This is a genomic window from Curtobacterium sp. AG1037, assembly GCF_003349855.1.
GTDB classification, from domain to species: Bacteria; Actinomycetota; Actinomycetes; order Actinomycetales; family Microbacteriaceae; genus Curtobacterium; species Curtobacterium citreum.
In genome coordinates, this window is the sequence record NZ_QQAO01000007.1 from 55,955 (window position 1) to 111,916 (window position 55,962).

The following is a 55,962-nucleotide window of genomic DNA, read 5'->3' on the forward strand; positions in this document are numbered from 1 at the left end:
CCGTTCGGCGCCCCGACCCGCAGCTCCGAGATGCCCTGCGGCAGCCAGAGCCGGACGGTGGTGCGCCAGGAGCCCGCACCGCTGACCGAGCCGAGGGACACGTTGCGGCCGCCGACCGACAGGGTCAGCGCCGAAGCGCCGGTGGTCACGGAGTCGACGCTGACGTCCTGGTAGCCGGACTCGAGCGTGGAGACGAAGAACGTCGCCGAGCCGGAGCCGGACAGGGTGGCGCCGCCGTTGGCCGCCGACGTGCTCGACCCGTAGGTCATCGTCGCCGAGCCGGCGAGCCGGGCATCGACCGCGGGGTAGGTGTCGGTGTCGCCGATCGTGACGTTCTGCACCGTGAAGCGGTCGAGCGTGATGTCGGCACCGGGCAGGACGTTCGTGCCGTCCTTGCTCGCCCGGAGCGAGAACGTGTGCGACCCGGCTGCGAGCTGCACGAGCACCGAGGTGGTGCCCCGGTACGTCCAGCTCTGGTCGGCCGAGTACTTCACGAGCTGGTTGAACGTGTCGTCGACGAACAGCGCGTGCTGACCGGGCTGTCCGTTCGCGCCGCCGAGCACGGTCAGTCGGTAGGTCCCGGCGGTCGGAGCGTTCACCGTCCAGGTCGCGGCGCTGTCGGCCTTGTCGAACGCCCCGACGTCCTTCCCGCCGGAGGCCATGCCGTTCACTGACGACGGGTCCTGCGTGTACACCGTCGCGTCGGTCAGGGTGGTGTTCTCGGCCTCGACGGTGCTGACCGCTGAGGTGTCGACCGCGGGACGGTTGGCCCGCGCCGGGGTGACCTCGACCTGGTAGGCGGCGTAACGGTCACTGTTCGGGACCGTGACGCTGAGCGTGCCGTTCGACACGGTCGCGCGCTGCGAGACGATGACGGGCGGCTGCTGGGAGAGCCCCTCCTTGCCGTTGAGCCGGTCCGCGCGCACCGTGACGTCGACGGAGCTGCCGAAGACGCTGCTCGACAGGCCGGTCAGGTCGACCGAGACGTCGTTCGTTCCGCCTCCGAGCAGGACCGTGGCCTTCTTCGCGGTCGTGTCGATCGACGCCACGCCCTGCAGCGTGTCGGTCGTGTTCGGCTGCGGCGGGGTGACGGTCGCGGTCGTGCCGGTCAGGTCGCCGTACCACTTGTACAGCCACCACCCGCCGTTCGCGCTGTTCGTGCGAGAGGAGTTGTCGTTGAGGTTGCCGGCGTAGTTCCAGTACGCGGTCTGGGCGTCGACCTTCTGGTCTTCGAACATCGAGATCCACTGGACGAGCTGTCCGGGCACGCCCATGTCGCGCGGGTTGCCGTACTCCGTGATGTTCACCGGGATCGCCGACAGGCCGAGGTTCGACAGGATGCCGCGGTACGTCGACATGTTCGTCCGAAAGTTCGCGAGGCTGCCGGGGTTCAGCTCGTGCCAGATCGTGACGTCCGGCAGCTGGTTCTGCGCCTTGGCGTAGGTCAGGAAGTCGGTCGTGCGGTCCGCGTGGAACGACGAGTCACCCATCGCGCCGATCTTCGCGTGGCCGAGTCCGTGCGCCGTCCAGACCTGCTGGATGGTCGTGTACACGGCGGACCAGTCGGACAGGAACTGCGACTTGTCGTTCGTCCAGTTCGTGTACCAGTCCAGGTCGGGCTCGTTGAACGGGATGAAGACGTACTGCTTCGGGTGCGCCGACTGCGTGGCGATCGTCTCGGCTTCCTGCTTGACGATCGGCAGGTAGTCCCACACGCCGTCGTTGTTCGCGTCGCCGGGGCGGTTGCCGCCGTTGTAGGGGAAGTCCGGGTAATGGTCCTGCATGTAGACGTACTCGTCCTTCCCAGCGCCGGCGAAGAACGACGGTTCGACACGGAGCGCGTCGCCGGTCGGGTGCTGTGCGCCTCCCGGCGGCTTCTGCGACGTGTTCGTGACGTGCGCTCCGTCGACGAGCGCCTGGGTCGGGTTGCCCAGGTCGCCGAGACCGTAGAGCGTGCCGCCGGCTCCACCGCGGACGGCTCCGGTGGACGATCCGAACGCGACGCCGAGGTGGTCGACGGTGGCAGCGGACGCCGTGGGTGCGATCCCGACGAGTCCGAGGGCGGTGAGGGCGGCGACCGAGACGGCCGCGGCGAACCCGGGCGCGCGACGGCGACCGGGAGTGACAGGACGTGGCACTTCGTACTCCTTCGTACTGGGCCCCTGAGTCGGGACGATCGGAACCCTAGGTCGTGAAAGCGATTTCAACAAGAGGTGAAGACCGCGATCGTCTGGCCGCTCAAGTCGAGATAGCGATTTCACAATTGCTCTTGCATCACGCATTGAAACCGCTATCATCGCCTCACGGCCCACCGTCGGGCCCCACGACGAGGAGGCAGCGTTGCCGCAGTTCGACTGGACCCCGCAGGGCGTCCACCTGGCGTTCCGACACGACGAGGACCGTCCCCTGAGGGTGACGCGGTTCGTCGGCCGAGGTGCCGACGCGTGCCTCGGCGACGACGTGCCCCTCGTCGAGGTGCTCGCCGTCGGCTCCGGGCACACACTCTCCAACGACCGACTCGTGCAGACGTCGATCGGCGCCGCACTGCGGTACCGCTCGCACGACGAGCCGGCTGCCGACACCCTCGTGGTCCACCTCGGCACGGAGGGCACCACGCCGGCCGTCGCGGTCGACGTGACGCTCCGCGCGGTCGACGGTGCGGTGCGGTGCGTGTCCACGGTCCGGAACGCCGGTGCCGAGGCCGTCCTGCTCACCTCGGTCACGAGCTGGGCGAGCGGTCTCGGGCGGGACGCGGGTGCCGAGCGCCCACTGCTCCCCTCGGACTGGTCCCTCATCGAGGGTGTGAACGACTGGCTCGGCGAGGGGCGCTGGACCACCCGACCGCTCCGCGGTGTCCTCCTGCCGGAACTCCACGAGGAACTCACGGGCCACACGCCCCGGTCCGCCGTCACCCGCACGGCGGCGGGGACCTGGTCGACCGGTGGGCACCTGCCCGTCGCGGGCCTGACGGCGCCGGGCCTGACCTGGTTGTGGGAGGTCGAGCACAACGGTCCCTGGCGGTGGGAGGTCGGCGAGCACGTCTCCGACTGCTACGTCGCGGTGTCCGGGCCGACGGACCGCGACCACCAGTGGTCGGTGTCGCTGGAGCCCGGTGACACGTTCACGACGGTGCCGGCGACCGTGGCGCTGGGCCGGGACCTGCCGACCGCGGCGGCTGCGATGGCCGCAGCCCGGCGGCGGAACCGTCTGCCGCACGCCGAGAACACGGTGCCGACGATCGTCTTCAACGACTACATGAACACCCTCGACGGCGATCCCACCACCGACAAGCTCCTGCCCCTCGTGGCCGCGGCCGGCCGTGTCGGCGTGGACACGTTCTGCATCGATGCCGGCTGGTACTCGGACACCGCGGACTGGTGGGACACCGTCGGAGCGTGGGAGCCGTCGCGCACCCGCTTCCCGAACGGGCTCCGCGAGGTCGTCGAGGCGATCCGGGACGCCGGCATGACGCCGGGCCTGTGGCTCGAGCCCGAGGTGGTCGGGGTCGGCAGCCCGGTCGCCGACCGCCTGCCACCCGAGGCGTTCCTGCAGCGCCGTGGCCATCGTGTCGAGGAGCACGACCGGTACCATCTCGACCTCCGGCACCCCGCGGCCCGCGCGCACCTCGACGCCGTCGTGGACCGCCTGGTCGCGGAGTTCGGCATCGGCTTCTTCAAGCTGGACTACAACATCGACGGCGGTCCGGGCACCGACCGGGCGACGGACAGCGTCGGCGCCGGACTGCTCGAACACAACCGGGCGCACCTCACCTGGCTCGAGGGCGTGCTCGCGCGCCACCCGGACCTGGTGCTCGAGAACTGCGCGTCCGGCGCGATGCGCGCGGACCCCGCCGTGCTCGCGCGGACGCAGCTCCAGTCGACGTCGGACCAGCAGGACCCGCTGCTGTACCCGCCCATCGCAGCATCCGCGAGCCTGTCGGTGCTGCCCGAGCAGGCGGCGAACTGGGCCTACCCGCAGCCGGACCTGTCCGACGAGCAGAACGTCTTCACCCTGGTCACCGGGCTCGCCGGACGGTTCTACCTGTCCGGGCACCTGGACGGCATGACGAACGACCAGACGGCCCGGGTCCGCGAGGCAGTCGACGCCGCGCGGTCCCTCCACCGGGACCTCACCGACGCGGAGCCGTCCTGGCCCCTCGGCCTGCCCGGGTGGACCGACCGCTGGGTCGCGGCCGCCCGGCACACCCCGTCCCGCACGGTCGTCTCCGTCTGGGACCGGGGAGACGGCCCGGACGAGACCGTCCTGCACTTCCCGACGCTCGCCGGCCACGCCTGCTCCGTCTCCACGATCTTCCCGCGCGACCTGCCCGGATGGCAGGCCGCGTGGGACGCCGACACCGGCACCCTGTCGGTCCGCACCACCGTCACCACCCCGACGGCTCGGACCTTCTCCCTCACTCCGACGGCGCCGTCGGCGTGAGACACGAACACCTCGCAGCACCCCCACTCGACGAACACCTCACACCAAGGACGAACATGAAGCACGCATGGAAGGGCGCCGTCGCCGTCGCCGCCGTGGCGGCAGCGCTCCTCACCGGCTGCAGCGACCCCGGATCCGGCACCACGACCGGCTCCGGCTCGGTCACCTGGCCGTCGCAGACCGCCGACCTGAAGGGCACGACGCTCACGATCTGGGCCGCGCAGAACTCGAACAAGACCGCCGACTCGGTGATCAGCGGGTTCGAGAAGGCCACCGGCGCGACCGTCAAGGTCGTCACCATCCCGGACCCCTACGAGCAGGGCGTCCAGACCAAGGTCGCGACGGGCGACAAGCCGGACCTGGCGTTCTGGCAACCCACCGCGTCGGAGCTCACCTCGCTCAACGCGAAGCAGAACCTCCAGTCGCTCGAGGGCGCGCCGTGGACGTCGAAGTACACCGCGAACCTCGCCGACATCACCGGCAAGCTCGACGGCACCCGCTACGCGGCGCTCGTCAGCACGCCGGCCGTCGAGGGCGTCTACTACAACAAGGAGGTCCTCGCGAAGGCCGGGATCACCTCGACGCCGAAGAACTGGGACGAGTTCCTCGCCGATGCGAAGACCCTCAAGAGCAAGGGCGTCACCCCGTTCTACGAGATGGGCGGCGACAAGTGGGCCACCCAGTGGTGGGTGCAGGTCCAGCTCGCCGACGCAGCGAAGGACGGTCTCTGGAAGCAGATCAACACCGGGAAGGAGCAGTTCACCGACGCCACCGTCCAGAAGGCTGTCGACGAGTACGACGACCTGATCAAACAGGGCATGTTCAACAGCGACATCAAGACCGCCACGTTCGAGGACCAGGGCAAGGCGCTCCTCGCCGGTGACGCGGGCATGGTGATCCAGGTCAACTCGTTCTTCAACCAGCTGCAGACCCTGGCGAAGACCGACGAGCTCGACCAGAAGATCGGCTTCTTCCCGATCTCGCCCTCCGGCAACACCGGCACGTTCATCCCCGACCAGAGCAACGCGCTCGTCGCGTTCAAGTCCGGCAACGACAAGCAGGAGGCCGCCGCCCGCCAGTTCCTGTCGTACTGGATGGGGAAGGGCTACGCCGACTTCGTGAAGGACCAGTCGACCGTCTCGATCGAGAAGGGCGTCGACACGCCCTCGACCGTCCCGACCGCCCTCGAGGACGCAGCTGCAGCCGTGCCGTCGTCGGTCGGTTCGATGCAGGCCGAGGCCATCGCGAACCCCGACCTGTACCTCTACCTCGCCGACATGATCCAGGGCACCAAGACCCCGGACCAGGTCACCCAGGCGACGCAGCAGCAGTTCGCGCAGCTCGCCAAGGCGCAGGGCGCCGCGAGCTTCTGAACCCAGTCGGCCGACACCGGACGGGAGGCGCGTGGCGGCCCCGCACCGTGCCTCCCGTCCGTCAGCCGCTCACTCGACCAACGCGCCATCAGCACCACGAGGACCCCATGACCGCACAGCTCACCCCCGGTCGGACCCGGCCGTCCCGGCCGGTCCCGACTCTCTCCGCCGATCCGCCGACCGCCGGTCGGCCGCGCCGCAGCGACCACCCGCTGTGGTTCCTCGTCCCGGCCCTCGCGGTCCTGGTCGTGTTCTTCTTCATCCCGACGCTGTTCAACTTCGTCTACGCGTTCACGAACTGGTCGAGCTTCCACAGCGACATCGCCTTCGTCGGCGGCGACAACTTCGCCGCGCTGTTCCAGAACGGCACCCTGCTCACCGACCTCCGCACGACGCTGGTCTACGCCGTCCTCGTCGCCGTGTTCCAGAACCTCTTCGGCCTCGTCCTGGCCCTGGTGCTCGAGGCGGACACCCGGATCAACCGGATCGCCCGCACTGCGTTCTTCGTGCCGGTCGTGATGTCTGCCCTCGCCGTCGGGTACATCTTCCAGGCCCTGCTCAAGCCGGCCGGCGGGCTCAACGCCATCCTCGGCTTCCTCACCGGCCACGAGGTCACGATCGCCTGGCTCGGCAGCACCACCTGGACGCTGCTCGTCGTCGCGATCATCCACGCCTGGAAGTGGATGGGCCTGTCGATGCTCATCTACCTCGCCGGACTCAAGACCATCCCCGGCGACGTCCTGGAAGCCGCGCGCATCGACGGGTCCGGCTGGTGGAGCACCTTCCGGTCCATCCGCTTCCCGCTGCTCGCCCCCGCGGTGACGTTCAACGTCGCCACCGCCCTGCTCGGGTCGATGAACGGCTTCGACATCGTCCAGGCCACCACCGCCGGCGGACCCGGCGGCACCACCGAGCTGCTCAACATCTTCATCTTCCGGACCTTCGGGCAGGGACTGTTCGCGCAGGCCACCACGATGAGCCTGTCGCTCTTCGTGATGGTCACGCTGCTGGCGTTCCCCGTCATCTTCTTCCTGCGCAAGCGAGAGGACGTGCTCTCATGACCGTCGCGAATCCCGCCTTCCGCCGCCGTCGTCCGGTCAGTCGCTGGCTGCAACCGGTCGTGGTCGTACTGCTCGTCGTCGCGCTGCTCGGGGTGCCGTTCTGGATGGTCGTCGTCACCGCGGGCAAGGACCAGGCCGAGGCACTGAACCCGAACCTCTCCCTGCCGTCACACTGGCAGCTGCTGCAGAACTTCGGCACCGTCCTCACCCAGGGCCGAATGGTCCCCGCGTTCCTCGGCAGCATGCTCGTCATGGTCCCGTCGGTCCTGGGCGTCCTGGTCCTCGGGGCGATGGCGTCGTGGGTGCTCGCCCGCCGGAAGGGCCGACTCGTCTCGATCGTGTACGCGCTCGGCATCAGCGGCATCGTGCTGCCCCCGGCCGTCGTGACGATCGTGCTGCTGCTCCGCCAGCTCGGCCTCGCGGGCACCGCGGTCGGCATGATCGGCGTCTACATGGGCATGTACCTGTCGACGGTGATCTTCTTCGTCACCGGCTTCGTCAGGACGATCCCCGCCGAGCTGGAGGAAGCCGCCCGCGTCGACGGTGCCGGACCGGTCCGGGTCTTCGTGCGGATCATCCTGCCGCTGCTCGGCCCGACCCTGGCGACCGCGACGATCCTGATCTGCCTGTACATCTGGAACGACGTCTTCTACGCGCTGTTCGTCGTCGGCGGCCGGCTCGACACCCTGCCGCTGAACCTGTACCAGGTCGCCTCGAGCGGGCTCTACCTGCAGAACTGGCACCTGATCTTCGCCTACATCATCCTGATGAGCCTGCCGCTGCTCGTCACGTTCGTGGTGATGCAGCGGAAGATCATCGCCGGGATCACCAGCGGAGCGGTGAAGTGAGCGTCATCGTCGGCAGGTCGTATCGTGAGGGGACCATGACCCCGCCGCGCCGCGACAAACCCGTCACCATCAGCGACGTCGCCCAGCTCGCCGGCGTCTCCGTGCCGACGGTGTCCCGCGTCCTCACCGGAGCGGCCAAGGTCAGCGAAGGTCGTCGGTCGCGCGTCCTCGACGCGATCGCCGAGCTCGGGTACCGCCCGAGCGCCGCAGCGCAGACCCTGGCCTCCCGCCGATCGAACGTCATCGGGATCGTCGCCGGGAACACGTCCCGGTACGGCTACGCCGAGGCGATCCGCGGCGTCGAGGAGTCCGCGCGCGCGGCCGGGTTCCTGAGCTTCATCGTCGTGGTCGAGACGGCGGAGCAGGACGACGTGGCCGCGGCGACGGACGCTGTGCTGCGGCAGTCACCCGCCGGCGTCGTCGTCCTGAAGTTCGATCCGCCCGGCGTCGCGGCCCTCGCCGCGCTCCAACCGCACATCCCCGTCGTCGCGCTCTCCGGTGTCCCCGAGAGCGGTGTCCCGCAGGCCGTGCTCGACGAGTCGCACGCGGCCGCGGCGCTGACCCGGCACCTGCTCGGTCTCGGCCACCGCACCGTCCACCACGTGCGGGTCCCGCCGTCGGGCAAGGAGGACGGGCGTACGTCCGGGTGGCGGCACGCCCTGAACGAAGCCGGGATCGCCGTGCCCGAGATCCGCGACGTCTCGTGGGACCCGCGTTCGGCGTACGAGGTCGGTGTCGCCATCGCCGGGGAGTCCGACGTCACCGCGGTGCTCTGCGGCAACGACGAGACCGCCATGGGCCTGATCCGCGGACTCCACGACGCGGGCAAGCGCGTCCCCGACGACGTCAGCGTCGCCGGGTTCGACGACCACCCGCTCGCGGCGATGTTCCTGCCGTCCCTGACGACGGCCCGCCAGGACTTCGCCGAGCTCGGCCGGCACGGCATGGCCCAGCTCGACGCCCTCCTGACCGGGGCCGCGCCGCTCGCGCTCGACACCGTCGACCCGCCCGTCCTGATCCGCGAGAGCACCGCGGCACCGCGCGACGCGGCGCCGCGGGACTGACCGATGCCGTCGTCGGAGCGGCCGACGATCTACGACGTCGTAGCAGCCGCAGGGGTCTCGCACCAGACGGTGTCCCGGGTGCTGAACTGTCCGGAGACCGTCCGGCCCGCGATGCGGACCCGGATCCTGGCCGTGATCAGCTACCTCGGCTACGAACGCAGCCCCGAGGCCGTCCGACTCGGTCGACGGCCGCGGCGCTGAACGGACGTCGGTCTCAGGGGGCGTTCCGACCAGTCCGACTCACTCGCCCGCGTCGGACCGTCCGAGGAACGGCGTCACCCGCCCAGTCCGGTGGTCCTCCCGCAACAGCCCGTACGCCACCGAGTCCCTCGGCGCCGAGCCCTCGACGGGCCACGCCCGCCGGTACTGCGCCTCCTGGACCCACCCGCACCGGACCAGGACCTTCCGCATCGCGACGTTGTCGTCCCGGGTCTGCGCCTCGAGCCGATCGACGTCGGGGTACCCCGTGAACACGGTGTCGGCGAGTGCGCGGACGACCGGCACGCCGAGCCCCCGCCCTCGGGCCCGCTCCGCGAGCCGCACGTCGATCAACGGTGCGCCGTCGTCCAGGTCGTCCAGGGCGACCATCCCCACTGCCGCGCCGTCGGCCTCGACACGGAACAGGGCGTGCGCCGGACCCGAGAAGTCCCCGTCCGCGACGCGCCGCTCGACCTCGTTGCGCGTCGGGGCCGACGTGACGTGGAACGGGAAGCGGTTCGTGGTCAGGAAAGCGACGAGCCATGACCGACCGACCGGGTGCGCCAGGTCCACCGGGAGCAGCGCGACGCTCGGCGCGGTCACGGACCGCACACCGCCCCCGTGACCGGGCACCGGTTCCCGTCGAGCTCGTCCGTGTACTCGTCCCCGTCCCCGAGCAGCACGTGCCGGTACGCCGCGTCACCGATCGGCTCGGCCGACCGGACCGCGGCCCGCAGCACCGTCTCGTCGACCGCGCGCAAGGCACTCACTGCGACGAAGGTGTCCCCGACGACGGCGGCGACCTCGTGTCCGTGCGCACTCGTGCGGACCACGACCCCGTCCGTGGTGGTGCACCCGGTCTCGGGCTCCGACGCACCGTCCGGACCGACGCCCTCGAGCGCCCGTCCGCACGACGGCGCATCCGCGGCAAGGGTGACGACGGTCAGGTCGTCCCCGCTCGTGTTGCCCGGGTAGTGCGCCGGGGAGGCGGGGGACGAGAACACCTGCAGGAAGCCGGGCAGCCGCCGCTCGATGTTCGCCTCGAAGTCGGAGCCGTAGCCCGGCGGCGAGATCGTGACGGGGCGGAAGTCGGCGCCGATCGCGACCTGAGCCCGCGCGATCGCCTGCTGGTCGCGTTCGACCGCGCGGCCGTGCGCCTGCACCCCGAGCACGGTGACGAGCGCGGCGACGGCGAGCACCGCGGTCCCGCCGGCGACCAGCCCTGCGAGCCGCGGCCTTCCGGGGTGCACCAGGAGCGCGGGGACGGCACCGACGACCGCCCCGATCAAGTACGGCAGCGGTGACGGCGCGAGCAGCAGCGGCCCCGGTGCGGGGACGAACCACGGGACGACCTCGGTGACGAGGGCGCCGGGCACCAGCACGAGCGACGTCGTCCCGAGCCACCACGCGCGACGACGACCGGTGCCCACGAACCCGCAGAGGCCGAGTCCGACACCGGCCAGGACGGTCACCACCGGCAGGGCGACGAGGCCCCCCACGCCGGTGAGGAACAGCAGGACCACGCCGACGTGCACGAGGTACGCTGCGCCGATCCCGACGAGCGTCGCCGACACGACGTGCCACCACGGCCTTCCTCCGGAGCGGTCGTTCACGGCGCGCTCGGCTCGAGCGTGACCCACTCCTCGTCGCGGACGTAGCCGAGCGCGGTGTTCGCGGCGATGATCGCCGGGTTGTCGGCGGAGCCTCCGGTGCGGAACCGGGTCACGCCGGCGTCGAGGAGCGCGAGGACCGACGCGGCCTTCACCGCGGTCCCGATCCCGCGCCCGCGGTGGTCCGCGGCGACCACCGTGACGTCCGTCTCCGCCGAAACGGACGCGGCAGCGCAAACGGCAGTGGCATCAGAACCGGCAGCGGCATCGGAACCGGCATCAGAACCGGCAGCAGCACCGCCAGCACCGACCAGCACGTCGACGAACGTCATCGCGACGAGGTCGTCCCCGGACCATGCTCCGAACGCTCGCCGCACCGCCGAGGGCGTCGCGCGCTCGCGGTCGAACGGCTCGTGCCGCGTCGCGACGCTGCCCGGGTAGTGCCCGACGGTCGCCACGTCGAGGGCGAGCACCGCGTCGACGTCGGCGACGTCGAGCGCGCGGACCGGCAGCCCGGCCCGGTCCACCAGGGAGCGGAGCCGCGTCCGGTCGACCGCGTCACCGTCGAGCTGCGCCCCGAACGAGCGCGCGACGACCCGCCACCCCCGCCGTTCCAGCTCGACCCGGCGCGGCGCATCCGCCGGCACCACGACCACGTCCCCCATGCCGCGATCCTGCCACGGCCCGTGGTCACGCCGGGGTCACGATCAGCCGCGGGGCCGGAACCAGCGGATCAGCTCACGGAGCGCCGGCAGCGACGTGACGGAGTCGCCGCCCGCCGCGTCGAGGTCGTCGAAGGTGGTCCGGTACCCGGGCGCCTGCTCGACGTCGGTGTCGGCCGCCGGGTAGCCCATGGTCCACTCCGGGAACTGCCGTTCCTCGATGACCTCCTCGAGCAGCACGGTCACCTTGGTGTGCCGGGCGTCGTGCTTGATGGTGTCCATCTTGCGTCGCACGGCCTGGTCCGGGCCCTCGAGCAGCTGCAGGAAGTAGCCGTTCCGGAACAGGAGCACCCCGGTGATGTCGTTCTCGGCGTTGGCCCGCCGGCTCTGCGCGAGCAGCTGCGCGAGATCGGCGTCGTCGAGCGCGTCGGTGGCGACGCTCGAGTAGGTCAGGGACAGCATCGGGGCTCCATCTCGACGGTCGGGTCGGGTACGGCCGAGTCAACTCCCCGGCGCGCGTCCGGCACACGGGAACCAGGGGACGGACGGGAGGATCGTGGTGCGTCCGTCAGGCCGCTGCCGTCACGGAGCGGGCACCTCTGTCAGGCTGGTCGCCATGAGCAGCGTCATCGTCGTCGGAGAAGCCCTGGTCGACGTCGTCGACCGCCCCGAGGGGCGGTCCGAGCACCCCGGTGGCAGTCCGATGAACGTCGCGGTGGGCCTCGCCCGGCTCGGTCGCCCGGCCCGGCTCGTCTGCGCGCTCGGCGACGACGACCGCGGCGCCGCGGTCCGTGCGCACGTCGAGGCGAGCGGCGTCCGGGTGGACGCGACGGCGGTCCCGCGGACCTCGACGGCGGTGGCGACCATCGCCGCGGACGGCGGGGCCTCGTACGAGTTCGACCTGGACTGGCGGATCGATCCGGTCGACGTCCCCGAGGGCACGCCGCTCGTGCACGTCGGGTCGATCGGCGCGGTCCTGCAGCCGGGTGCCGCGACCGTGCTCGACGCCGTGCGCGCCCGACCCGCCGGCACGCTGCTGTCCCTCGACCCGAACGTCCGGCCGTCGATCACGCCGGACCGCGACGCCGTGCTCGCGACCCTCGAGCCGCTCCTGGCCGAGGCCGACGTCGTGAAGTGCAGCGACGAGGACGCCGCCTGGCTCTGGCCGGACCGGGACGTCGACGCCGTGCTCGACGGGCTGCTCGCGGCCGGTGCGACGCTCGCAGCGGTGACGCTCGGCGGCTCGGGGTGCGCGATCGCCTCCCGGGACGCCCGCCGACGGATCGCCGCTCCCGCGGTGACGGTGGCGGACACCATCGGCGCGGGGGACTCGTTCATGGCCGGGCTGCTCGCCGCCGTGCTCGCGACCGGGACCGCGCCGACGGCCCTCGACGAGGACGACCTCGGGCGCCTGGCCGCGCTCGCCCTCGCGTGCGCCGCCGTCACGGTCTCCCGCCCCGGCGCGGACCCGCCCACCACGGACGAGCTGCCCGCCGAGGTCCGTCCCGACGTGACCCCCTGACGGCCCGAGCCTTCATGGGCGCCACCCCCTGACGGACGGGAGGCACGCTGCCAGCCGGCACTGTGCCTCCCGTCCGTCACCCGGTCCGTGGCGGACCGCAGCCCGTCAGACCGCAGCCAGTCGGACCGCAGCCGGGCAGATCAGACGAGCGCCGTGAACGACGCGTCGCGGACCAGCAGCGTCGTCGCGCCGTCCTCGACGGCCTGGTCGGGGTCGCTCGACAGGCCGAGCGCCCAGCTGCCGCCGCCCGGCTTCTCGGGCAGGGTGAACTCCACCGTGGTGTCCGACGCGTTCAGGAGCACCGCGACGGTGTCGTCACCCTGCTGCAGCACCAGGAGCACCGCACGGTTGCCGCCGTCGGCCCAGTCGCCGTCCTCGAACCCCTCCGCGTCGGCGCGGAGCACCGTCACGGTCGACTCGGAGTCGCCCGGCGCCGTGCGGAACCACAGCGGGCGGAGCGCCGCGTGCTCCCTGCGGAACGCGATCGCCGACGTCGTGAACGCGAGCAGGTCCCGGTCCGCCGCGGCCCAGTCGAACCACGAGATCTCGTCGTCCTGGCAGTAGGCGTTGTTGTTGCCGCCCTGCGACCGGGCGATCTCGTCGCCACCGAGGATCATCGGGACGCCCGCCGAGAGCAGGAGCGTGCCGAGGAAGTTCCGGCGCTGACGGTCGCGGTAGTCGTTCACCGCGCCGTCGTCGGTCGGGCCCTCGATGCCGCCGTTGAACGAGGTGTTGTTGCTCTCGCCGTCGTTGTTGTCCTCGCCGTTCGCCTCGTTGTGCTTCTCGGCGTACATCGTCAGGTCCGCCAGCGTGAAGCCGTCGTGCGCGGTGACGAAGTCGACCGAGCAGAGCGGCGAGCGGCGGGAGCCCTCGTACACGTCGGGGGAGCCCAGGACGCGCTGCACGGCGTCGCCGAGCGTGCCCTCGTCGCCACGCCAGAACGCTCGCAGGTCGTCCCGGTACTTGCCGTTCCACTCCGACCAGTCGGCCGGGAACCCGCCCACCTGGTAGCCCGCGGTGTCCCACGGCTCGGCGATCATCTTCACCTCGCGGAGCACCGGGTCCTGGTGGATGATGTCGAGGAACGCGGAGTGCTTCTCGGCCTCGCCGTCCTGGCGGGTCAGCGTCGTCGCGAGGTCGAAGCGGAAGCCGTCGACGTGCATCTCCTCGACCCAGTAGCGGAGCGAGTCGGTGATGAGCCCGAGCGCCGACGGGTGCGACACGTTCAGGCTGTTGCCCGTGCCGGTCGTGTCGAAGTAGTTCGCCTCGTCGCCCTCGACCAGGCGGTAGTAGGCCTGGTTGTCGATGCCCTTGAACGACAGCGTCGGGCCCATGTGGTTGCCCTCGGCGGTGTGGTTGTAGACGACGTCCATGATGACCTCGAGCCCGGCGGCGTGCAGCGCCTTCACCATCGCCTTGAACTCGGCGACCTGCTGCCCGGCCGTGCCCGAGGACGAGTACTCGTCGTGCGGCGCGAAGAAGCCGATCGAGTTGTAGCCCCAGTAGTTCCGCAGACCCTTGTCGGCCAGGGTGGAGTCCTGCACGAACTGGTGGGTCGGCAGGAGCTCGACGGCCGTGACGCCCAGGTCGGTCAGGTGCTTGATCGCGGCGGGGTGCGCCAGACCCGCGTACGTGCCACGGATCTCCTCGGGCACGTCCGGGTGCTGCTTCGTGAAGCCCTTGACGTGCACCTCGTACACGACGGTGTCGGCGTACGGGGTGCGCAGCTGCGTGTCGCCGTCCCAGTCAAAGTCGCGGTCGGCGACCACGGACTTCGGCATGGCGCTCGCCGAGTCGGTCTCGTCGAGCTGTTCGGGGGCGTCCATGTCGTGGCCGAACAACGCCTGGCCCCACTCGTAGGTGCCGTCGATCGCGGTGGCGTAGGGGTCGAGCAGGAGCTTGGCGGCGTTGTGGCGGAGGCCGTTCGCTGGGTCCCAGGCGCCGTGCACGCGGAAGCCGTAGCGGGTGCCGACCGTCACGTCGGGGACCACGTCGTGGAAGGTGTACCCGGTGCGGTTCCGCAGCTCGGTGCGGTGCTCGGTGCCGTCCTCGTCGAACCGGCAGAACTCCACCCGCTCGGCGGTGCTGGAGAAGAGGGCGACGTTGGCGCCGCCGTCGACGAGCGTGACGCCGAGCGGCGTGCGGGAGGAAGTGGTCATAGTGCCCTTCTAGTGGTGGGCGACTGTGTCCTCGTGGCGGCTGCGTACCCCGGGCCGCCGGCGTCCGGGTGGCCGGGGCGTGCGGCGCGTCGGGGGCGGTGCCCCGCGGCGCCGACGGGATGCGGTCGGGACGCTCTCGGGTCGGTCCGCCGAGGTGCTGGAATTGTGGCACCTCGGCGCGACACCGGCCGTGTCGCGCACCCTCGGCGGTGCGCACGCGGTGGGTCGTGGCACCTGGACGTGCGCGCCGGGGCGCGTCGTGCGGGCGGGCGCGACCCCACACCGGACGGGAGGCGCGGAGCGGGGCCGCCACGTGCCTCCCGTCCGATGTCGGGATGCGCTGGGACGTTCCTGCCCATCGCAGCCGACATGGGTTGCCGATCCGCGCGTGGCGGGGCGGAAGGACCTGCGCACCACGCGCGGATCGGCTCCCGATGCGCGGTTCGGCGCCCGGTGCGCGGAACGGCCTCCGACACGCAGAACGTCGGCGGGGATCGCGTAGCATTCGAACACACGTTCGAACAGGAGGTCGAGATGATGCTCACGCACGAGGTCGCCACGGTGTGGTGGGAGCGCGGCGTGCCGGACCGGATGGTGTGGCGCGACCGGCGCTGGCGGGTCAGTGACAGTCCCACGCGGCTCACCGCGACGGCGGAGTTCCTGCCGTCGGCGATGACCCACGCGCCGGAGCGGACGGTCGGGTGGCGGTTCCAGGTCAGCGCCGACGGGGACGCGGTCGTGGTCGACATCGTGCCGGAGGGCGACGGCTGGGTGGTCGCGCGCACCTGGCGGTGATGCGGGTGGGGCGTGCGCGGGTGGCTACGCGCTCCCGCGCCAGACCACCTCGGTCGGCAGGATCAGACCGTGCGGGCCCTCGTCGGTGCCGGCGATCTGCGCGAGGACCTGCTGCGCCGCGTGCTCGCCGAGGGTGCGAGCCGGCTGCCGGACGGTCGACAGCGGAGGGTCGCAGCGGAGCGCCCACGCACTGTCGTCGAAGCCGACCACGCCGACGTCGCCCGGCACCGATCGGCCGGCGCGCTGCAGGACGTCCATCGCCCCGGCGGCCACCGCGTCCGACGCCGCGAAGACCCCGTCGACGTCGGGGGCGCGGTCGAGCAGCTCCCGCATGCCCTCGACGCCCGCGGTGTAGCTGAACAGGGGGTTCCTGGCCACGAGCGACGGGTCGAACCGGTCGCCGAGTGCGGCGGTGAAGCCCTCGAGGCGGTCCTGCCCCGAGTCGCGGTCGAGTCCGGACGCGAGCATGCCGATGCGCTGCCGACCGGTCTCGACCAGGCGTCGGGTGATCTGCTCGGCGGCGGCGCGGTTGTCGATCGCGATGTACGAGGTGTTCGGGGCGTCGGACGGGTGGCCGACGAAGCACGCCGGGAGTCCGATCTCCTCGATGGCCCGGGTGACGGGGTCGCCGTCCCGGGCGGAGAGCACGATCGCGCCGTCCACGAACCCGCCGCGCAGGTACTGGACCACGCGCTCGTTGTCCCGGCCGGAGTCGACCATGATCGTCACGAGCTGCTGGTCCGCCTCGGACAGGACCGTGTTCGTGCCGATCAGGATGTTGCCGATGTTCGGGTCGTCGAGCACCTGGACGCTCGGCTCGTGCACGATGAGCGCAACGGCGCCGGAGCGGCGGGTGACGAGGCTGCGGGCCGCAGCGCTCCGCACGTAGCCGACGCGGCGGACGGCTGCCTGGACGGCCTCGCGGGCCTCGGCGGAGACGTACGGCTCGTCGTTGAGGACGCGGGAGACGGTGCCGCGGGACAGGCCGGCCTCGTCCGCGACGTCCTGGATCGTCGCACGGGTGCGTGCGGCACGGACGTCGGTCATGGCGCAAGCGTATCCGGCGGCCGTGCGGGGGCCGGTCGCGGGGGCCGCCCGCCCGGGCCGCGCGGTGCCGTGATCGTGGCGATGCCGGCTGCCCGTCCGTGGCGACCTCACGCGCCCAGCGACACTTCACGGTCCCGGGCGGCCGTGAAGTGTCGCTGAGGCCGAGAAGTCGCCCCCGCTTCGCGCGAGCACCCCCCCCCGGGTTGACACCGGCCGCGAAAGCGTGTTCACTCTGGGAGCGCTCCCAGAACCCTCCGCCCCCGATCGGTCGGCGGCATCTGGGAGCGCTCCCAGAACACTGGGTGGCCTTCGCCGTCGAAGGGGTCGCACGCGACCGGGACGGCAGACCGCCCCGACCAGCGAGGACCACCGTGACCACCACCCTCCCGGCACCAGCCACCACGGCGCTCGGGCTCGGCTCGACCGGACTCGCGTTCGGCTGCGACTACAACCCCGAGCAGTGGGACCCCGAGGTCTGGGTCGAGGACGTCCGGCTCATGCGCGAGGCCGGCGTCAACCTCGTCGCGATCAACATCTTCGGCTGGTCGCACGTCGAGCCGCACCGGGGCGAGTACGACTTCACCGCGCTCGACCGCGTCATCGAACTGCTGCACGGCGCGGGCATCGGCGTCGACCTCGGTACCGGGACCGCCTCGACCCCGCCGTGGCTGACCACCGCCCACCCCGAGGTCCTGCCCGTGGTCGCCGACGGCACCACCCGCTGGCCCGGCGGCCGCCAGGCGTTCTGCCCGAGCTCCCCGGTGTACCGCGAGCACGCCCTGGCCCTGGTCCGCGCCACGGCCGAGCGCTACGGCGACCACCCCGCGGTCAAGCTCTGGCACGTCTCGAACGAGCTCGGCTGCCACAACGCGCACTGCTACTGCGACGTCTCCGCCGACGCCTTCCGCGGCTGGCTCCGGAACCGGTACGGCACGCTCGAAGCGCTCAACACCGCATGGGGCACGGCCTTCTGGAGCCAGCGCTACTCGGCGTGGGAGCAGGTCCTGCCGCCCCGCGCGACGCTCTCCTTCACGAATCCCGGCCAGACGCTCGACTTCGACCGGTTCTCGTCCGACGAGCTCCTCGACCACCACCGGGCCGAGGCCGCGGTGCTCCGCGAGCTGAGCGACAAGCCCGTCACCACGAACTTCATGGTCGCGGCGCACATCACCGCGCTCGACTACTGGACGTGGGCCGACGACATGGACGTCATCGCGAACGACCACTACCTCGACCACCGACTGCCCCGCCCGCACACCGAGCTCGCGTTCGCCGCCGACACCACGCGCGGTCTGGCCAAGGGGGCGCCTTGGCTGCTCATGGAGCACTCGACGGGCGCCGTGAACTGGCAGCCGCACAACGTCGCGAAGGACCCGGGCCAGATGCTCCGCGACACCGCGACGCACATCGCCCGCGGTGCCGACGGCGTCTGCTTCTTCCAGTGGCGCGCCTCCGTGCAGGGCAGCGAGAAGTTCCACTCCGCGCTGCTGCCGCACGCCGGCACCGAGTCGCAGACCTGGCGCGACGTCGTCGCACTCGGCGCCCTCGTCGAGCGCCTCGGCGAGCTCCGCGGTTCCCGTGTCGTCGCCGACGTCGCGCTCGTCTTCAGCTGGGAGGTCCAGTGGGCCGCCGACCTGGAGGCGCACCCCACCACCGCGCTCCGGTACCTGGAACAGGTCCACGCGTTCCACGCCGCGCTGTGGGACCTCGGCGTCACGGTCGACGTGGTCGCGCCCGGCGCCCCGCTCGACGGGTACGCGGTCGTCGTCGTCCCGGAGCTCTACCTGGTCCGCGACGAGCACGCGGCGGTCGTCGCCGACCACGTCGCCCGCGGCGGCCAGGCCGTGGTCACGTTCTTCAGCGGCATCGTCGACGAGGACGACCGGGTCCGGACCGGCGGGTACCCCGGCGCCTTCCGCGACCTGCTCGGGATCCGCGTCGACGAGTTCCGCCCGCTCGGCGCCGGCCAGACCCTCGCGCTGTCGGACGGCACCCGGGCGCACACCTGGTCGGAGCCGGTCGAGCTGCGCGGCGCCGAGGCGGTCACGACCTACGCCGAGGGGCCCCTCGCCGGACGCCCGGCCGTCACCAGGAACACCGTCGGCACCGGCGACGCCTGGTACGTCTCCACCGTGCTCGAGGACGGCGCCCGCGCGGCCCTGCTCCGTCGGGTCCTCGAGACCGCCGGGGTCGCCCCGGACCCCGTGGCCGAGCCGGGCCTCGAGGTCGTCCGTCGCCGTGACGACGCGCACGAGTGGGTCTTCCTGCTCAACCACACCGACCGCGAGGTCGCGCACACCGTGGCGGGCCACGAGCTCGTCGCCGACCGGCCCGTCGACGGCGTCACCGTCCTCGCCGCCGGCGGCACCCAGATCATCCGCACCGACCGCATCGACGGAGCCCGCCCATGACCACCACCGCCCAGTCGCGCCGCACGACCCGGCCGACCACGCCCCGGCGTCGCCCCGGCGGCACGCGCTACCGGCGCGCGATCGCCTTCTTCGTCCTGCCGTTCGCGCTGCTGTTCGCCGCGTTCTACCTCGCACCGATCCTGTACGCCGTGTGGGAGTCGCTGCAGAAGATCGAGCGCCAGGGCACGTTCGGCGCCCCGACGCAGGTGTTCGGCGGCCTGAGCCAGTACGTGCTCGTGTTCCAGGCCACCGAGTTCTGGGGCTCCGTCCTCCGCGTGCTGCTGTTCGGCATCGTGCAGGTCCCGGTGATGCTCGGGCTCGCGCTCGTCTTCGCGCTGCTGCTCGACTCCCCGCTGCTGCACGGCAAGCGGTTCTTCCGCCTGGCGTTCTTCGCGCCGTACGCGGTCCCCGGCGTCATCGCCGCGATCATGTGGGGCTACCTCTACGCCCCCGACCTGTCGCCGTTCTCGTTCCTGACGTCGAACGTCGACCTGCTCTCCGCGAGCACCGTCCTGTGGGCCGTCGCGAACGTCGTGACCTGGGTCTACGTCGGCTACAACATGCTCATCATCTACTCGTCGCTCCTCGCGATCCCGACCGAGATCTACGAGGCGGCGAAGCTCGACGGCGCGTCGCAGCTGCGGATCGCGCTGTCGATCAAGGTCCCGATGGTGGTCCCGGCGATCATCCTCACCGCCGTGTTCTCCGTCATCGGCACCCTGCAGCTCCTGACCGAGCCGACCGTGTTCCGGCAGTTCACCTCGACGATCTCGTCGACCTTCACGCCGAACATGCTCGTCTACTCGACCTCGTCGGTGCCGAACTTCAACCTCGCGGCCGCGTTCTCGGTCGTCCTCGCCCTCGCCACGTTCGTCCTGTCGATCGGGTTCCTCCGACTGACCCAGCGGAAGGCCGCCCAGTGACCGTCAACGCACCCACCCGACGCGACCTCGTCGCGGACGCAGGCCGACCCCTGCAGCCGAACCGTGCCTCCCGTCCGCACGAGCCGGGAGCCCGCGGACCGCGCGAGAGCGTGATCTCGCGCTCCGCCGCGATGATCGTGATGGGCGTCTTCACCGTCTACTTCCTGCTGCCGATCTTCTGGCTCTTCGTCTCGTCGACCAAGACGGCGTCGAACTTCAACACGACGTTCTCGCTGTGGTTCAGCGCGACCTCGTTCCAGGACTTCTTCGGCAACCTCGTCGAGCTGTTCACCCGCCAGGACGGCATCTACCTGCGCTGGCTGCTCAACAGCATCGCCTACGCGGGGGTCGCCGGCCTGCTCGGCACGGTGCTCAGCGCGATGTGCGGGTACGCCCTGGCGAAGTACCGGTTCCGCGGTCGCGAGGCCCTGTTCAACGTGTTCCTCGGCGGCGTCCTCGTGCCGGCGACCGCGCTGGCCCTGCCGCTGTTCCTCATCTTCAGCCAGGTCGACCTGACCGACACGTTCTGGTCGGTGTTCCTGCCGAGCATCGTCAGCCCGTTCGGCGTGTACCTGTCGCGGCTGTTCGCGGCGTCGAGCGTCCCGGACGAGATCATCGAGGCCGCGCGCATCGACGGCTCCGGCGAGGTCCGCACGTTCTTCACCGTGGCCGTGCGGCTCATGTCGCCCGCGCTCGTGACGATCTTCCTGTTCCAGTTCGTCGCCGTGTGGAACAACTTCTTCCTGCCGCTCGTGATGCTCCGCGACTCGTCGCTGTTCCCCGTAACCCTCGGCCTCTACACGTGGAACTCGAGCGTGAACCAGTACCCGGACCTGCGCACCCTCGTGCTCATCGGGTCGTTCGTCTCGATCATCCCGCTGCTCGTCGCCTTCCTCTCCCTGCAGCGCTTCTGGCGGTCCGGCCTCGGCGCCGGCGGCCTGAAGTAGCCCGGCCCCGAGCCACCGCGGCTCACACCCCGGACCAGCACCTCCTCCTCACCCACATCCGAACGGAAACAGCATGAAGACAACGAAGTTCCTCAGCGTCGCCGCCGTGGCGGTCGCCGCGACCGTGGCCCTCGCCGGCTGCAGCACCGGCGGCTCCGGCTCCGGCAGCGGTGGCTCCGACTCCGCCGCCGCGAGCTGCAAGCCGTCGAGCGGCAAGGTCACCCTCGACTTCACGACCTGGGTGCCCAACATGGACAAGGTCGTGGACATCTGGAACAAGGAGAACCCGGACATCCAGGTCAAGGTCTCCATCGTCGCGAACGGCAACAGCGGCACGTACCAGAACTTCTTCAACCAGCTGAAGGCCAAGCAGGCGCCGGACATCGGTCAGGTCGAGTACGACACCCTGCCGGCCTTCCGCGTCCAGGGCGGCCTCGAGGACATCGGCGCCTGCTCCGGCATCAGCGCCGCGAAGAAGGACTTCTCCGACGGCCTCTGGAACCAGGTGACCTTCGGCGAGTCGAAGTCGGTCTACGCGGTGCCGCAGGACTCCGGCCCGATGGCGCTGTACTACCGCAAGGACCTGTTCGAGCAGGCCGGCATCCCGGTCCCGAAGACGTGGGACGAGTACGCGAAGGCCGCCGAGGAGATCAAGGCCAAGGGCGGCAACATCACGAACTTCGCCAAGGGTGACGTCAACCAGTTCGCCGGGCTCGTCTCGCAGGCCGGCGGCCAGTGGTTCTCGAACTCCGGCGACAAGTGGGACGTGAACCTGACCGACAGCGCGTCGAAGAAGGTCGCGGACTACTGGCAGGGCCTGATCGACAAGAAGCTCGTCAACACCGTCCCGAGCTTCACCGACCAGTGGAACGCCGCGTACGACAGCGGGCAGGACTGGACCTGGGTCTCCGCCGTCTGGGGTGCGAACACCATCTCGAGCGGTGCGCCCTCGACCTCCGGCAAGTGGGCCGTCGCCCCGATGCCGCAGTGGAAGTCCGGTGAGAGCAAGTCCGCCGCGTGGGGCGGTTCGTCGAACGTCGTCTTCGCGGGCAGCAAGCACCCTGCCGAGGCGTCGAAGTTCCTCGTGTGGCTGAACACCTCGACCGAGGCGCTCAGCGCACTGAACAAGGAGGCCAACCTGTACCCGGCGTCCTCGACCGGTGCGGACCTGCCGGCGCTCACCCAGGGCCTGCCCTTCTACGGCGACCAGAAGATCTACGAGGAGTTCGCCTCGGCCGCGAAGGACATCCAGCCCTTCACCTGGGGCCCGACGATGACGCAGACCTACGCGGACGTCTCGGACGGCTTCGGTGCCGCGGCCTCCGGCTCGGGGACGCTCGAGGACGCGCTGAAGAGCGGACAGTCCAAGACGATCGCGGCCCTCGAGGCGCAGTCGATCCCGGTCAAGGGCTGACGCCCTCGACCTCCCTGACGGACTGGAGGCACGGTGCCGGCTGGCACCGTGCCTCCAGTCCGTCCTGGGGTCGCGGTCCGCGACCCCGGATCGTCGAGACGCCCCCGACGCGCCGAGACGCCCCCGGATCCGGCGGCGTCCTGTGCAGACCGGGGCGTCTCGCGAGCGTGCGCCCCGCCCCGCGCGTCAGCGCGTCAGCGCGTGCGCGAGGCCGCGCACCAGGAGCGCCCGCGCGCGGTCCGTGGCCGATCCGTCCGGATCGCTCCACGCGGCTCGGCCGAGCCCGTCGACCAACGCGAGCACGGCGTCCGCCACGACCGCGGCCGGCTCCGCGAGCGCGACCCCGTGTCGAGCCGTCCACCGCTCGATCGCGGCGACCAGGCCGTCGTGCCAGAGCGCACGCTCTCCCCGGACGAGCGCATCGTCCCCGCCCAGCGCCGTCCCGCTCAACGACTCGAGCAGCAGGAACCGCTCCGGCTCGGCCCGCACGAGCGCCAGGTACGCCGAGACGCCGGCCTCGAGCGCTCCCGCCAGGTCGTCGTGCTCCTCGGCCGCCGCCAGCACGCGGGGGAGCACGTCCCGCGCCTGCCGCTCGAGCAGCGCGAGGACCAGGTGCTGCCGCGCCCCGAAGGTGTAGTGCACCACCCCGTGTGCGACACCGGCGCGCTCCGCGACCGCCCGGGTGGTGAGCGCCTCGACCCCGCCGTCCCGCACCACGAGGGCGGCCGCGTCGAGCAGCTCGTCGCGGCGTTCGGCACGGCTGCGGTAGGCGCGCGGAGCGGGTTCCGGGGTCATCACAGGCAGCGTACGGCCTACGTGCAGGTCTGCTCGGGAGACTGCATTCGGCCAAGTGGCCGAATCTGGAGGGAGCCCCCGTGTCGATCACCGTCCGACCCGCCGCCGAGCACGAGGTGCCGGCGGCCGCCGCCGTCCTCGCCGAGGCCTTCGCCGACGACCCGGTCCTCCGGGCGTTTCGCCCGCCCCGCGCCGACGAGGACCGCGTGGCCGTCCTCACCGACCTGTTCACCGCGCTGGTCCGGTCCGTCCCGGCGGCGTCCCGTTCGCTCGACGTGGCGGTCGAGGACGGCCGGGTCGTCGGTGCCGCCTTCTGGCAGGCGCCGCGGCCGCACGCCGGGGGAGCGCTCGCGTTCCTCCGGCAGGTCCCGGCCTTCCTGCGGGCGCTCGGGGTCGGCGGTGCCCTGCGCGCCGTCCGCCACCTCGGCCGGATGGACCGTGCCCGTCCGGAGGCGCCGCACTGGTACCTCGCCGAGATCGGTGTCGCGGCGGTCGCCCGGGGCAGGGGCGTCGGCGGGCTGCTGCTCGAGCACGCCCTCGACCGCGTGGACGGCCGGGGCGAGGACGCCTACCTGGAGTCGTCGACGCCGCAGAACCGCCGGCTCTACCGTCGGCACGGCTTCGGGGACGGGGCGCCGATCACCGGCCTCGGCGCGGCGCGACCCGTGTCGATGTGGCGACCGGCGGCGACCGCGACGCGCTAGTGTCCGCAGCGGGGCACGAGGCGTGCACCCGGGGGGAGCAGGACCGGTGCGGATCGCGATCACGGGTGGGACGGGGTTCGTCGGACGACACCTCGCCGAGCGGTACCCGGCCGAGGACGTCGTCGTGGTGTCCCGGCGCACCGGAGTGCCGATCAACGACGTCGATGCCCTGACCGCGGCGTTCGCCGGGGTCGAGGCCGTGGCGCACTGCGCGGGCATCAACCGCGAGATCGGCGACCAGACCTTCCAGCGCGTGCACGTCGACGGCACCGCAGCCGTGCTCGAGGCCGCCCGGCGGGCCGGGGTGCAGCGCGTCGTCCTGCTGAGCTTCCTGCGCGCCCGTCCGGGCACCGGCTCGCCGTACCACGAGACGAAGTGGGCGGCGGAGGAGCTCGTCCGCTCCTCGGGCCTCGACCACACCGTGCTGAAGGCCGGGATGGTCTACGGGCACGGGGACCACCTCGTCGACCACCTCAGCCACACCGTGCAGACCGTGCCGCTCTTCGCGTCGGTCGGGTTCCACGAGCGGACGATCAGCCCGATCCCGGTCACGGAGCTCGTGGACGTCGTCGTGGCGGCGCTCGACGGTCGGCTGTCCCGCCGGACCGTCGCGGTCCGGGGTGGTGAGGCCCTGCTGCTCAGCGAGGCCGTCCGCCGGGTCGCCCGCGTCGTGGGGCGCCGCGTCCTGGTGTTCCCCGCGCCGGTCTGGGCACACCGGGCGCTCGGCCAGCTGACCGAGTGGACGATGCGGGTGCCGCTCGTGGCGAAGGCGCAGGTCCGGATGCTCGCCGAGGGCGTGACCGAGGCCGCGCCGCCGACGGAGGACCTGCCCGCCGACCTGGCCCCGACGGCACGGTTCGACGACGAGCACATCCGCGCGGCCCTCCCGCCGCGCGGTGGCTTCACGTGGCGGGACCTGCGGCTGCCCGGACGGCACTGACGCCGCCTGCCCCGCGATCTGGGGTACCGGTCGCAGCATCCCCGGCGGTCGTCCCCTCCGAACCATCGGCAACCACCCCCGCCGATCAGAGGGCACCCGCCATGCTCGCCACGCTCCCGGACCCCACCCGGACCACGACCTCCACGCTCGACCACCCGTGCCCGTCCGTGCCGTCACCGTCGGCCGGTGGGCCCGGGACGCTCGTCGCCCGTGCCGCCACCGGGGACGACCGGGCGTTCGCCGCGCTCGTCCGCCGGCACGAGAGCATGCTCCGGACCGTCGTCGGCCGGATCCTCGACGGCACGGCCGAGGTGGACGACGTGGTGCAGGAGACCTTCCTCACCGCGTGGCTGCGGATGTCGGACCTCGTCGAGGGCGACGCGATCGCGGGGTGGCTCGCCACGACCGCCCGGCGACGCAGCTACGACCGCCTGCGCGCCCCCGATCGTCGCCGTCGCGCCGAGCTGCAGGCGGACGCGGTCGCCCGGACGGACGACTGCCCGGACGCCGTCGCCGAGCGCGCGGCGATGGTGTCGGCGGCCGAGCGCCTCCTCGGCGCACTGCCGCACGCGCAGCGCCGCTGCTGGGAACTGCGGCACCTCGGGTGCCTGTCCTACCGGGAGGTCGCCGACGCAGTCGGCCTGCCCGAATCCACCGTCCGGGGGCAGATCGCGCGGGCGCGCGCGGCCATCCGCAGCGCGCGGCCGGACTGGCGCTGACCGCCCGTCCCGTGCACCGACGGACGGGAGGCACGGTGCCGGCCGGCCCCGTGCCTCCCGTCCGTCGGGTGGTGACCGTCCGCGCTACGCGACCGCGATCTCGTTCGGGACACCGGGCAGCACGTCGCTCGACGTGCGGACCTCCCCGGTCGCCAGGTCCACGGCGTGCACCTTCCGCTCCGCCGGGTCGGTGACGTACGCGACGTCGCCGACGACCTTCAGCGCGGGGTGCGCGTCCTGCCACTCGGCCGGACCCTGCCACGCGTCGATCACCGGGTACGACGCCGTGAGCTCGCCGGTCTGCTCGTCCATCGTGTGCAGGGCACCGTCCGACCCGAGCACGAGGGCCTCGTCGCCGGGACCACGGGCGAGGTCCCGGAACGTGAAGCCGACGCCCTCGGGCAGGTCGGCGACGCGGTACTCGTCGGTCGCGGTGTCGATGAGGGCGACCTGGTCGAGCAGGTACCCCTCGCTGTCCGGGTCGTCGTTGTAGTCACCGACCGCGATGGGGCTCGACTCCGTCGTGAAGAGGTTCCCGGTGCGGCCGTACGTCGTCGGGGCGTCGATCTTCGTGAAGGTGCCGTCGCGGAACACGAGCGCGCCGTCGGTGCACCCGAAGACGGCGACCTCGTCCTCGACGGCCCCCTCGCCGTGCACGTTCGGGCAGGCCTCGGAGCGCGCGGTCTCGGTGCCGTCCTCGTCGAGCGCCCGCACGCCGGAGCGCGACGCCTCGGTCCCGACGGTGGTCAGGAGCGTGCCGTCCTCGAGCTGGATCGCGACGCCGTGGTGCGCGGCCTCGGACGTGGTGGTGCGGGTCTCGGGGAGCCGGTCGCCGTCGAGGTCGTCGTGCTCGAAGACCGTGACGTCGCCCGTCCCGTCCGCGAAGAGCGCGGTCGTGTCGCCGTGCACGACCGCGTGGCCACCGGTGTCGGCGGGGAACACCGCGTCGGTCAGGGCCGGATCAGCAGCCGTGTCGAGCACGCGGAAACCGGACGGGACGGTGACGAGCACGTGCCGGCCGTCCCCGGCCGGGTTGACGCGGGTGAAGCCGTCGATCGGGTCGTCGGCGACGACCCGCAGGTCCTGGTCGAGGGTCAGGAGCCCGCCGTCGTAGGTCACGACGATGCGCGCCCCGTCGGGAGCGGTGGTGTCAGGGCGGTCGTCGGCGCGGTCGGCGCCGCTCGGAGCGGCGGTGCAGCCGGTGAGCAGGAGGGCGGTCGCGCCGAGCAGGGTCGCCGGCACGAGGGCGGTTCGAGGGGTCATAGGGCACACTGTACTGATTCTCATTCTCAATTACGAACCGACAGCCCGGCCGTGATCGACGCCGTGTTCGCACGCATCATGCCGAGGTACGTCGAGGCCGCGCCGTCCGGCGTCAGCGACTCCGTCGCGAGCGAGCGGATCTCGACGTGCACGTCGACCTCGTCCGCCAGGACCTCGGCGAGCCGCTCGGGCTGCGACAGGTCGGCGAAGATCGTCGGGACGCCCGCGTCCTCGATCGCCTCGGCGAGGTCGCGCAGGTCCGCCGCGCTCGGGGACGCGAGCGTGGTGCCGCTCGGGATGACGGCGCCGACCACCCGGAACCGGTACCGATCGGCCAGGTACCCGAAGACGTGGTGGTTCGTGACCAGGGCGCGCCGGTCGTCCGGGATGCGGGCGAAGGCGGCGGCCATCTCGGCGTCGAGCGCGGCGAGCTCGTCCAGGTAGGCGTCGGTGCCGGTCGGGTCCACGCCGACGTCGCGGAGCGCTCCGTCCAGGTCCTGCACGACCTCGGCCATCCGGACGGGATCGGTCCACAGGTGCGGGTCCGGTCCGCTGTCGCCGTCCGCGGTCCACTCGAGCGCGTCGACCGCATCGCCGGCGGTGAAGACCGGGACGCCGTCCGTCGCTGCGGCCTCGACGTGCCGCGCGATGCCCTCCTCGAGTCCGAGGCCGTTCTCGACGACGAGGTCCGCGGAGCGGAGTCGGGCGGCGTCCTGCGCGGAGACCTCGAACGAGTGCGGGTCCGCTCCGGGCGGCATGAGCACGAGGACGTCGGCGGCGTCGCCGACCACCTCGTGCACGACGTCCCCGAGGATGTTCGTCGTCACCGCTACCGTCGGTCGGTCCGACGACCCGGTCGTGCACGCCGCGGTGCCGCCCAGCACGAGGGCGGCGAGCAGGAAGGCGGTGACCGAGCGTCCGCCGCGGCGTCCGACTCCGCGGCGCTCGGCGTCGCGCTCGCCGCGGGTCACAGCCCGACCTCCGCGAGGGCGGCCGGGGCGGCGGGCAGGTCGATCGTCCGGGCCACCCGGGCGCCGTCCGCGAAGTCCACCTCGTGCACGCGTGACCCGGCGTCGTCCGCGACGTAGGCGCGCTGCGCGTCGAGCTGCAGGAGCGGCTCGGCGTCCGGGTCGAGGAGCGGACCGGTCGTCGCCACCGCGCCGGTCGCGACCGTCAGGACGACGACCCGCCCGAGGTCGTCGACCCCGACGACGTGTTCCTCCTGGTCGTCGACCGCGACGACCGTCCGGAGCGGTCGCTCGGTCTCGACGAGGCGCCAGCTCCCCTCGCGGGTGTCGAGCAACCACGCACCGCGGTCCCCGGCGGTCACGGCGACGGTCGGGCGCCCGCCCCGTGCCGCGAAGGACGTCGGTCGCTCAGCGCCGTCGGGGAGCGGGACCACGGTGGCCGTCCCGTCCTCGGCGACGAGCACCGCACTGTCCGCGCACCCGACTGCGGCCGCCGCGCGGGTCACCGTGCCGCCCGCGGGCTCCGCGCACGGCGTCGCGGGGCCGACGGGCTCGCCGTCCACGTCGAGGAGCCGGACCCCGGCATCGGTGGCGGCGACCAGGCCGTCGCCGAACGGGAGCAGGACGGCGGCGTCCAGCCGTGCGGTGACGTCGACGTCGCCCTGGCCGAGTGCGGCGCGGTCGAGCACGACGGCCTGCCGGCGCTCCGGCCAGCTGATCGTGGTGACGGTCTCCGACGAGTGGACCGCGACCGGTCCGCCGCCGTCGAGGACGCCCACGACCCGCGGATCGGCCGTGTAGTAGTGCGTGTGGTCGCCGTGGTCGACCGTCCACGCGCCACCGTCGGTGATCGTGGTCCGGTCGGCGTCGCTCGTCACGAGGAAGCGTCCGTCGGTCGCCGAGTGCGCCGGGGCGTCGACCGCGTCGAGGGACGTGGCGGCACCGTCGAGCAGGTCGTGGAGCGTCGTCGTGCCGGACGCGGACACGGCGAGCAGTCGCAGCTGCGGCTCCTGCGCCTCGCTCGCCCCCGCGACCCAGCCGTGCGGCCTCGCCGTGGACGAGCGGTCCCTCGACGGTTCGTCGGACCGGGCGGTGGGCCCGCCGGTCGTGCAGGCGGTCGCCGACAGGGCGAGTCCGGTGGTCAGTATGGTTGCGACGGCCGCGGCCAGGAGGCGCGGGGTACGTCGGGCGGTCGGGTTCATGCTCCCTCTCGTGGTGCTGGGGTCGGTGTGGTCCGCTGGACGGGACCGGGTTCGGGTCGGGTGGCGGGTGTGGACCGCCGTCGACGGCCGTGGGCCGCGAGTGCGGCGAGGGTGCGGGACAGTGCGACCCCGGCGACCGCGGCGAACGCGGTGGTGGCGCCGGCCGCGGTGCCGAGGTGCCACGACACGAGCAGGCCGACCGTGACCGCCGCGGACCCCAGGGCGGCGGCGAGCACCATCGTCGAGGCGACGTGCCGCGTCCACGCGCGAGCCGCCGCCGCCGGCGCGAGCAGCAGCCCGACGACGAGGAGCGTGCCGACCGCCCGGTAGGACGCGACGACCGCGAGCGTGACGAGGGCGACGAGCACGACCTCGGCCAGGCGCGGCCGCAGTCCGAGCGTCGTGGCCGTGCGTTGGTCGAGGGCGGCGGCGGTGAAGGCGCGGTGGAACACGGTCGCGAGCAGGAGCGCGACGGCGGCGGCGACCGCGAGCCCGACGAGGTCCGCGGGGGTGACCGCCAGGACGTCACCGAACAGGATCGCGGTGACGTCGGTCGCGAAGGACCGCGAGGACGAGACGATGATCACCCCGAGGGCGAGCATCCCGACGAAGAGCAGTCCGATCGAGGTGTCGTACGACAGCCGCGCGCGACGTCGGAGCGCCCCGACCCCGAGGACCATCACGCCCGCGCTCGCCGCGGCACCCAGGACGGCCGGGACACCCGTGAGGGCCGCGACCGCGACGCCCGGCAGCATCCCGTGGGCGAGTGCCTCGCCGAGGAACGCCATCCCGCGGACCAAAACCCACGTGCCGACGACCGCGCAGAGCACCGCGGCCAGGGCGCCGCCGACGAGGGCGCGCACCATGAAGTCGACGGAGAACGGGTCGGTCAGCCAGGTCACGGCCGAGACGCTACATGAAAATGACTATCGATACTGATAGCGTGCTCAGGTGCCACCGACCACCACCGACCCCGCCGTGCGGGTCGCCGCGCTGACCGTCCACCGCGGCCACCGCACGGTGCTCGACCGCGTCGACGCGACGTTCCCCGCCGGTGCCGTCACGGCGCTCACCGGACCGAACGGCTCGGGCAAGTCGACGCTGCTCGACGCGCTCGCCGGTGTGGTCGCGCCCGCGACCGGCGCCGTCTCGCGACCGGGGGACGGGGTCGCCTACGTCGTGCAGGCGGTGCCACCGAGCGCCCTGCCGCTGACCGTCCGCGCGACCGTCGCGATGGGGCGCTGGCGCGGGAAGCCCTGGTGGCGACCGCTCGGCCGGCACGACCGGGACGTGGTGGACGCACAGCTCGACCGGATGCAGATCCCCGACCTGGCGGACCGGTCGCTCGACGAGCTGAGCGGGGGCCAGCGGCAGCGGACGCTCGTGGCGCTCGGGCTCGCCCAGCGCGCGCCGGTGCTGCTCGTGGACGAGCCGACGGCCGGCGTGGATGCGGCCTCCGCCTCGCTCGTCGTGGCAGCGCTCGCCGAGGAGGCCTCCCGCGGCGCGGTCGTCGTGCACGCCGCACACGACCCGGTCGCCGTCGCGGCGGCGGACCGCGTCGTCACGCTCGGCTGAGCGCGCCCGGTTCAGCCGCCGAGCGCCGCCCGCGCCGCCGCCACCACCGCGCCGTCGGTCACGAAGTGCCCGTCGCCCCGGTCACCGGCGCCCATCGGGACCCCGGCGTGCCCGTCACCAGCGGGCCGCTTCGCCGACAGGTGCACGGCCGCGACCCCGGTGGCGACGAGCGCCGGGACGTCCGCGGGCGTCACCCCCGCTCCGGCCATCACCTGCACCGGCCCCGCCGCCGCCACCATGCGGGCGATCGTGCCCGCGCCCGCCACGGCGCTCGCCGCCCCGCCGGAGGTGAGCACCCGCGTGAACCCGAGGTCGGCCAGGCGGGCGGCGGCCGCGACGGGGTCGGCAGCGTGGTCGACCGCACGGTGCAGGGTGACCTCGGCGTGCGCGGAGACCGAGCGGGCCGCTTCCACGAAGCGGCGGAGGGCGTCCTCGTCGAGGGTCCGGTCCGGGCGCAGGGCACCGACGACGACGCCGGCCGCTCCGGAGCGCAGGACCGTGCGGACCTCACGCTCGGTGAGCTCGACCTCGGTGGCGTCGAGCACGAACCCGCCGGGACGGCACCGGACCAGGGCGTGCGCGGGGATGCCGGTCTCGTGGGTCATCTCGACCAGCGCCTGCGACGGTGTGAGCCCACCGAGCTCGAGTCCGGAGCAGAGCTCGACCCGGTCGGCACCGGCGTCCCGCGCGACGACCGCACCGGCGGGCGACGTGACCGCCACCTCGAGCGCGACCCCGGCGCCTCCGGCGTCCCTGCCGATCCCGGCGCCTCCGGCGCTCACGCCAGGGTCCCGAGCGGCTCGTCGGACGGCGGTACGATCCGGGCGTGCAGGTCCGGCGGTGACGGGAAGTCCCGGTCGAAGGGGAACAGCGGCCGCTCGACGCGGTGGTGGCCCAGCCGGAGGAGGTCCTGGTCGACCCCACCAGGGGTCAGCGCGAGCATCCAGCCGGCGGCCATGTCGAACAGCTCGGGCTCGAGGTAGCCGATCTTCACGACGACGACGTCAGCGTCACGGGGCGACAGGTCGAGGTCCGTGAAGTCGTGCTCGTGGTGGTACGGCTTCCGCAGCCGGGTCAGGATCGCGTACACGCTGCCGACCTGCAGCACGACCTCGGTGTCCGCGTCCCGGTCGCCGTGCCGGATCGCGTGCACCCGTCCCGTCATCGTCACCGGTCCTGCGTGCTCGTCGTCCACCGCCGCCCCGGCCGTCACCGTGACGGTCGCACCGACGCCTGCGGCCACCGCGGTGTCGACGGCGGCCGGTCCCGGGACGCTCGCGTAGACGAGCACGGGACCGTCCGGGTCCCGGAAGGCGGGGCGCGCGAGGACCTCGGTCAGCCCCCACGTCATGTCGCCCGATCCGCCGGCGGTCGGGTTGTCGCCCGAGTCCGAGACGAAGTACGGCCGCGGTGCTCCCGGGGCGAGTGCCGCGTCGAGGCAGGCCGCGAAGGTGCCGGTCGGCGCGACGAACCCGAAGTCCTCGCGCGCGTCCCAGAACGCCCGCGCCAGCTGCTCGGCCCCGGCGACGACCGCGTCCCGGTCCCACCCCGTCACGACCGTCACCGCACGGTCCCGCGGCTGGTCGGCCCACGCGTACCCGACCCACACCGCGGCGTCGAGGACCCCCTCGGACGCCTCGACCTCGGGGACCCGCGCGTACAGCGCCGCAGCCGGGTCGACCCGGGTCGAGGTCTGCTCGCCGGCGAGCAGCACGGGGATCGGCACCCACGCCTTCACCGGGCGCCGCTGCCCGGGCGGCCGGGTCGTGAGCACGTCGACCAGGTTGCGGACGGCGCGCTCCTGGGTCTCGACGACGTCCTCGTGCGGGGCGGTCCGGTAGCAGGTGACGAGGTCGAGCTGGTGCGCGAGCTCCGCGGTGACGTTGCCGTGCAGGTCCATCGACGCCGACACGATCGCGTCCGGCCCGACGACCGCGCGGATGCGCCCGAGCAGGTCCGTCTCGGCGTCGTCCAGGCCCTCGACCACCATCGCGCCGTGGATGTCGAACCAGAGTCCGTCGACCGGGCCGTCCGCGACCACCGACGTCAGCCGGTCGACGATCTCGCCCGCGAGCGCCTCGTACGCCGAGCGCAGGACCACTCCGCCGGGGAGCGCGTGCCCGGTCAGGGTCCCGCGCAGGTCGACCACGTCCGCGTACGCCGCGAGGAACGGGGACCGGTCGACGATGTCCTGCCCGCGGACCGGGTGGAACGCCGCGGCGTCCGTCCGGGTCGGCGTGAAGGTCGAGGTCTCGATCGCGAGTCCGGCGATCGCGACCACCGGACGGCGTGGAGCGGCGACGGCGGCGGGGACGGCGGAGTCGGACACGGTCACAGCATAGGCAGCGCCGTCGGCCGGCACGTGTCGGTCGAAGTGCGGACTACCGCACCCCCTGGACGGGGGTCAGGATGGGCCTCCTAGTTGCACCCTGCAACGCAGCAGGGTCCTGACCGAGGAGTCCACATGAAGCACACCCTCGCAGCGGCGCTCGCCGCCGTGGCCGTCGTCGCCGGCGGCGTGTTCGCCGCCACACCCGCCACGGCGCTGCCCGCCGGGACCGAGGTCGTCGGCGGCGAGAAGGCGCCCACCACGACCTGGGCCGTCCAGCTCGAGGCCTCCGGCGGGACCATCCCGTCCGGCTACGTCAGCAACTGCACCGGCGAGCAGATCAACGCCTCGTGGATCCTCACCGCGCGGCACTGCATCGACGGCATCGGGGCGATGAACGTCTACCACTCGAACTCCACGACGAACCGCGGCTCCGCCGTCGCCGTCGACCGGGTCACCGCGGCCCCGGCCGGGGACATCGCCCTCGTGCACCTGCGCAGCACCTACTCCCTGTCGACCTACGCACCCCTCGACCTGACGGCCGCCGCCAAGTCGAGCGGCACCGGCGTCATCCAGGGCTACGGCCTGCGGGCGAACGCGCAGCAGTCCGACGGGCTCTACCAGGCGACGGTCTCGCTGACCGGCGCCTCGCGTGACGCCTACAGCGGCAAGGCGCAGCACGTCACGGGCGTGACCGGCGCCTCGAACCACGGCGACTCCGGCGGCCCGCTCCTGGTGAACGGCAAGGTGGTCGCCGTCTGCTCGACCGGTGACAGCGCCGACCCCGGCGCGGACACGACGGCCGGCTCGAACTACGCGCTCCTGTCGCAGTCGTCCTCGTGGATCCGTTCCACGGCCGGCGTCTGACCAGCGCCACCACCTGACGGACGGGAGGCGCGGTGCCGGCCCGCACCGCGCCTCCCGTCCGTCGACCCCCGCGTCCGCGACGCGAGCGGACAGCACCCACCCGCGTCCGCGACGCGAGCGGTCTGCACCCGCGTCAGGCGCCGTGCGCCTCCTCGGCGACCGGCTGCCACTCGCGCCACGTCGCGAGGCGCGACTCGTAGTCCTGCTCGGCGATGCCGAGCGGCGCCTTGCCGAAGAAGACCCGCAGCGGCGGCTGGTCCGCGTCGACGACCTTGAGGATCGCGGAGCGCGTGGCCTCGGGCTTGCCCGGGTCGGAGGCGGACGGGCGCTTCGACGCGGCCTCGCGGACGTCCGCGTAGGCGTCGAGCTCCTCGCTGTGCTTCGAGGACGGGCCCGACCAGTCGGTCGAGAAGCCGCCCGGCTCGACGAGCGTGACGTGGATCCCGAAGCCCGCGACCTCCTGCGAGAGCGACTGCGACAGGCCCTCGAGCGCCCACTTGGACGCGTGGTAGGCGCCGACGGTCGGGAAGGCGCTGATGCCCCCGATGCTCGACACCTGCACGATGTGCCCGGAGCCCTGCTCGCGCATGATCGGCAGCGCCGCCTGCGTGACCCAGAGCGCTCCGAAGAAGTTCGTCTCGAGCTGCGCGCGGACCTCGTCCTCGGTGAGCTCCTCGACCATGCCGAAGTGTCCGAAGCCCGCGTTGTTCACGACGACGTCGAGCCGGCCGAAGTGGTCGGCGGCCTGCCGGACGGCGGCGACGTCCGCGTCCTTGTCCGTCACGTCGAGGCGGATCGCCAGGAACGTGTCGGGGTACTGCTCGACGAGCGCCTGCACGTCGTCGGTGTCCCGGGCGGTGCCCGCGACGGAGTCGCCGCGCTCCAGGGCGGCCTCCGCCCACTCGCGGCCGAAGCCCTTCGATGCGCCGGTGATGAACCAGGTCTTGGCCATGTGGTGCCTCCTGTTGCTGTTCGGGTGACCGCGAGCAGGCAACGCCCGTCGCCCGGGCGTGGCCTGGGTGCGCGGGTGACAGCACCCGCTGGACCGGCGCGGAGCAGCCGCCGAGCACCATGGCCCCATGAGCCAGTACGAGAAGCGCGACCCGATCTCCCTCTACCCGAAGCCGCCGTTCCCCGAGCAGGAGCAGTCCCTCCCGGGAGCCGCCTGGAAGATGGACCCGGAGCCCGACCACGGCGAGCAGAGCTACGTCGGCAAGGGGCGGCTCACCGGCTTCCGCGGCATCGTCACCGGCGCCGACTCCGGCATCGGACGCGCGGCGGCGATCGCGCTCTCCCGCGAGGGCGCCGACCTCGTCCTCTCCTACCTGCCCGACGAGCAGGAGGACGCCGAGCAGGTCCGCGACCTCCTGGAGTCCGAGGGGCGCCGTGCCGTGCTCGTCCCGGGCGACATCTCCGACGAGCAGTACTGCAAGGACCTCGTCCAGCAGGCCGTCGACGAGCTCGGTGGCCTCGACACGCTCGTCATGGTCGCCGGTCGCATGGACAGCAACGACGACATCCTGACGCTGTCGACCGAGCACTTCGACTCGACGTTCAAGACGAACATCTACTCGCTGTTCTGGCTGACGCAGGCGGCCGTGCCGCACCTCGAGCCCGGGTCGACGATCGTCACGACCGGATCGATCCAGGCGTCGACCCCGTCGCCCGACAAGGTCGACTACGCGATCTCGAAGAGCGCCGTGAAGACCTTCACCGAGGCCGTCGCCCAGCAGCTCGCACCGAAGGGCATCCGCGTGAACTCGGTCGCACCCGGGCCGGTGTGGACGCCGCTGCAGCCCGGCTCCGACGACGCGCAGACGGTGGCGCACTTCGGCGAGCAGGCCCCCTACGGTCGCCCGGGCCAGCCCGCCGAGCTCGGCGCCGCCTACGTGCACCTGGTCAGCCCCGAATCGAGCTACCAGTCGGGCTCGACGGTGACGATCGCCGGCGGCACCCCCGCGTTCTGATCCGCGCGCAGGAGGCCGTTCCGCGCGTAGCGGGCCGTTCCGCGCGAAGGAAGCTGTTCCGCGCGTAGCGGGTCGTCCGTTCCGACCTGGTACGCGCGGTTCGGCATCCCACGTCGGGTGCGATGGGACGGAACGCGCGTGACACCGGACGGGAGGCACGTGGCGACACCGCCCTGAGCCTCCCGTCCGTCCCAGGGGCACGCTGGCAGCATCGGTCACGACGACGGGAGCAACCGATGGCCGGGGTGACGCACGTGGTGCTGGTGACGTGGGCAGGCGACGACGAGGCCGGGAGCCGCGCGGACGCGCTCTGCCGCGAGCACCTCGTCCGCATCGACGGGGTCGAGTCGGTGCACTCGGGGCCGAGCATCAGCACGGAGGGCCTGGAGGGCGGCTTCGACTGGATGCTCGCGGTGCGCTTCCGTGACCCCGAAGCGCTCGCCGCCTACCTGCCGCACCCGGAGCACCGACCCGTCGCCGACCACATCGGGGCGTCGAGCGAGCGCGTCGTGGTGTTCGACGTCGCCGACTGACCGCACCGGGCCGATCGACCGGACCGGGCCGACCGCTCAGGCCTGCTTGCGCCGCGGCCGTGCCGACCGTGGCGGGACCGTCCGCATGTGCGCCTTCACCCGGCCCAGGACGTCGTCGAGCGTCTGCACGTCCTCGCGCGACAGGGGCACGAGGAACAGCTGCCGGAGCACCTCGACGTGCCCGGGGAAGACCCGACCGAGCAGCGCGCGGCCGGCGTCGGTGAGCGAGACCGTGACGCTCCGTTCGTCCTCGGCCGAGGGGGCCCGCACGACCAGGCCGTCCCGTTCGAGCAGCCCCACCTGGTAGGTCAGACCGCTCCGGCTGTAGACGACCCCGTCCGCCAGGTCGGTCATCCGCAGGCTGCCGTCCGCGGCGTCGCCGAGCGTGGCGAGCAGCTGGAACTGCACGTAGCTCAGGCCCCCGGCGTCCTTGAGCTGCTGCTCGACCGTGTGCCGGAGCAGGCTGCTCACCTCGATGAGCGAGAAGTAGGCACCGAGTTCGGCGGGGTCGAGCGGCGGCACGGGTTCGGTCACGGCGGCAGTCTAGTGCTGCGAGTTCGAAGCACCTCCTGAGTGCTCTCGGAGGCTCGCGCTGCTGGCTCGGCGCCCCGGGAGCCGTCGCCCCTGCCACCATGGACGGATGACCGACCCTGAGTTCCGCCGCCGTCGGCGCACGGCCGACGTGGTCGGCATCCTCGAACCGAACCCGCGCCCGCTCACCACGGTCCTCGTCGCGGTCGTCGCCGTCCTGGTGCTCACCGTCGTCGGGTTCTTCCTGGGCACGGTCGACCTCGGGCTCGCGAAGGCGTTCAACACCGTGCACGTCGGTGCCCTCGGGGCCTTCACGACCGCGGTCTACCACGTGATCAGCCCGGTGCCGGCGATCGCGCTGACCTTCGTCGTCGCGGGGATCATCTGGTGGCGGGCCCGGGACCTGCGACCGGCGCTCGGCTTCGGGATGACGATCGCGATCACGTGGCTGCCCTCGGCGGTCGTGAAGGAGATCGTGCACCGGGCCCGGCCGGACGTGGCGCTCTTGCCGCACCCGTTCCCCGTGCAGCCCGACCCGAGCTACCCGAGCGGCCACACCGTCTACATCACGGCGTTCGTCATCGCCCTCGTCTGGGTCGTCCGCGAGACCCGGTGGCACCGGCTCGCGCAGGTCCTCGGCGTCGTGGCGATCGTCGTCGTGTTCCTGTCGGTGTCGATCGACGCCGTGCACTTCCCGACGGACGCGGCCGCCTCGATCCTCTGGGCACTCGCGGTGGCCCCGGCGGCACGGGTCGTCTGGGTCGACTGGACCACCCCGCGGATCCCGTTCCTCCGCCCGCGCGAGGGCGCCGCCGTCCCGGTCAGCCCCGGCCGCTGACGCCCGCGTGGCGTGAGCGCCGCCGCGCCACCACGAGCGCCCCGACGGCGACGACGGCCGACGCGAGCATCACCACCGCGAGCGGCGCCGCCGTGCCCTCCCCGCCCAGGCTGACGAGCGGCGACACCAGCGCCGCGAGGCCGAACTGCAGCGCCCCGAGCACCGCCGACGCGCTGCCGGCCACCCCGGGCACCGCCCCGAGCGCGAGCGCCGTCGCGTTGCCGAGCACCAGGCCGAGCGACCCCACCGCGGTGAACAGCGGCACGGCGAGCCACAGGACCGGGGCTCCGGTGACGACGAGCAGCGCGAACGCCACCGTCGACGCCACGACCAGGACGATCCCGAGCGTCAGGACGCCCTCGACCGAACGGGTTGCGGTGAGCCTGGCGGACAGGACGCTCACACCCATCAGCGCGAGCGCGTTCAGGCCGAACGCCATGCCGTAGCCGACCGTGTCGAGCCCGAGCATCCCCTGGTACAGGAACGGCGACGCCGAGATGTAGGCCATCATCACCGCGAACGCGAAGCCGAACACCGCGGTGTACCCGACGAACGTCCGCGAGCGCAGCGCCCGCAGCGGCGACCCGGCCGACACCCGCTCGGCGCGCAGCGCGTCCCGCCGGGAGCGCAGGTGCGTCTCCCGCACGACCGCGAGCACGGCGACGAGCATCACCACCGACAGCCCGAGCACGATCGTCAGCAGCCCGCGCCAGCCGATCGGCCCGGTGAGCAGCCCGCCGAGCAGCGGCGCGACCACGGGGGCGACCCCGCCGACGATCATCATGAGCGAGAACGCGCGCGCCGCGGGCTTGCCGGTCGCGAGGTCGGAGATCACCGCCCGCCCGATCACCATCCCGGCTGCGCCGCCCAGGCCCTGCAGCAGCCGGGCGACGACGAGCACGGCGACGTTCGGCGCGAGCACCGCGGCGGCGCTCGCGAGCACGCAGAGCGCGGCCCCCGCCAGCAGCGGCGGCACGCGGCCGAACCGGTCGGACAGCGGGCCGAACACGAGCTGCCCGGCGGTCACCCCGACCAGGAAGGCGGTCAGGGTCAGCTGCACGGTCGTCGCGGACGCCGCCAGCTCGGTGGTCATCTGCGGGAACGCCGGCAGGTACAGGTCGGTCGCGAACGGGGCGACCGCGCTGAGCAGGCCGAGCACGAGCAGCAGCGGTGTCGTGATGCCCGTCGGCCGGGAGGAGGGCTTCGCCGTCGTGGCGCGGATGGATCCGGTGTCGGTCGTCATGGTTATGAAAGCATAACTGATGCGGTCGGGACGGTACAGTGACCGCATGGCACCAGCGGTCTCCGACGACGCCCTCGCCGAGTTCGCCGACGTCGTCCTGCGCATCGGTCGCGAGGTCGACCCGCACGGCCAGCACGCCCTCGACATCGTCCCGCTCACCGGGACCGAGGCGCTCGTCATGCGCTGGGTGCACCGCAACCCGGGGGCCTCTCCGAGTGCGGTCGCCGAGGCCACGGCCCTCCAGCGCAGCAACTGCAGCGCCGCGCTCCGCTCCCTCGTCGCGAAGGGCATGGTCGAGCGCCGCACCGCCCCGGAGGACGCCCGCACCGTCCAGCTGCACCCGACGCCGCTCGCCGACGAGAGCATCGCCCGACTGCACGCGTCCTGGGCGGGGCGGCTGCGCGCCGCCCTCGGCGGCGACGAGCGCGGCCTCGAGGCCGCAGCGGCCCTGCTGGCACGACTCGACGACGGCCTGCGACGACGGGACTGACGTCGGACGGGAGGATCGTGGCGGGCCCGCCACGATCCTCCCGTCCGGTGTGGGGCCGGTCCGCGCGATCGGGCGAGCGTTCAGGCGCGCTGTCGCGACGCCTCGTCGTCGATCGGGAGCAGCCGGCGGGCGCCGTGACCCTCCGCGCCGAGCGCGTCGCCCGGGTTGACGACCAGGCACGCGTTCAACGACACGCAGCCGCAGCCGATGCACTGCGTCATCTCCTGCTGCAGCCGCTCGAGCTCGAGCTGGCGCGCCCGCAGCCGTGCCCGCCACCGTTCGTTGAGCCGTGCCCAGTCGCGGAGCGACGGCATCCGGTCGGTCGGCAGCGCGGCGAACTGCTCGGCGACCTCGGCGAGCGGGATGCCGAGCCGCTTGGCGACCTGGATGATCGCGATCCGCCGCTCGACGTGCCGTGGGTACAGCCGTGTGCCGCCGGTCGTGCGCTCGGGGTGGATCAGGCCCTTGCGCTCGTAGAAGTGCAGGGCCGACGCGGCCACCCCGGTGCGCTGGACGACCTCGCCGATGGAGAGCAGGTCGGTCGGCTTCGGCTCCGGGATCTCCACCATGGTCGAGATCCTACGACCGCGCGCAGCGGCCCCTGGTACCCTCGACCGCGAACAAGACACGCAGTGTGTATCTACCGGCCGTCGGCACCCCGGCGGACAACGGCGGCACCCGATGGGCCCGCTCGATCCAGGCCGGCCCCAGAAGGCACACCCCTGATGCTCCAACCCCGACGCACCGATGCGTCCCTCGTCTCCCTCGCCGGTCGCTGGTACTTCCCGATCGCGTTCGTCGCCCGGCTCCCGTTCGCCATGATGGTCGTGGGCGTCCTGACGCTCGTCGTCGCCTCCCGTGACTCGGTCGCCCTCGGCGGTGTCAACTCCGCCTTCGTCGGCATCGGCTCGGCCGTCTTCGGCCCGCTGGTCGGTGCCGCCGCCGACCGGTTCGGCCAGCGCGCCGTGCTGGTGCCCGTCGGCCTGGCGAACGCGGTGCTCCTCGGCGCGCTCCCGTTCGTCGTCGCGGGCACCGCGCCGGACCTCGCCGTCCTCGCGATGTCGTTCTGCATCGGCGCGAGCGCGCCGCAGGTCGCCCCGATGTCCCGCACCCGGCTCGTCGCGATCATCCGGCAGCGGATGGCGCCGCAGCGGCACGAGCGCGTGCTCAGCGGCACCATGGCGTACGAGTCCGCGGCCGACGAGACGGTGTTCATCGTCGGACCGTTCCTGGTCGGGCTCCTGGCGAGCGCGATCGCCCCGTGGGTCGCGGTCGCCGGTGCCGCCGCCCTGACCCTGGTGTTCGTGACGGCCTTCGCGCTGCACCCGACCGGACGGCTCGTCGTCGGCGGTGCCGAGCGCGAGACCCCGGCGCCCGCGACGCAGCTCCTCCGCCCGCGGCTCGTCGTCGTGGTGCTCGGGATCCTCGGCGTCGGGCTGTTCTTCGGCTCGACGCTGACCTCGCTGACCGCGTTCATGGAGCAGCACGGGGAGTCGTCCCAGGCGGGGCTGCTCTACGGGATCATGGGCATCGGCTCCGCGGCCCTGGCGCTCGGCTCGGCGGCCTTCCCTCGGGCGTTCGGCGTCGGGTGGCGCTGGCTCGCCTTCGGCGTCGTGCTGCTCGCCGGCGCGGTGGCGTTCGCGGCGGCGGACTCGGTCGGCGCCGTGGCCCTCGTGCTCGGCCTGATGGGCATCGGCATCGGGCCGACCCTGGTGGCGCAGTACAGCCTCGGGTCCGAGCGCTCCCCGGTCGGTCGCTCGGCGACCACGATGACGATCCTCGGCTCGGCGGTCATCGTCGGGCAGTCCGTGGCGTCCGCGATCGTCGGCGAGGTCGCCGAACGTGCCGGGGCCGGCGCGGCGATGGCGTTCCCGGCGTACGCGGCGGCGCTCGTCGTGCTCGCGGCGGTGCTCAACCTGGTGTTGGCCCGCCGCACGGCCTGACGGGCCGGGCCGCCGGAGACCGCAGGCCCGCTCACCGGAGCAGGATGGCGGCATGCGCTTCCTGGTCCTCGGCGGCACCGCCTGGCTCGGCGTAGCGGTCGCCGACGACGCCCTCCGCGCCGGTCACGACGTCACCTGCCTCGCCCGCAGCTCCACCGTCCCCGCGGGTGCCCGCTCGGTCGTCGCCGACCGGGATCACCCGGACGCCCTCGAGGCGGTCGTCGAGGACGGTCGGTGGGACGCGGTCGTCGACGTGTCCCGCACGCCCGCGCACGTGCGCCGCGCGGTCCGGGCCCTCGAGCCGGTCGCTGACCGGTACGTGTTCGTCTCGACCGTCAGCGTGTACGCCTCGCACGCCGAGCGCGGTGCTGACGAGACCGCGGCCCTGCTGCCGCCGAGCGACGACCCCGCCGAGTACGGCGCCGCGAAGGTCGCGTGCGAGCGCGCGGTCACCGACGGCTTCGGCCCGGAGCGCGCGTCGATCGCCCGGGCGGGACTCGTCGGCGGACCGGGCGACCACACCGGCAGGTCGGGGTACTGGCCCTGGCGGTTCGCCCACGCCGCCGCGACCGGCCGCTCGGTGGTCGTGCCGGCCGACGGCGACCGTCCCACCGCGGTCGTCGACGTCCGCGACCTCGCCGGCTGGCTCGTCGGCGCCGCGGAGGGTGGTCGGCCGGGCGTCTCGAACGTCACCGGTGACCCCGTCACCCTGCGCCAGCACCTCGGCGCTGCGCGGAGCGTCGCGGGGGCGTCCGCGCCGGTCGTGGCGCTCGACGACGACACCCTGATCGGGCACGGTGTCGCGCCGTGGGCCGGTGCGCGATCGCTGCCGCTCTGGATCCCCGACGCGGACCACCAGGGGATGAACGACCGGTCGAACGCCCGGGCGGTCCGTGCGGGACTGACGCTGCGTCCGCTCGCCGAGACCCTGTGCGATGCCCTGGCGTGGGAGGTGCGGCAGCCGGAGCACCCGCACGGCGCCGGTCTGTCCGACGATGACGAGGACGCACTGCTCACCGGGCGCTGACGGCAGCGACGCCCCGGCCGCCCCGAGCCGCACCGGTCGCCCCGCCGGCTCAGTCCTCGGTGTCGTCGACCAGCAGGTCCTCGTGCCGGTAGTCGTTCGACCGCAGACCGGCCCGGGCGATCATGTGCGACGACACCGGCACCAGGAACAGCTGGAACACCATCACCGGCAGCACGACCCAGAACGCCGTCCAGGTCCCCACCGCGACGACGACCGCCGCGAGCGCCATCGCGAGCCCGAGGACCTGCGGCTTCGCCATCGCGTGCAGCCGGACGAGGGGGTCCGGGAACCGCACGATGCCGATCGCCGCCGCGAGGGACAGCGCGGCGCCGACGAGCAGCAGGACGAGGGCGACCCAGGCGCGGACGCCGGCGGTGTCGACGAAGGACTCGAGGATCTCGATCACGGGCGGCGCTCCTCGTCGACGGCGTGCTCCGGGGTGGTCGCGTCGAGCCCCTCGTCGGAGGGGTCGGACGACGGGGTGACGATTCGGGCGACCGCGATCGTGGCGAACACGCTCGTGGCCGCGATGACCACGAGCACCGGCACGGCGGTCAGGTCCCGGCGGACCACCATCGCCGCGGCGATGACGATGAGCGCGGTGGTCAGCACGATGTCCGAGCCGATCATCCGGTCCAGGATGGTCGGCCCGCGGACGATCCGACCGACCGCCAGGGCGAGCGTCGCACCGAGCAGCACGAGCAGCAGGACGACCCCGACGGCCATCACGACGACCGCGGCGCTCACCGGGTCACCTCCGGCAGCGGCTCGGCCAGCTCGGACACGTCCTGTCGCGAACCGATCGCCCGGATCACCATCTCCTCGATCCGGTGCGCCTCGCGCGTCGCGGCCTCCACCTGTTCGACGCGTTCGGTGTCGAGCACGTGCAGCAGCAGCCGTCGACGGGGCAGGTCGACGTCGGCGACGTACGATCCCGGCACGAGCGAGATCGCCAGCGTCGCGAGCGTGAAGGTCATCTCGGACGTCGTGTGCAGCTGCACGAGCACGATCGAGCTCCGCCGCACACCGCGCGGCCGGACCGCGACCCAGGCGACCCGGAACGAGGCCGCCACGACGAGCCCGGCCCAGACCACCAGGAACCAGAGCAGCCGGGGCAGCGAGAGCCGCTTCGACAGCGGGACCGGCGGGAGCGGGAGCAGCTGGGTGACGAGCAGCGCGACGACCACGCCGCAGAGCAGCGTCAGGACGGTCCACGACCCCCACAGCAGCGCCCACAGCACGGTCAGCCCGGCGACGAGCGGCACGTCGTAGCGCCACGCGACGGCGATGCGTCGTGCGTTCGAGATCCGGCGGACGTCGGTCATCGCGCACCTCCGAGGACGGCCTGGACGTAGCGGTCGGGGGACTCGAGGGACTCCGCCGCGCGGGTCGCGTAGCCGTAGAGCGGCCCGGCGACGACCGTCAGGGCGACCGACCCGAGGACCGCCACCGTCGTGACGGCGACGAGCATGCGTGGCAGGCGGGCCGGCTCCGGCGCTTCGCCGGCGGTGGCCGTCGCGCCGGTCGCCGGACGGGAGGCGCTGCTCGCGTGGGGTGCGTCGGTGACGGTGGTCGAGCCTCCCGGGTGGTACGCCTCGCCCGTCTCCTCGGAGACGGTGAGGGGCGCCGGTTCCGGCGACCGCAGGTGCGCGTGCGGCTCGGCCGTCGTGACGTGCGGGGCCGCCGCCTCGGCGGCCGGCTTCGGCCGCCAGAAGGCGGCGTCCCAGACGCGCATCAGCGCGTACAGGGTCAGGAGGCTCGTGACGACCCCGGCGGCGACCGTCACCCACGCCATCGGGGAGCCGTCCTCGGCCGCTGCGCGGAACAAGCCGAGTTTGCCGATGAAGCCGGAGAAGGGCGGGATCCCGCCGAGGTTGAACGCCGGGACCAGGTACAGCGCCGCCAGGAGGGGTGCCGCCTTGAGCAGCCCGCCGAGCGACCGGCTCGAGGTCGTGCCGCCGACGCGCTCCATCACGCCCGACACCAGGAACAGCGTGGTCTGCACGACGATGTGGTGCACCGTGTAGAACACCGCGGCCGCCGTGCCCGCGACCGTGCCGAGGCCGATGCCCATCACCATGAAGCCGATGTGGCTGATCAGCGTGAACGACAGCAGTCGCTTGACGTCGGTCTGCGACACCGCGCCGAGCACGCCGACGATCATCGTCAGGACCGCCACGACGAGCAGGACCGTGTTGAGCTGCGGTCTCGGGAAGATGATCGTCTCGAGGCGGATGATCGCGTAGATGCCGACCTTCGTGAGCAGGCCCGCGAACACCGCCGTGACCGGGGCCGGGGCGGTCGGGTACGAGTCCGGCAGCCAGAACGCCAGGGGGAACACGGCGGCCTTGATGCCGAACCCGATGAGCAGCATGGTGTGCAGGAGCAGCTGCACGTGCTCCGGGAGCTCGGCCATGCGCTGCGAGATCTGCGCGATGTTCACGGTGCCGGTGGCCCCGTACACCAGGCCGATCGCGGCGAGGAAGATCGCCGACGCGATGAGGCTCGTGACGATGTACGTCGTGCCGGCGCGCACCCGCTGCTCGCTGCCGCCGAGGGTGATGAGCACGTAGCTCGCCACCAGGAGCATCTCGAACGCGACGTAGAGGTTGAAGAGGTCGCCGGCCATGAACGCGTCGAGGACACCCGCCGCGAGCACGAGGTAGGTCGGGTAGAAGATCGTGACCGGGGCGTCCTCGTCGTCCGCGGCCAGGCCCTGCCCGATCGAGAACAGCAGGACGAGCAGGAGCACGCTCGCGCTCACGGTGAGGAGCAGGGCGCTCAACCGGTCGACCACCAGCGAGATGCCGTACGGCGCCTCCCAGCCGCCGACCTGCACGACGATCGTGCCGTGCTGGTCGACCAGGACCATGAGCGTCGCCGCGACCGCGACGGCGACCGCGAGCACCGCGACGGTGATCGCACGCTGGAGCTTCTGGTGCCGGAGCAGCCCGAGCGCGACGGCCGCGCCGAGCAGCGGGACGAGGACGAGCAGCGGGACGAGCCAGGTCATCGGGAGGCCTCCTCGCGCTGCGCGGCTTCGGGGTCGGTGTCGATCTCGGGGTCCTCGTCCGCCGGGTCGTCGCGGTCCTTGCCGATCGCGGCGTCGGCCTCGTCGACCTCGACCTCGTCGGCGCGGGAGAGCTTCCAGGACCGGTGGATGAGCGCGAGGAGGAACGCGCTCACGGCGAAGGTGATGACGATCGCGGTGAGGGCGAAGGCCTGGGGGAGCGGGTCGGTGATGCCCTCGGCGGACTTGCCGATCGGCGGCCGGCCTGCGGTGCCGGACATGATGAGCAGCAGCAGGTTGAGCGCGTTGCCGAGCAGCAGGAAGCCGAGCAGCATCCGCGTCAGCGAGCGTTCGAGCAGCAGGTACACCCCGCACGAGAACAGCACCGCCATCGCGATGACGAGGACCAGCGTGATGGTCATGCGGCACTCCCTTCCGGGGTCGAGGCTGCGGCGTTGTCGGCGGGGTCGGACTCGGTCGTGTCGGCGATCGGGGCGCGGGAGTCCTCGAGGCGCTGGCGGTCGACCTCGGCACCGAGGCTCCGGAGCACGTCGAGCACGAGCCCGACGACGACCAGGTAGACCCCGATGTCGAAGAACGTCGCGGTGACGAACTCCACGTGGCCGAGCACGGGGACGGTGGCCTCGAAGAACTCGGAGTACAGGGCTTCCTTCCCGAAGAACAGCGGCACGATCGCGGTCGTCGCCGCGGTCGCGACCCCGAGCCCGAGCAGGCGTCCGGCGCGGACCGGGGCGGCGGCGCCGAGCTCGGCCGGACCACCGGCGAGGTACCGGGCAGCGAGCGCGATCCCGGCGACGAGACCGCCGGCGAACCCACCGCCGGCGGCGTTGTGCCCGGCGAACAGCAGGTAGAGCGACAGGACGATGAGCCCGTGGAACAGCAGGCGCACGACCACGTCGAGCAGGGCCGAGCGACCGGTCGGGATCGCGGCACTCGTCGGCAGCCAGGCGCGGGGTTCCCCGTCCGGGCGGTGCTTGTCGCTCGTCACGCTCGAGGGCAGGTCCCGGAGCCGCGGGAGCGTGTCCTCGCGGGAGTCCAGGAAGATCAGGCTCGCGACGCCCGTGGCCGCGGCGACGACGACGGTCAGCTCGCCGAGGGTGTCCCAGCCGCGCAGGTCGACGAGGGCGACGTTCACGACGTTCAGGCCGTGCCCGAACGAGCTCGTGAGCGCGGGCAGGTCCGGCCAGAGCGGCTCGGCCGTCCGGGCGGAGGCCGCGACGACGACGACGACCGCGAGGGTGACCCCGGCGAGGGCGGCGAAGAGCGCGCGGACGATCCGGAACCGCGAGGGGTTCGCGGTCGCGATCCGCGGGGGGAGCCGGCGGAGCACGAGCACGAACGCGATGAGCGTCACGGTCTCGACCACGAGCTGCGTGAGCGCGAGGTCGACGGCGCCGTGCAGGACGAAGAGCACGGACATGCCGTAGCCGGTGACGCCGACCAGGACGGCCGCGGCGAACCGGGTCTTCGCGGTGAGCACGGCGATCGCCGCGATCGCCATCACGACGACGACGGGCACCTGGCCCCACGAGTCCGCGAACCGGACGTGGAACGCCCACGGACCGCCGAGCACCAGGTTCGCGAGGGCCCCGGCGACGAACACCGACAGGATCACGGTCAGGTAGTAGGGGAGCGAGCCGCGCTGCAGGCTGGCGGTCAGGCCGGTCGCGAAGCGGTCGAGCCCGCGCATGGTCCGGCGGTACGTGCCCGAGGCGCTCGGCGAGCCCTCGAGCCGGTCCTGCAGGGCGCCGACCGGACGACGGAGCAGGAACAGGGCCGTGCCGCCGAGGAGCGTCAGCGCGGAGATGCCGAGGGCGGGCTCGAGGCCGTGCCAGAGCGCCAGGTGCGGGACCTCGCCCGGCAGCGCGGCGTCGGCGGCCGCCGGTTCGATGCCGTGCGCGACCACCGGGGTCAGCAGGCCGAGGACGACCCCGGCGACGGCGAGCACCGACGGCACGACGCCGAGGCCGTGCAGTCCGTGCGGCTCCGTGGCCGCGACCCCGGGCTTCCGGGCGAAGGTGCCCCAGAGGAAGCGCAGCGAGTACGCCACGGTCAGGACCGACCCGAGCGTGACCCCGATCAGGGCGACCCACGCCCACCCGGCCTGGGCACCGTGCAGCTCCTCGACGAAGCCGGTGAGCACGGCCTCCTTCGCGACGAAGCCGATCGTCGGCGGCAGCCCGGCCATCGACGCGAGCGCGAGGACGCTCACCACGACGAGCCACGGCGTGCGGCGCCCGAGCCCGCTGAGCTTCCGGAGGTCGCGGGTGCCGGTGGCGTGGTCGACCGCCCCGACGACCAGGAAGAGCGTCGACTTGAAGGTGGCGTGCGCGACGAGCAGGGCGACCCCGCCGAGCGCCAGGGCCGGCACGCCCCAGCCGACCGCGAGCACCAGGAAGCCGAGCTGCGCGACGGTGCCGTACGCGAGCAGGAGCTTGACGTCGGTCTGGCGCAGGGCGCGGTACCCACCGATGAGCATGCCGGCGACGCCGAGCACCGTGACGGTCTCGCGCCAGCCGGTCACCAGCGCGAACGCTGGGGCCAGCCGGGCGACGAGGTAGATGCCGGCCTTCACCATCGCCGCGGCGTGCAGGTAGGCGCTGACCGGGGTCGGGGCGGCCATCGCGGCGGGGAGCCAGAAGTGGAAGGGGACGATCGCCGACTTCGTCAGGGCGCCGAGGAGCACGAGCACGACGGCCACCGGCACGAGCGGTCCCGGTCGGTCGACGAGCCCCGGGGCCCGCGCGATGATGCCGGACAGGCTCGAGGTCCCCGCGGTCACGGACAGGGCGACGAGCCCCGCGAGCATCGCCAGGCCACCGGCGGTCGTGACGATGAGCGCCTGCATGGCGGCCGCGCGGCTGGCCCGCTTCGCGGCGTCGTGTCCGATGAGCAGGTAGGAGAAGACGGTCGTCGCCTCCCACAGCACGAAGAGCACGATCACGTCGTCGGCGACCACGAGCCCGTACATCGAGCCGGCGAAGGCGGTCAGGACGCCCGCGAACCGGCCGGTCCCGGGTTCGTCGCGACCGAAGTACGACGCGCAGTACACGAGCACGAGGGCACCGACGACGGACACCACGAGCGCGAGCACCCACGACAGGGCGTCCATCCGCAGTGCGATCGCCAGGTCGAGCTCGGGGATCCACCGCCAGGTGCTCGTCACCCCGCCGTGCAGTGCGGCGTCCGTCTGGGCGACGGTCAGCACCGCGGCAGCGGCCGGTGCGAGGGCAGCGACGGAGAAGACGTGGCGGCCGAGCAGGGGGGTCAGGGCGGGGACGATCAGGGCGACGATCGCGAACGCGACGAGGACGGAGACCATCGGGCACCTCCTCGGGGTCGGGCTGCAGTCCGGCTCACTGGGCCCTCACAGCCTACGAGCAGGCGGTTGGCAAATTCCTGTACGGCCGGACAGCCGGCGACGTGCGGGAGCAGACTGCCCCACCACTCTGCACCGCGACCGGCGCGGGCGTTGCGGGTCAGCGCTCGTACGCCTTCGCGGGGATCTGCGTCGCGAGCTTCCCGCCGGACACGTCGACGAGGGTCCCGGTGACGTACCCGGCTGCGTCGCTCGCGAGGAACACGAGCAGGTCCGCGACGTCGTCGGCCGATTCCCACCGCCGGATCGACAGCGTGTCGAGCAGCCGGTCCTGCGCGGCGGACGGCATCTCGGCGAACCCGTTCATCGCCGTCGGCACCATGCCCGGCGCGTACGCGTTCACGGTGATGCCCCACGGCCCGAGCTCGGACGCGAGCACCCGGGTGAAGGCGACGACCGCGGACTTCGACGCCGCGTACGCCGCGCTCCCGACGCTCGGCACGATCGCCGCGAACGACGCCGCGTTGAGGATCCGTCCGCGTCCGGCGGCCTGCATGACCGGCGCGACCGCCTGGGCCACCAGGAACGTGCCGCCGACGTTGACGTCCATGCACCGGCGCCAGGCGTCCCACCCGAGCTCGGCGACCGTCCCCTCGACGTTGATGCCGGCGTTGTTCACGAGCACGTCGACCGTGCCGTACCGGGCGACGACCCCGTCCACCGCCGCGCGCACGGACGCGGGGTCGGTCACGTCGCAGCGGACCTGGTCGACGCCGGTCGTCGGTGCGTCCGGGAACGCGAGGTCGAGCGCCACCACCCGGCAGCCCTCGGTCACGAACCGGTCGGCGAGCACGGCGCCGATCCCTCGGGCGGCCCCGGTCACGAGGACCACGCGGTCGGTCAGGTCGAGGTGCATCGTCGCTCCTGTCGTCGGTGTCGCGCGCCGACCACCGCGACGCCGCGAGAGCCATACTGTTCCACCATGACGGCGAAGGTGCTCTGGACCACGGGTGGCGGCAGCGGCATGGGGGCGGCCGGAGCCGTCGCGGCCGCGCGGGACGGCTGGACGGTCGTGCTCAGCGGGCGTCGGGCGGACCGGCTCGAGCAGGTCGCCGCGACGATCCGCGCCGCGGGTGGCACCGCCGACGTCCTGCCCGTCGACGTCGCCGACGCCGACGCCGACGCCGTGCGTACGGCGCGGGACACGGTGCTCGAACGGCACGGGAGGCTCGACGGACTGCTGCTCGCGGCGGGCCTGAACACGCCCCGGCGCCGGTGGGACGACCAGTCGCTCGACCAGGTCCGCGCCGTCCTCGACACGAACCTGACGGCCGTCGTGACCGTCGTCGATGCCGCCCTGCCCGCCCTCCGCGCCACCGGCGGCGTGGTCGTCGCCGTGTCGTCCTACGCCGGGTGGTCGTTCCAGCCGGGCGCCGGCGTCGCCTACTCGGCGTCGAAGACCGCGCTCGGCTCGGTGGTGCGGACGCTCAACCAGCAGGAGGCGCAGCACGGGGTCCGGGCGACCCACCTGTGCCCCGGCGACGTCGCGACGGACTTCCTCGACCAGCGCCCCGTCGTGCCGGACGCGGACGCCCGGGCGCGCATGCTGCAGCCCGAGGACGTCGGACGGACCGTCGCGTTCGTGCTCGGCGCCGCGCCGCACGTCCGCATCGACGAACTCGTGCTGTCCCCCGTCGCGCAGCACTGACCGCAGATCCCGGAGGAGACCCCCGTGCAACTCACCGACCTCGTCCCCGACCCCACCGCGCTCGAGCGGATCGCGACCGGCAGCACCTGGGCCGAGGGGCCGTGCTGGGTCCCCGCCAACGGCACCCTGCGGTGGTCGGACATCCCCGGCGACCGCATCCTCCAGTGGCACGAGGACACCGGGGAGACGACCGAGTACGCCACCGGGGTCGAGTTCACGAACGGCCGCGTGCTCGACCGCGACGGCTCGGTCGTCCAGTGCTCGCACGGCCGCCGTCGGGTCGAACGGGACCGGGACGGCGTCGTCACCCCGATCGTCGACGCGTGGGCCGGCGGACGCCTCAACTCGCCGAACGACGTCGTCGTCGCGCGGGACGGCAGCGTGTGGTTCACCGACCCGGCGTACGGCATCACGCAGCCGCGCGAGGGGCACCCCGGCGAGCGGGAGTACGGCGACCACTGGGTGTTCCGGTGCGGCCCCGACGGCGAGGACCTGCGACCGGTCGTGCTCGACTGCGACGAGCCGAACGGCCTCGCGTTCTCGCCCGACGAGCGGGTGCTCTACGTCGCCAGTTCCTCCGCGGACCTGCCCGTGATCCGCGCCTACGATCGCGACGGCGCCCGGGTCAAGAACGGCCGCGAGTTCGTCCGCCTCGACCCCGGGGAGGGGGTGCCGGACGGCATCCGGGTCGACGAGCACGGCCACGTGTGGTCGTCAACCCACCGCGGGGTCTCCGTGTTCGCACCGGACGGCACCCGGATCGGCGACGTGCCGGTGCCCGAGGTCGTCGCGAACCTGTGCTTCGGCGGCGCCGACGGTCGCACGCTCTTCGTCACCGCGACCACGTCCGTGCACCGCCTGCGCACCACGACCCGGGACGCAACCAGCATCTGACATTCCGTTCTGGTCGACTGCGATGTAGTATTCCACCGCAGCCGAGAGATCAGGAGTGTCGTCATGCCCGAGGTCGCCATCATCGGGACGCGGGGGTACCCGTCCTACTACGGCGGGTTCGAGACCGCCGTCCGACAGCTCGCCCCGTCGCTGGCCGACGCCGGCTGGGACGTCACGGTCTACGGTCGTCCCGGTCAGGAGCGGTCCGACGACCCGGACCTCGACCCACGCGTCGCCCGGCGCACGACCCGCGGACTCGAGACCCGGTCGCTGTCGACGCTCACGTACGGGCTCACCGCCACGCTCGACGTCCTGCGCCGCCGCCCCGACGCCGTCCTCGTGATGAACTGTGCGAACGGGTACTGGCTCCCACTCCTCCGTCTCGCCGGCATCCCCGCGGTCGTCAACGTCGACGGCCTCGAGTGGGAGCGTGCGAAGTGGGGGCGCCTCGCTCGGACCGTGTTCTGGTGGGGTGCCCGGATGACTGCGCGGTGGGGGACCGAGTTGGTCTTCGACGCCGAGGCGATCGGACGCTACTGGCGTCGGGAGCTCGGTCGGGACGGCGCCGTCATCCCCTACGGCGGCACGGAGCTCGGCCCACTGCCGCTCCACGACGACGACGCCGACCTCCACGGCGTGCCCTTCGCGCTCCTGGTCGCCCGGTTCGTCCCGGAGAACACCGTGCCGGAGTTCCTCGCGGCGGCGCGGCGGATCGGCGAGCGGCACCCGGTGGTGATCGTCGGGTCCACCGGGTACGGCGGCGACCTCGACGAGCAGGCCCGCGCGCTCGCCGACGAGCACCCGCGGGTCCGCTGGCTCGGCCACGTCTCGGACGACGCCCGGCTCCTCGCGCTCTGGCAGCACGCCGGCGCCTACTTCCACGGGCACAGCGTCGGCGGGACCAACCCCGCGCTCGTCCAGGCGATGCACTGCGGTGCCCCGGTGGTCGCCCGAGACACCGTCTACAACCGCGAGGTCCTCGCCGACACCGGTGCCCGGTTGGTCCAGCCGGAGCCGGCGGCCATCGCGGACGCCGTGACGGACCTGCTCGAGGATCCGGCAGCGCAGCGGGCGCTCCGGACGGCTGTGCGGGCCCGGGCGGCCTCGGCGTACGACTGGCCCTCGGTGTGCGCCGCCTACGAGCGACTGCTCGCAGAGGTGTCCGGCCACCGTGTCCGGGAGTTCGCTGCCGTATCCTGACCCGGCCATGCAGTGCGACTACTTCGACCGCGGGGTGTGCCGGTCCTGCACCCTGATGGGCCAGCCCTACGCCGACCAGGTGCTCGACAAGGAGATCCGCACGCGCGAGCTCCTGCGCGACGCCGTCGAGCACGCCGGGGGTGCGGCAGCGGTCTCCTGGCTCCCGGCGATCACGAGCCCGGAGTCCGGCTACCGGAACAAGGCGAAGATGGTCGTCGGCGGGACCGTCCAGCGGCCGACGATCGGCATCCTCGACGACCGTCGGCGCGGGGTCGACCTGCGGCACTGCGGCATCTGCACGCCCGGCGTCCAACGGGCGCTCCCCGTCCTGGCGGACTTCGTCGCGGACGTCGGGCTCATCCCGTACGACGTCGCGGCCCGTCGGGGCGAGCTGAAGTTCGTGCTCGTCACGGAGTCCCCGGACGGCGAGCTCATGGTCCGGTTCGTGCTCCGCTCGGAGGGGCAGCTCCCGCGCCTCCGCGAGCACCTCGGCGCCCTGCGGCAGGTGCTGCCCGAGGCCGTCGTCGTCACCGTGAACCTGCTCCCGGAGCACAAGGCCGTGACCGAGGGGGAGCGCGAGGTCGTGCTCACCGAGCAGGAGACGCTGCCGATGCGCTTCGACGACGTCACGATGCACCTCCGGCCGCAGAGCTTCTTCCAGACGAACACCTCCGTCGCCGCGCAGCTGTACGGCCAGGCGTCGACGTGGATCGACGAGGTGGGACCGACGTCGATGTGGGACCTGTACTGCGGCGTCGGCGGCTTCGCCCTGCACGCTGCACGCCCCGGACGCGCCGTGACCGGCATCGAGACGAGCCGTGAGGCCGTCCGCTCCGCGAAGCAGTCCGCGCGCGAGGCCGGTCTGTCCGACGTGCGCTTCGCCGCCGACGACGCGACGGAGCACGCCCTCCGTGCCCGTCCGGACGCCGTCCCCGAGCTCGTCGTCGTGAACCCGCCCCGGCGGGGCATCGGCGAGACGCTGTCCAGCTGGCTCGAGCAGTCCGACGTGCAGCACGTCGTCTACTCGAGCTGCAACCCGGTGACCCTCGCGAAGGACCTCGCCCGCATGCCGTCGCTGCGGCTGCACCGCGCGCGGATGCTCGACATGTTCCCCCAGACCGGCCACCTCGAGGCGGTCACCCTGCTGTCCAGGGACTGACCAGGAGGCGACCAGGGGACGGACGGGAGGCTCTGCACCAGCCCGCCCCGCGCCTCCAGTCCGTCGCATTGCCAGGGAACTGCCAAGGTCACGTACCCGGGTACGGCGCGATCACCATGGACGCGGCGATCGCCGCGTACAGGAACGGCGATGGGGTACGTAGCAGCAACGGGTAGAACCGTTGGTCTCGGTTTGATAACAGTCCTGAGTTTCCTATGGTGGCCGACCAGACGCCGCCGGCACGAGACCACTGCCCCCGGAGGCGCACCCCACGACACGACCGCGATCGGTCGGGACGGGCAGTGGCGACCGAGACCGCTCCGGCGGCGTGCGGTCCGTGGTCCCGGTGGAGCGATCAACCATGAAGAAGCTTTCCCGTACCCGCACCATCGTCGGTGGCCTGGCGTTCGCCGGCATCGCCGCGACCGGTGTCGGCCTCGCAGCGGCGCCCGCGAACGCAGCGTCCGGCTCGACCTGGGACGCGCTCGCACAGTGCGAGTCCGGCGGCAACTGGGCCATCAACACCGGCAACGGCTACTACGGCGGCCTGCAGTTCAATCTCGGCACCTGGCAGGCGAACGGCGGCTCGGGCAACCCGGCGTCGGCGAGCCGCGAGGCCCAGATCGCCGTGGCCGAGCGCGTCCTCGCCTCGCAGGGCTGGGGCGCCTGGCCGGCATGCTCCGCGAAGCTCGGCCTGAGCGGGACCGCCGGTGCGGCACCGCAGGCCGCGGCTCCGGCCCCGCAGCAGGCCGCTCCCCAGCAGGCCGCCCCGCAGCAGGCGGCGCCGAAGCAGGTCACCCCGCAGCGCACGGCGCCGGCGGCCACGCAGGCGGCGAAGCCCGCTGCGCCGTCGAAGCCCGCTGCGGTCCCGACGAGCGGCAAGACGTACACGATCCAGTCCGGCGACACCCTGGACAGCATCGCGACGAAGCTCGGCGTCGACGGCGGCTACATGAAGCTGTGGGCCGCGAACACGTCGACCATCGACGACGCGAACCTGATCTACGCCGGCCAGGAGCTGCAGCTCCCCGCCTGATCGACCTCCCGATCCAGCACGAGACCCCCGCGATCATGCGTCGCGGGGGTCTCGTGCTGTCCGGCTCCGGGGCCGCGTCGGCGTGGGGTCAGTGGTTCCGGGCGGCGAGCCACCGATCGAGGTCGTCGGAGCGGAGGGACTGGGACAGCGTCCGCCGGTCGCCGTCGTCGAGCGTCACGTACGACTGACCGTCGGTGCTCGTGCCCGAACCCGCGGTCGGCATCGTGAAGGTCCGGAGGTCGTCGGCCCGGACGCCACGGAGGGACCATCCCAGACCGAAGAGCGTCGATGCGTCCAGGCCTGGATCGACCGCCAGGTGACGGCTGGTCGCGGCGACGGCCTCCTGGATCCGACCGGGCTGGGTGAGGGTCCCGCGGGAGAGGGCCTGCTGGAACACCCCCCGCATGAACGCCTGCTGGTTGCGTACGCGGGTGTGGTCGGCGTCGGCGAAGGCGTACCGCTCGCGCACGAACGCGAGGGCCCCGGCGCCGTCGAGCCGGTTCGGCCCTGCGGTGAAGGTGTGTCCGCGCGCGGTGAACGCCTGCGGCGATGAGACGGTGACACCGCCGAGCGCGTCCGTCAGGTCCTCGAACCCGGCGAAGTCGATCTCAGCGACGTGGTCGATCCGGACGTCCAGCAGCTGCTCGACGGTCTGCACGGTGAGGGGGACGCCGCCCCACGAGTACGCGGCGTTGATCTTCGCCTGGCCATGGCCGGGCACGTCGACCCAGGCGTCGCGCATGATGGACATCAGGTAGACCGCGTGCCGGTCCGCCGGGACGTGCGCGAGCATCAGGGCATCGGACCGCCCGCCGAGGGCCTGGTCGCCGTCGGGGTCGCGAGCTGCGCGCGAGTCCGAGCCGATGAGCAGGACGTTCTGCGCGCCGGCCGTCGGGGCGGGACGGTTCCCGGTCGGGAACGCGTCGGGGATGACGTCCTTCTCGGTGTCGAAACTCCGGACGAGTCCGCCGACGAACACCGCCCCGACGACGGCCAGCACGGTGGCGACGCCGGCGAGCGAGGCGGTCGCGGCGAGGACCGCACGGAGGACCGGACGTCGACGGCGTGGCTTGCGTGCCTGCTGGTCGGGCCGTGGGCGGCGGCTGCCCCGGGATGCTCGGAGCTCGGCCTCGGCCGCCGCGCGGGCGGCGCGGCGCTCGGAGACGGGGGACGGGACGTCGGCACGGTCGGGCACGGCTGCTCCTGC

At 72.9% G+C, this 55,962-nt stretch carries 54 protein-coding genes (1 of these 54 running past the window's edge); 28 read left to right on the plus strand and 26 right to left on the minus strand.

Going from position 1 to position 55,962, the window contains the following annotated elements; translation table 11 throughout:
• Positions 1-2,138 carry the 5' portion of a CBM35 domain-containing protein gene (locus DEU32_RS11460; RefSeq protein ID WP_229666911.1) on the minus strand. Its footprint begins 547 nt before the window's first position, so only the first 2,138 of its 2,685 coding nucleotides appear in the window; the start codon lies at positions 2,136-2,138; its stop codon lies off the left edge, out of view.
• A 202-nt stretch (positions 2,139-2,340) separates the two neighbouring features.
• Here DEU32_RS11460 and DEU32_RS11465 point away from each other — a divergent pair, with 202 nt between their 5' ends.
• The 6 genes from DEU32_RS11465 (at position 2,341) to DEU32_RS11490 (ending at position 8,987) form a co-directional block, all read left to right on the plus strand.
• On the plus strand, positions 2,341-4,440 hold the full coding sequence (locus DEU32_RS11465) for a glycoside hydrolase family 36 protein (protein WP_114850652.1): 2,100 nt from the start codon (positions 2,341-2,343) through the stop codon (positions 4,438-4,440).
• Positions 4,441-4,496: 56 nt separating this feature from the next.
• Positions 4,497-5,813: an ABC transporter substrate-binding protein gene (locus tag DEU32_RS11470; protein ID WP_114850653.1), complete on the plus strand. Its 1,317-nt coding sequence runs from the start codon at positions 4,497-4,499 to the stop codon at positions 5,811-5,813.
• A gap of 107 nt (positions 5,814-5,920) precedes the next feature.
• Positions 5,921-6,874, plus strand: a complete 954-nt coding sequence (locus DEU32_RS11475; RefSeq protein WP_114850654.1) for a carbohydrate ABC transporter permease — start codon at positions 5,921-5,923, stop codon at positions 6,872-6,874.
• Positions 6,871-7,722, plus strand: coding sequence for a carbohydrate ABC transporter permease (locus tag DEU32_RS11480; protein ID WP_114850655.1), 852 nt, complete (start codon positions 6,871-6,873; stop codon positions 7,720-7,722). The genes DEU32_RS11475 and DEU32_RS11480 overlap by 4 nt, the downstream gene beginning before the upstream one ends.
• Before the next feature lie 35 nt (positions 7,723-7,757).
• Positions 7,758-8,786 carry a LacI family DNA-binding transcriptional regulator gene (locus DEU32_RS11485; protein ID WP_114850656.1) on the plus strand — a complete coding sequence of 343 codons (1,029 nt, stop codon included), beginning with the start codon at positions 7,758-7,760 and terminating at the stop codon, positions 8,784-8,786.
• 3 nt (positions 8,787-8,789) lie between these two features.
• Positions 8,790-8,987 (plus strand): LacI family DNA-binding transcriptional regulator, encoded by a 198-nt coding sequence (locus tag DEU32_RS11490; protein WP_114850657.1) that lies wholly within the window; start codon positions 8,790-8,792, stop codon positions 8,985-8,987.
• 39 nt (positions 8,988-9,026) lie between these two features.
• On the opposite strand, the gene DEU32_RS11495 is transcribed toward DEU32_RS11490, so the two are convergent.
• The 4 genes from DEU32_RS11495 to DEU32_RS11510 are packed head-to-tail and all read right to left on the minus strand — an operon-like array spanning position 9,027 to position 11,718.
• Positions 9,027-9,587, minus strand: coding sequence for a GNAT family N-acetyltransferase (locus DEU32_RS11495; RefSeq protein WP_244289125.1), 561 nt, complete (start codon positions 9,585-9,587; stop codon positions 9,027-9,029).
• Positions 9,584-10,597: a hypothetical protein gene (locus DEU32_RS11500; protein ID WP_147281456.1), complete on the minus strand. Its 1,014-nt coding sequence runs from the start codon at positions 10,595-10,597 to the stop codon at positions 9,584-9,586. Before DEU32_RS11500 ends, DEU32_RS11495 begins: the two co-directional genes overlap by 4 nt.
• Positions 10,594-11,259, minus strand: a complete 666-nt coding sequence (locus DEU32_RS11505; RefSeq protein WP_114850660.1) for a GNAT family N-acetyltransferase — start codon at positions 11,257-11,259, stop codon at positions 10,594-10,596. The genes DEU32_RS11500 and DEU32_RS11505 overlap by 4 nt, the downstream gene beginning before the upstream one ends.
• 42 nt (positions 11,260-11,301) lie before the next feature.
• Complete coding sequence (locus tag DEU32_RS11510) at positions 11,302-11,718, minus strand: BLUF domain-containing protein (protein ID WP_114850661.1); 417 nt, start codon at positions 11,716-11,718, stop codon at positions 11,302-11,304.
• Positions 11,719-11,872: 154 nt separating this feature from the next.
• Here DEU32_RS11510 and DEU32_RS11515 point away from each other — a divergent pair, with 154 nt between their 5' ends.
• Positions 11,873-12,778 (plus strand): carbohydrate kinase, encoded by a 906-nt coding sequence (locus DEU32_RS11515; protein WP_114850662.1) that lies wholly within the window; start codon positions 11,873-11,875, stop codon positions 12,776-12,778.
• 140 nt (positions 12,779-12,918) lie between these two features.
• Here the strand turns inward: DEU32_RS11515 and glgX are convergent, their stop codons facing one another.
• Positions 12,919-14,937, minus strand: coding sequence for a glycogen debranching protein GlgX (gene glgX, locus DEU32_RS11520; protein WP_114850663.1), 2,019 nt, complete (start codon positions 14,935-14,937; stop codon positions 12,919-12,921).
• 534 nt (positions 14,938-15,471) lie between these two features.
• Here glgX and DEU32_RS11525 point away from each other — a divergent pair.
• Positions 15,472-15,732 (plus strand): hypothetical protein, encoded by a 261-nt coding sequence (locus tag DEU32_RS11525; RefSeq protein ID WP_141859811.1) that lies wholly within the window; start codon positions 15,472-15,474, stop codon positions 15,730-15,732.
• Between the two features lie 24 nt (positions 15,733-15,756).
• Here the strand turns inward: DEU32_RS11525 and DEU32_RS11530 are convergent, their stop codons facing one another.
• Positions 15,757-16,779 (minus strand): LacI family DNA-binding transcriptional regulator, encoded by a 1,023-nt coding sequence (locus tag DEU32_RS11530; RefSeq protein WP_114850665.1) that lies wholly within the window; start codon positions 16,777-16,779, stop codon positions 15,757-15,759.
• A gap of 371 nt (positions 16,780-17,150) precedes the next feature.
• On the opposite strand from DEU32_RS11530, the gene DEU32_RS11535 reads away from it, so the two are divergent.
• From DEU32_RS11535 to DEU32_RS11550, 4 genes are all read left to right on the plus strand, one after another.
• A complete protein-coding gene (locus tag DEU32_RS11535; RefSeq protein WP_114850666.1) occupies positions 17,151-19,190 on the plus strand; it encodes a beta-galactosidase in 2,040 nt (679 codons plus the stop codon).
• Positions 19,187-20,113 (plus strand): carbohydrate ABC transporter permease, encoded by a 927-nt coding sequence (locus DEU32_RS11540; protein ID WP_114850667.1) that lies wholly within the window; start codon positions 19,187-19,189, stop codon positions 20,111-20,113. The genes DEU32_RS11535 and DEU32_RS11540 overlap by 4 nt, the downstream gene beginning before the upstream one ends.
• Entirely contained in the window at positions 20,110-21,060 is a 951-nt protein-coding gene (locus DEU32_RS11545) for a carbohydrate ABC transporter permease (protein WP_229666912.1), read from the plus strand. Before DEU32_RS11540 ends, DEU32_RS11545 begins: the two co-directional genes overlap by 4 nt.
• 73 nt (positions 21,061-21,133) lie before the next feature.
• Positions 21,134-22,474 carry an ABC transporter substrate-binding protein gene (locus DEU32_RS11550; RefSeq protein WP_114850668.1) on the plus strand — a complete coding sequence of 447 codons (1,341 nt, stop codon included), beginning with the start codon at positions 21,134-21,136 and terminating at the stop codon, positions 22,472-22,474.
• Between the two features lie 186 nt (positions 22,475-22,660).
• On the opposite strand, the gene DEU32_RS11555 is transcribed toward DEU32_RS11550, so the two are convergent.
• Positions 22,661-23,269 (minus strand): TetR/AcrR family transcriptional regulator, encoded by a 609-nt coding sequence (locus tag DEU32_RS11555; RefSeq protein ID WP_114850669.1) that lies wholly within the window; start codon positions 23,267-23,269, stop codon positions 22,661-22,663.
• An 80-nt stretch (positions 23,270-23,349) separates the two neighbouring features.
• On the opposite strand from DEU32_RS11555, the gene DEU32_RS11560 reads away from it, so the two are divergent.
• From DEU32_RS11560 to DEU32_RS11570, 3 genes are all read left to right on the plus strand, one after another.
• Positions 23,350-23,973 (plus strand): GNAT family N-acetyltransferase, encoded by a 624-nt coding sequence (locus DEU32_RS11560; protein ID WP_258554856.1) that lies wholly within the window; start codon positions 23,350-23,352, stop codon positions 23,971-23,973.
• Between the two features lie 46 nt (positions 23,974-24,019).
• Positions 24,020-24,913 carry an NAD-dependent epimerase/dehydratase family protein gene (locus DEU32_RS11565; protein ID WP_114850670.1) on the plus strand — a complete coding sequence of 298 codons (894 nt, stop codon included), beginning with the start codon at positions 24,020-24,022 and terminating at the stop codon, positions 24,911-24,913.
• Between the two features lie 101 nt (positions 24,914-25,014).
• Positions 25,015-25,632, plus strand: coding sequence for an RNA polymerase sigma factor (locus tag DEU32_RS11570; protein ID WP_114850671.1), 618 nt, complete (start codon positions 25,015-25,017; stop codon positions 25,630-25,632).
• An 84-nt stretch (positions 25,633-25,716) separates the two neighbouring features.
• On the opposite strand, the gene aztD is transcribed toward DEU32_RS11570, so the two are convergent.
• From aztD to aztB, 4 genes are read right to left on the minus strand one after another with little or no spacing between them, the layout of a single operon-like run.
• Positions 25,717-26,895: a zinc metallochaperone AztD gene (gene aztD / locus DEU32_RS11575; protein WP_114850672.1), complete on the minus strand. Its 1,179-nt coding sequence runs from the start codon at positions 26,893-26,895 to the stop codon at positions 25,717-25,719.
• Between the two features lie 26 nt (positions 26,896-26,921).
• Complete coding sequence (locus tag DEU32_RS11580) at positions 26,922-27,866, minus strand: metal ABC transporter substrate-binding protein (RefSeq protein WP_258554857.1); 945 nt, start codon at positions 27,864-27,866, stop codon at positions 26,922-26,924.
• Entirely contained in the window at positions 27,863-29,065 is a 1,203-nt protein-coding gene (locus DEU32_RS11585) for an ABC transporter (RefSeq protein ID WP_114850673.1), read from the minus strand. The genes DEU32_RS11580 and DEU32_RS11585 overlap by 4 nt, the downstream gene beginning before the upstream one ends.
• Positions 29,062-29,967 (minus strand): zinc ABC transporter permease AztB, encoded by a 906-nt coding sequence (gene aztB / locus DEU32_RS11590; protein WP_114850674.1) that lies wholly within the window; start codon positions 29,965-29,967, stop codon positions 29,062-29,064. Before aztB ends, DEU32_RS11585 begins: the two co-directional genes overlap by 4 nt.
• Before the next feature lie 49 nt (positions 29,968-30,016).
• Between aztB and DEU32_RS11595 the strand changes: the two genes are divergently transcribed.
• A complete protein-coding gene (locus tag DEU32_RS11595; RefSeq protein WP_229666915.1) occupies positions 30,017-30,640 on the plus strand; it encodes a metal ABC transporter ATP-binding protein in 624 nt (207 codons plus the stop codon).
• Positions 30,641-30,651: 11 nt separating this feature from the next.
• Here DEU32_RS11595 and DEU32_RS11600 read toward each other — a convergent pair whose 3' ends face one another.
• Both DEU32_RS11600 and DEU32_RS11605 read right to left on the minus strand, forming a co-directional pair.
• Positions 30,652-31,422, minus strand: a complete 771-nt coding sequence (locus tag DEU32_RS11600; RefSeq protein WP_229666916.1) for a copper homeostasis protein CutC — start codon at positions 31,420-31,422, stop codon at positions 30,652-30,654.
• Entirely contained in the window at positions 31,419-32,969 is a 1,551-nt protein-coding gene (locus DEU32_RS11605) for a M81 family metallopeptidase (RefSeq protein ID WP_114850756.1), read from the minus strand. The genes DEU32_RS11600 and DEU32_RS11605 overlap by 4 nt, the downstream gene beginning before the upstream one ends.
• Positions 32,970-33,104: 135 nt before the next feature.
• Here DEU32_RS11605 and DEU32_RS11610 point away from each other — a divergent pair, with 135 nt between their 5' ends.
• A complete protein-coding gene (locus DEU32_RS11610; protein WP_114850675.1) occupies positions 33,105-33,836 on the plus strand; it encodes a trypsin-like serine protease in 732 nt (243 codons plus the stop codon).
• Between the two features lie 133 nt (positions 33,837-33,969).
• On the opposite strand, the gene DEU32_RS11615 is transcribed toward DEU32_RS11610, so the two are convergent.
• Positions 33,970-34,788 carry an SDR family oxidoreductase gene (locus DEU32_RS11615; RefSeq protein WP_114850676.1) on the minus strand — a complete coding sequence of 273 codons (819 nt, stop codon included), beginning with the start codon at positions 34,786-34,788 and terminating at the stop codon, positions 33,970-33,972.
• Between the two features lie 127 nt (positions 34,789-34,915).
• Between DEU32_RS11615 and DEU32_RS11620 the strand changes: the two genes are divergently transcribed.
• Entirely contained in the window at positions 34,916-35,803 is an 888-nt protein-coding gene (locus DEU32_RS11620) for an SDR family oxidoreductase (RefSeq protein ID WP_058742871.1), read from the plus strand.
• Positions 35,804-36,039: 236 nt separating this feature from the next.
• On the plus strand, positions 36,040-36,336 hold the full coding sequence (locus DEU32_RS11625) for a Dabb family protein (RefSeq protein ID WP_058742870.1): 297 nt from the start codon (positions 36,040-36,042) through the stop codon (positions 36,334-36,336).
• Positions 36,337-36,372: 36 nt separating this feature from the next.
• Here DEU32_RS11625 and DEU32_RS11630 read toward each other — a convergent pair whose 3' ends face one another.
• Entirely contained in the window at positions 36,373-36,870 is a 498-nt protein-coding gene (locus DEU32_RS11630) for a MarR family winged helix-turn-helix transcriptional regulator (RefSeq protein WP_114850677.1), read from the minus strand.
• 106 nt (positions 36,871-36,976) lie between these two features.
• Here DEU32_RS11630 and DEU32_RS11635 point away from each other — a divergent pair, with 106 nt between their 5' ends.
• A complete protein-coding gene (locus DEU32_RS11635) occupies positions 36,977-37,705 on the plus strand; it encodes a phosphatase PAP2 family protein (protein WP_114850678.1) in 729 nt (242 codons plus the stop codon).
• Here DEU32_RS11635 and DEU32_RS11640 read toward each other — a convergent pair.
• Complete coding sequence (locus DEU32_RS11640) at positions 37,689-38,948, minus strand: multidrug effflux MFS transporter (protein ID WP_114850679.1); 1,260 nt, start codon at positions 38,946-38,948, stop codon at positions 37,689-37,691. The genes DEU32_RS11635 and DEU32_RS11640 overlap by 17 nt on opposite strands.
• 46 nt (positions 38,949-38,994) lie before the next feature.
• Here DEU32_RS11640 and DEU32_RS11645 point away from each other — a divergent pair, with 46 nt between their 5' ends.
• Positions 38,995-39,438: a MarR family winged helix-turn-helix transcriptional regulator gene (locus DEU32_RS11645; protein WP_114850680.1), complete on the plus strand. Its 444-nt coding sequence runs from the start codon at positions 38,995-38,997 to the stop codon at positions 39,436-39,438.
• Between the two features lie 80 nt (positions 39,439-39,518).
• Here the strand turns inward: DEU32_RS11645 and soxR are convergent, their stop codons facing one another.
• Complete coding sequence (gene soxR, locus DEU32_RS11650; RefSeq protein ID WP_058743252.1) at positions 39,519-40,007, minus strand: redox-sensitive transcriptional activator SoxR; 489 nt, start codon at positions 40,005-40,007, stop codon at positions 39,519-39,521.
• Positions 40,008-40,163: 156 nt separating this feature from the next.
• Between soxR and DEU32_RS11655 the strand changes: the two genes are divergently transcribed.
• A complete protein-coding gene (locus DEU32_RS11655; protein WP_114850681.1) occupies positions 40,164-41,381 on the plus strand; it encodes an MFS transporter in 1,218 nt (405 codons plus the stop codon).
• Positions 41,382-41,433: 52 nt separating this feature from the next.
• Positions 41,434-42,408 (plus strand): NAD-dependent epimerase/dehydratase family protein, encoded by a 975-nt coding sequence (locus DEU32_RS11660; RefSeq protein ID WP_114850682.1) that lies wholly within the window; start codon positions 41,434-41,436, stop codon positions 42,406-42,408.
• Positions 42,409-42,457: 49 nt separating this feature from the next.
• Here the strand turns inward: DEU32_RS11660 and mnhG are convergent, their stop codons facing one another.
• From mnhG to DEU32_RS11695, 7 genes are all read right to left on the minus strand, one after another.
• Positions 42,458-42,814, minus strand: a complete 357-nt coding sequence (mnhG, locus tag DEU32_RS11665) for a monovalent cation/H(+) antiporter subunit G (RefSeq protein ID WP_114850683.1) — start codon at positions 42,812-42,814, stop codon at positions 42,458-42,460.
• Positions 42,811-43,155: a sodium:proton antiporter gene (locus tag DEU32_RS11670; protein ID WP_114850684.1), complete on the minus strand. Its 345-nt coding sequence runs from the start codon at positions 43,153-43,155 to the stop codon at positions 42,811-42,813. Before DEU32_RS11670 ends, mnhG begins: the two co-directional genes overlap by 4 nt.
• Complete coding sequence (locus tag DEU32_RS11675) at positions 43,152-43,733, minus strand: Na+/H+ antiporter subunit E (RefSeq protein WP_114850685.1); 582 nt, start codon at positions 43,731-43,733, stop codon at positions 43,152-43,154. Before DEU32_RS11675 ends, DEU32_RS11670 begins: the two co-directional genes overlap by 4 nt.
• Entirely contained in the window at positions 43,730-45,421 is a 1,692-nt protein-coding gene (locus DEU32_RS11680) for a Na+/H+ antiporter subunit D (RefSeq protein WP_058741434.1), read from the minus strand. The genes DEU32_RS11675 and DEU32_RS11680 overlap by 4 nt, the downstream gene beginning before the upstream one ends.
• Positions 45,418-45,840 (minus strand): Na(+)/H(+) antiporter subunit C, encoded by a 423-nt coding sequence (locus DEU32_RS11685; protein ID WP_114850686.1) that lies wholly within the window; start codon positions 45,838-45,840, stop codon positions 45,418-45,420. Before DEU32_RS11685 ends, DEU32_RS11680 begins: the two co-directional genes overlap by 4 nt.
• Positions 45,837-48,761: a Na+/H+ antiporter subunit A gene (locus DEU32_RS11690; protein ID WP_114850687.1), complete on the minus strand. Its 2,925-nt coding sequence runs from the start codon at positions 48,759-48,761 to the stop codon at positions 45,837-45,839. The genes DEU32_RS11685 and DEU32_RS11690 overlap by 4 nt, the downstream gene beginning before the upstream one ends.
• Before the next feature lie 157 nt (positions 48,762-48,918).
• The gene (locus DEU32_RS11695) at positions 48,919-49,674 is read right to left on the minus strand and encodes an SDR family NAD(P)-dependent oxidoreductase (RefSeq protein ID WP_114850688.1); all 756 of its coding nucleotides are present in this window, start codon (positions 49,672-49,674) and stop codon (positions 48,919-48,921) included.
• 66 nt (positions 49,675-49,740) lie between these two features.
• Between DEU32_RS11695 and DEU32_RS11700 the strand changes: the two genes are divergently transcribed.
• The 5 genes from DEU32_RS11700 (at position 49,741) to DEU32_RS17665 (ending at position 54,755) form a co-directional block, all read left to right on the plus strand.
• Positions 49,741-50,466 (plus strand): SDR family oxidoreductase, encoded by a 726-nt coding sequence (locus DEU32_RS11700; protein ID WP_114850689.1) that lies wholly within the window; start codon positions 49,741-49,743, stop codon positions 50,464-50,466.
• 24 nt (positions 50,467-50,490) lie between these two features.
• The gene (locus DEU32_RS11705) at positions 50,491-51,360 is read left to right on the plus strand and encodes an SMP-30/gluconolactonase/LRE family protein (RefSeq protein WP_114850690.1); all 870 of its coding nucleotides are present in this window, start codon (positions 50,491-50,493) and stop codon (positions 51,358-51,360) included.
• Positions 51,361-51,423: 63 nt separating this feature from the next.
• Positions 51,424-52,560 (plus strand): glycosyltransferase, encoded by a 1,137-nt coding sequence (locus DEU32_RS11710; protein ID WP_114850691.1) that lies wholly within the window; start codon positions 51,424-51,426, stop codon positions 52,558-52,560.
• Positions 52,561-52,567: 7 nt separating this feature from the next.
• A complete protein-coding gene (gene rlmC, locus DEU32_RS11715; protein ID WP_114850692.1) occupies positions 52,568-53,719 on the plus strand; it encodes a 23S rRNA (uracil(747)-C(5))-methyltransferase RlmC in 1,152 nt (383 codons plus the stop codon).
• 361 nt (positions 53,720-54,080) lie between these two features.
• Positions 54,081-54,755 carry a transglycosylase family protein gene (locus DEU32_RS17665; protein WP_114850693.1) on the plus strand — a complete coding sequence of 225 codons (675 nt, stop codon included), beginning with the start codon at positions 54,081-54,083 and terminating at the stop codon, positions 54,753-54,755.
• 88 nt (positions 54,756-54,843) lie between these two features.
• Here DEU32_RS17665 and DEU32_RS11725 read toward each other — a convergent pair whose 3' ends face one another.
• A complete protein-coding gene (locus tag DEU32_RS11725) occupies positions 54,844-55,950 on the minus strand; it encodes an LCP family protein (protein ID WP_181819273.1) in 1,107 nt (368 codons plus the stop codon).
• Between the last annotated feature and the right edge of the window lie 12 nt (positions 55,951-55,962).

Bases quoted from the DNA above. Each gene is read 5' to 3' on its own strand.
- DEU32_RS11530 (WP_114850665.1), bottom strand. From the start codon at position 16,779: ATGACCGACGTCCGTGCCGCACGCACCCGTGCGACGATCCAGGACGTC.
- DEU32_RS11480 (WP_114850655.1), top strand. From the start codon at position 6,871: ATGACCGTCGCGAATCCCGCCTTCCGCCGCCGTCGTCCGGTCAGTCGC.
- DEU32_RS11490 (WP_114850657.1), top strand. From the start codon at position 8,790: ATGCCGTCGTCGGAGCGGCCGACGATCTACGACGTCGTAGCAGCCGCA.
- DEU32_RS11660 (WP_114850682.1), top strand. From the start codon at position 41,434: ATGCGCTTCCTGGTCCTCGGCGGCACCGCCTGGCTCGGCGTAGCGGTC.
- DEU32_RS11625 (WP_058742870.1), top strand. From the start codon at position 36,040: ATGGCCGGGGTGACGCACGTGGTGCTGGTGACGTGGGCAGGCGACGAC.
- aztD (WP_114850672.1), bottom strand. From the start codon at position 26,895: ATGACCCCTCGAACCGCCCTCGTGCCGGCGACCCTGCTCGGCGCGACC.
- DEU32_RS11585 (WP_114850673.1), bottom strand. From the start codon at position 29,065: ATGAACCCGACCGCCCGACGTACCCCGCGCCTCCTGGCCGCGGCCGTC.
- DEU32_RS11550 (WP_114850668.1), top strand. From the start codon at position 21,134: ATGAAGACAACGAAGTTCCTCAGCGTCGCCGCCGTGGCGGTCGCCGCG.
- DEU32_RS11640 (WP_114850679.1), bottom strand. From the start codon at position 38,948: ATGACGACCGACACCGGATCCATCCGCGCCACGACGGCGAAGCCCTCC.
- rlmC (WP_114850692.1), top strand. From the start codon at position 52,568: ATGCAGTGCGACTACTTCGACCGCGGGGTGTGCCGGTCCTGCACCCTG.
- DEU32_RS11615 (WP_114850676.1), bottom strand. From the start codon at position 34,788: ATGGCCAAGACCTGGTTCATCACCGGCGCATCGAAGGGCTTCGGCCGC.
- DEU32_RS11510 (WP_114850661.1), bottom strand. From the start codon at position 11,718: ATGCTGTCCCTGACCTACTCGAGCGTCGCCACCGACGCGCTCGACGAC.
- glgX (WP_114850663.1), bottom strand. From the start codon at position 14,937: ATGACCACTTCCTCCCGCACGCCGCTCGGCGTCACGCTCGTCGACGGC.
- DEU32_RS11635 (WP_114850678.1), top strand. From the start codon at position 36,977: ATGACCGACCCTGAGTTCCGCCGCCGTCGGCGCACGGCCGACGTGGTC.
- DEU32_RS11695 (WP_114850688.1), bottom strand. From the start codon at position 49,674: ATGCACCTCGACCTGACCGACCGCGTGGTCCTCGTGACCGGGGCCGCC.
- DEU32_RS11645 (WP_114850680.1), top strand. From the start codon at position 38,995: ATGGCACCAGCGGTCTCCGACGACGCCCTCGCCGAGTTCGCCGACGTC.
- DEU32_RS11555 (WP_114850669.1), bottom strand. From the start codon at position 23,269: ATGACCCCGGAACCCGCTCCGCGCGCCTACCGCAGCCGTGCCGAACGC.
- DEU32_RS11570 (WP_114850671.1), top strand. From the start codon at position 25,015: ATGCTCGCCACGCTCCCGGACCCCACCCGGACCACGACCTCCACGCTC.
- DEU32_RS11610 (WP_114850675.1), top strand. From the start codon at position 33,105: ATGAAGCACACCCTCGCAGCGGCGCTCGCCGCCGTGGCCGTCGTCGCC.
- DEU32_RS11655 (WP_114850681.1), top strand. From the start codon at position 40,164: ATGCTCCAACCCCGACGCACCGATGCGTCCCTCGTCTCCCTCGCCGGT.
- soxR (WP_058743252.1), bottom strand. From the start codon at position 40,007: ATGGTGGAGATCCCGGAGCCGAAGCCGACCGACCTGCTCTCCATCGGC.
- DEU32_RS11485 (WP_114850656.1), top strand. From the start codon at position 7,758: ATGACCCCGCCGCGCCGCGACAAACCCGTCACCATCAGCGACGTCGCC.
- DEU32_RS11620 (WP_058742871.1), top strand. From the start codon at position 34,916: ATGAGCCAGTACGAGAAGCGCGACCCGATCTCCCTCTACCCGAAGCCG.
- DEU32_RS11710 (WP_114850691.1), top strand. From the start codon at position 51,424: ATGCCCGAGGTCGCCATCATCGGGACGCGGGGGTACCCGTCCTACTAC.
- DEU32_RS11515 (WP_114850662.1), top strand. From the start codon at position 11,873: ATGAGCAGCGTCATCGTCGTCGGAGAAGCCCTGGTCGACGTCGTCGAC.
- DEU32_RS11675 (WP_114850685.1), bottom strand. From the start codon at position 43,733: ATGACCGACGTCCGCCGGATCTCGAACGCACGACGCATCGCCGTCGCG.
- DEU32_RS11505 (WP_114850660.1), bottom strand. From the start codon at position 11,259: ATGGGGGACGTGGTCGTGGTGCCGGCGGATGCGCCGCGCCGGGTCGAG.
- DEU32_RS11475 (WP_114850654.1), top strand. From the start codon at position 5,921: ATGACCGCACAGCTCACCCCCGGTCGGACCCGGCCGTCCCGGCCGGTC.
- DEU32_RS11700 (WP_114850689.1), top strand. From the start codon at position 49,741: ATGACGGCGAAGGTGCTCTGGACCACGGGTGGCGGCAGCGGCATGGGG.
- DEU32_RS11690 (WP_114850687.1), bottom strand. From the start codon at position 48,761: ATGGTCTCCGTCCTCGTCGCGTTCGCGATCGTCGCCCTGATCGTCCCC.
- DEU32_RS11525 (WP_141859811.1), top strand. From the start codon at position 15,472: ATGATGCTCACGCACGAGGTCGCCACGGTGTGGTGGGAGCGCGGCGTG.
- DEU32_RS11680 (WP_058741434.1), bottom strand. From the start codon at position 45,421: ATGACCTGGCTCGTCCCGCTGCTCGTCCTCGTCCCGCTGCTCGGCGCG.
- DEU32_RS17665 (WP_114850693.1), top strand. From the start codon at position 54,081: ATGAAGAAGCTTTCCCGTACCCGCACCATCGTCGGTGGCCTGGCGTTC.
- DEU32_RS11685 (WP_114850686.1), bottom strand. From the start codon at position 45,840: ATGACCATCACGCTGGTCCTCGTCATCGCGATGGCGGTGCTGTTCTCG.
- DEU32_RS11470 (WP_114850653.1), top strand. From the start codon at position 4,497: ATGAAGCACGCATGGAAGGGCGCCGTCGCCGTCGCCGCCGTGGCGGCA.
- DEU32_RS11540 (WP_114850667.1), top strand. From the start codon at position 19,187: ATGACCACCACCGCCCAGTCGCGCCGCACGACCCGGCCGACCACGCCC.